Annotated in this window: 50 protein-coding genes (2 of these 50 running past the window's edge); 27 read left to right on the forward strand and 23 right to left on the reverse strand. The window is 65.5% G+C overall.

The features are described from left to right. The 6 genes from dapE to map form a co-directional block, all read right to left on the reverse strand. Positions 1 to 1049, reverse strand: partial view of a succinyl-diaminopimelate desuccinylase gene (gene dapE, locus ABGX75_RS04245; RefSeq protein ID WP_347410600.1) — the 5' portion only. It extends 112 nt beyond the left edge of the window; 1049 of the gene's 1161 nt are visible here — the first part of the coding sequence; it begins with the start codon at positions 1047 to 1049; its stop codon lies off the left edge, out of view. Then, a complete protein-coding gene (gene dapD, locus ABGX75_RS04250; RefSeq protein ID WP_035414498.1) occupies positions 1036 to 2061 on the reverse strand; it encodes a 2,3,4,5-tetrahydropyridine-2,6-dicarboxylate N-succinyltransferase in 1026 nt (341 codons plus the stop codon). The genes dapE and dapD overlap by 14 nt, the downstream gene beginning before the upstream one ends. Positions 2062 to 2119: 58 nt before the next feature. Beyond that, positions 2120 to 2458: an ArsC family reductase gene (locus ABGX75_RS04255; protein WP_035414499.1), complete on the reverse strand. Its 339-nt coding sequence runs from the start codon at positions 2456 to 2458 to the stop codon at positions 2120 to 2122. A 52-nt stretch (positions 2459 to 2510) separates the two neighbouring features. Continuing rightward, positions 2511 to 3710: a succinyldiaminopimelate transaminase gene (gene dapC / locus ABGX75_RS04260; RefSeq protein WP_347410601.1), complete on the reverse strand. Its 1200-nt coding sequence runs from the start codon at positions 3708 to 3710 to the stop codon at positions 2511 to 2513. 120 nt (positions 3711 to 3830) lie between these two features. After that, the gene (locus tag ABGX75_RS04265) at positions 3831 to 6506 is read right to left on the reverse strand and encodes a [protein-PII] uridylyltransferase (protein WP_347410602.1); all 2676 of its coding nucleotides are present in this window, start codon (positions 6504 to 6506) and stop codon (positions 3831 to 3833) included. A gap of 46 nt (positions 6507 to 6552) precedes the next feature. Further along, on the reverse strand, positions 6553 to 7344 hold the full coding sequence (gene map, locus ABGX75_RS04270; RefSeq protein WP_011505870.1) for a type I methionyl aminopeptidase: 792 nt from the start codon (positions 7342 to 7344) through the stop codon (positions 6553 to 6555). Between the two features lie 360 nt (positions 7345 to 7704). Between map and rpsB the strand changes: the two genes are divergently transcribed. From rpsB to tilS, 18 genes are all read left to right on the forward strand, one after another. Further along, positions 7705 to 8445, forward strand: coding sequence for a 30S ribosomal protein S2 (rpsB, locus tag ABGX75_RS04275; protein WP_035414502.1), 741 nt, complete (start codon positions 7705 to 7707; stop codon positions 8443 to 8445). A gap of 262 nt (positions 8446 to 8707) precedes the next feature. Beyond that, positions 8708 to 9577, forward strand: a complete 870-nt coding sequence (gene tsf / locus ABGX75_RS04280; protein WP_011505872.1) for a translation elongation factor Ts — start codon at positions 8708 to 8710, stop codon at positions 9575 to 9577. Between the two features lie 127 nt (positions 9578 to 9704). Continuing rightward, entirely contained in the window at positions 9705 to 10466 is a 762-nt protein-coding gene (gene pyrH, locus ABGX75_RS04285) for a UMP kinase (protein WP_011505873.1), read from the forward strand. Between the two features lie 4 nt (positions 10467 to 10470). Then, positions 10471 to 11028, forward strand: coding sequence for a ribosome recycling factor (gene frr, locus ABGX75_RS04290; protein WP_011505874.1), 558 nt, complete (start codon positions 10471 to 10473; stop codon positions 11026 to 11028). 51 nt (positions 11029 to 11079) lie between these two features. Then, a complete protein-coding gene (gene uppS / locus ABGX75_RS04295; protein ID WP_035414503.1) occupies positions 11080 to 11838 on the forward strand; it encodes a polyprenyl diphosphate synthase in 759 nt (252 codons plus the stop codon). After that, complete coding sequence (locus tag ABGX75_RS04300; RefSeq protein WP_347410603.1) at positions 11828 to 12631, forward strand: phosphatidate cytidylyltransferase; 804 nt, start codon at positions 11828 to 11830, stop codon at positions 12629 to 12631. The genes uppS and ABGX75_RS04300 overlap by 11 nt, the downstream gene beginning before the upstream one ends. An 8-nt stretch (positions 12632 to 12639) precedes the next feature. Beyond that, positions 12640 to 13845 carry a 1-deoxy-D-xylulose-5-phosphate reductoisomerase gene (gene ispC, locus ABGX75_RS04305; RefSeq protein WP_035414504.1) on the forward strand — a complete coding sequence of 402 codons (1206 nt, stop codon included), beginning with the start codon at positions 12640 to 12642 and terminating at the stop codon, positions 13843 to 13845. 40 nt (positions 13846 to 13885) lie between these two features. Beyond that, the gene (gene rseP, locus ABGX75_RS04310; RefSeq protein ID WP_011505878.1) at positions 13886 to 15241 is read left to right on the forward strand and encodes a sigma E protease regulator RseP; all 1356 of its coding nucleotides are present in this window, start codon (positions 13886 to 13888) and stop codon (positions 15239 to 15241) included. A gap of 193 nt (positions 15242 to 15434) precedes the next feature. Next, positions 15435 to 17771, forward strand: a complete 2337-nt coding sequence (gene bamA, locus ABGX75_RS04315; RefSeq protein ID WP_181950020.1) for an outer membrane protein assembly factor BamA — start codon at positions 15435 to 15437, stop codon at positions 17769 to 17771. Positions 17772 to 17854: 83 nt separating this feature from the next. Continuing rightward, positions 17855 to 18358: an OmpH family outer membrane protein gene (locus ABGX75_RS04320; RefSeq protein ID WP_011505880.1), complete on the forward strand. Its 504-nt coding sequence runs from the start codon at positions 17855 to 17857 to the stop codon at positions 18356 to 18358. Positions 18359 to 18405: 47 nt separating this feature from the next. Beyond that, a complete protein-coding gene (lpxD, locus tag ABGX75_RS04325; protein WP_011505881.1) occupies positions 18406 to 19449 on the forward strand; it encodes a UDP-3-O-(3-hydroxymyristoyl)glucosamine N-acyltransferase in 1044 nt (347 codons plus the stop codon). A 124-nt stretch (positions 19450 to 19573) separates the two neighbouring features. Further along, positions 19574 to 20017 carry a 3-hydroxyacyl-ACP dehydratase FabZ gene (fabZ, locus tag ABGX75_RS04330; protein WP_011505882.1) on the forward strand — a complete coding sequence of 148 codons (444 nt, stop codon included), beginning with the start codon at positions 19574 to 19576 and terminating at the stop codon, positions 20015 to 20017. Further along, entirely contained in the window at positions 20014 to 20781 is a 768-nt protein-coding gene (gene lpxA, locus ABGX75_RS04335; RefSeq protein WP_011505883.1) for an acyl-ACP--UDP-N-acetylglucosamine O-acyltransferase, read from the forward strand. Before fabZ ends, lpxA begins: the two co-directional genes overlap by 4 nt. Before the next feature lie 12 nt (positions 20782 to 20793). Further along, on the forward strand, positions 20794 to 21954 hold the full coding sequence (lpxB, locus tag ABGX75_RS04340; RefSeq protein WP_347410604.1) for a lipid-A-disaccharide synthase: 1161 nt from the start codon (positions 20794 to 20796) through the stop codon (positions 21952 to 21954). Then, entirely contained in the window at positions 21951 to 22553 is a 603-nt protein-coding gene (rnhB, locus tag ABGX75_RS04345; protein ID WP_011505885.1) for a ribonuclease HII, read from the forward strand. The genes lpxB and rnhB overlap by 4 nt, the downstream gene beginning before the upstream one ends. A gap of 85 nt (positions 22554 to 22638) precedes the next feature. Continuing rightward, the gene (dnaE, locus tag ABGX75_RS04350; RefSeq protein WP_011505886.1) at positions 22639 to 26145 is read left to right on the forward strand and encodes a DNA polymerase III subunit alpha; all 3507 of its coding nucleotides are present in this window, start codon (positions 22639 to 22641) and stop codon (positions 26143 to 26145) included. A gap of 173 nt (positions 26146 to 26318) precedes the next feature. After that, on the forward strand, positions 26319 to 27272 hold the full coding sequence (locus tag ABGX75_RS04355; protein WP_011505887.1) for an acetyl-CoA carboxylase carboxyltransferase subunit alpha: 954 nt from the start codon (positions 26319 to 26321) through the stop codon (positions 27270 to 27272). Next, entirely contained in the window at positions 27256 to 28548 is a 1293-nt protein-coding gene (gene tilS / locus ABGX75_RS04360; RefSeq protein WP_224113853.1) for a tRNA lysidine(34) synthetase TilS, read from the forward strand. The genes ABGX75_RS04355 and tilS overlap by 17 nt, the downstream gene beginning before the upstream one ends. Here the strand turns inward: tilS and ppx are convergent. After that, positions 28538 to 30037 (reverse strand): exopolyphosphatase, encoded by a 1500-nt coding sequence (ppx, locus tag ABGX75_RS04365; protein ID WP_011505889.1) that lies wholly within the window; start codon positions 30035 to 30037, stop codon positions 28538 to 28540. The genes tilS and ppx overlap by 11 nt on opposite strands. A gap of 109 nt (positions 30038 to 30146) precedes the next feature. On the opposite strand from ppx, the gene ABGX75_RS04370 reads away from it, so the two are divergent. The 7 genes from ABGX75_RS04370 to ABGX75_RS04400 all read left to right on the forward strand — a co-directional run bounded on the left by ABGX75_RS04370 (position 30147) and on the right by ABGX75_RS04400 (position 39316). Next, on the forward strand, positions 30147 to 30476 hold the full coding sequence (locus ABGX75_RS04370) for a thioredoxin domain-containing protein (protein WP_011505890.1): 330 nt from the start codon (positions 30147 to 30149) through the stop codon (positions 30474 to 30476). 398 nt (positions 30477 to 30874) lie between these two features. Then, positions 30875 to 32134: a transcription termination factor Rho gene (gene rho / locus ABGX75_RS04375; RefSeq protein ID WP_011505892.1), complete on the forward strand. Its 1260-nt coding sequence runs from the start codon at positions 30875 to 30877 to the stop codon at positions 32132 to 32134. Positions 32135 to 32435: 301 nt separating this feature from the next. Then, on the forward strand, positions 32436 to 33962 hold the full coding sequence (gene ubiD / locus ABGX75_RS04380) for a 4-hydroxy-3-polyprenylbenzoate decarboxylase (protein ID WP_035414511.1): 1527 nt from the start codon (positions 32436 to 32438) through the stop codon (positions 33960 to 33962). Then, positions 33952 to 34764, forward strand: coding sequence for an NAD(P)H-flavin reductase (locus tag ABGX75_RS04385; RefSeq protein ID WP_035414512.1), 813 nt, complete (start codon positions 33952 to 33954; stop codon positions 34762 to 34764). The genes ubiD and ABGX75_RS04385 overlap by 11 nt, the downstream gene beginning before the upstream one ends. Then, the gene (folM, locus tag ABGX75_RS04390) at positions 34761 to 35474 is read left to right on the forward strand and encodes a dihydromonapterin reductase (RefSeq protein WP_011505895.1); all 714 of its coding nucleotides are present in this window, start codon (positions 34761 to 34763) and stop codon (positions 35472 to 35474) included. Before ABGX75_RS04385 ends, folM begins: the two co-directional genes overlap by 4 nt. Positions 35475 to 35989: 515 nt before the next feature. Beyond that, on the forward strand, positions 35990 to 37060 hold the full coding sequence (locus tag ABGX75_RS04395; protein WP_110061522.1) for a 3-deoxy-7-phosphoheptulonate synthase: 1071 nt from the start codon (positions 35990 to 35992) through the stop codon (positions 37058 to 37060). A gap of 105 nt (positions 37061 to 37165) precedes the next feature. After that, a complete protein-coding gene (locus tag ABGX75_RS04400) occupies positions 37166 to 39316 on the forward strand; it encodes a PhoX family phosphatase (protein WP_347410605.1) in 2151 nt (716 codons plus the stop codon). Positions 39317 to 39416: 100 nt separating this feature from the next. Here ABGX75_RS04400 and ppk1 read toward each other — a convergent pair whose 3' ends face one another. From ppk1 to ABGX75_RS04470, 14 genes are all read right to left on the reverse strand, one after another. Beyond that, positions 39417 to 41618, reverse strand: a complete 2202-nt coding sequence (gene ppk1, locus ABGX75_RS04405; protein WP_128689884.1) for a polyphosphate kinase 1 — start codon at positions 41616 to 41618, stop codon at positions 39417 to 39419. Between the two features lie 138 nt (positions 41619 to 41756). After that, on the reverse strand, positions 41757 to 42524 hold the full coding sequence (gene tatC / locus ABGX75_RS04410) for a twin-arginine translocase subunit TatC (RefSeq protein ID WP_128689885.1): 768 nt from the start codon (positions 42522 to 42524) through the stop codon (positions 41757 to 41759). Then, entirely contained in the window at positions 42521 to 42940 is a 420-nt protein-coding gene (gene tatB / locus ABGX75_RS04415) for a Sec-independent protein translocase protein TatB (protein ID WP_110061520.1), read from the reverse strand. Before tatB ends, tatC begins: the two co-directional genes overlap by 4 nt. 6 nt (positions 42941 to 42946) lie before the next feature. Next, entirely contained in the window at positions 42947 to 43219 is a 273-nt protein-coding gene (gene tatA / locus ABGX75_RS04420; RefSeq protein WP_011505901.1) for a Sec-independent protein translocase subunit TatA, read from the reverse strand. 37 nt (positions 43220 to 43256) lie between these two features. After that, positions 43257 to 43595, reverse strand: coding sequence for a phosphoribosyl-ATP diphosphatase (locus ABGX75_RS04425; protein ID WP_011505902.1), 339 nt, complete (start codon positions 43593 to 43595; stop codon positions 43257 to 43259). A 71-nt stretch (positions 43596 to 43666) separates the two neighbouring features. Further along, positions 43667 to 45289 (reverse strand): ubiquinone biosynthesis regulatory protein kinase UbiB, encoded by a 1623-nt coding sequence (ubiB, locus tag ABGX75_RS04430; protein ID WP_347410606.1) that lies wholly within the window; start codon positions 45287 to 45289, stop codon positions 43667 to 43669. After that, positions 45286 to 45936 carry an SCP2 sterol-binding domain-containing protein gene (locus ABGX75_RS04435; RefSeq protein WP_179153326.1) on the reverse strand — a complete coding sequence of 217 codons (651 nt, stop codon included), beginning with the start codon at positions 45934 to 45936 and terminating at the stop codon, positions 45286 to 45288. The genes ubiB and ABGX75_RS04435 overlap by 4 nt, the downstream gene beginning before the upstream one ends. A 7-nt stretch (positions 45937 to 45943) precedes the next feature. Beyond that, positions 45944 to 46690 (reverse strand): bifunctional demethylmenaquinone methyltransferase/2-methoxy-6-polyprenyl-1,4-benzoquinol methylase UbiE, encoded by a 747-nt coding sequence (gene ubiE, locus ABGX75_RS04440; protein ID WP_011505905.1) that lies wholly within the window; start codon positions 46688 to 46690, stop codon positions 45944 to 45946. Between the two features lie 100 nt (positions 46691 to 46790). After that, positions 46791 to 47174: a DUF971 domain-containing protein gene (locus ABGX75_RS04445; protein WP_011505906.1), complete on the reverse strand. Its 384-nt coding sequence runs from the start codon at positions 47172 to 47174 to the stop codon at positions 46791 to 46793. 213 nt (positions 47175 to 47387) lie between these two features. Next, entirely contained in the window at positions 47388 to 48713 is a 1326-nt protein-coding gene (hslU, locus tag ABGX75_RS04450) for an ATP-dependent protease ATPase subunit HslU (RefSeq protein WP_011505907.1), read from the reverse strand. Positions 48714 to 48750: 37 nt separating this feature from the next. Beyond that, on the reverse strand, positions 48751 to 49269 hold the full coding sequence (hslV, locus tag ABGX75_RS04455) for an ATP-dependent protease subunit HslV (RefSeq protein WP_011505908.1): 519 nt from the start codon (positions 49267 to 49269) through the stop codon (positions 48751 to 48753). A gap of 150 nt (positions 49270 to 49419) precedes the next feature. Then, a complete protein-coding gene (locus ABGX75_RS04460; protein ID WP_347410607.1) occupies positions 49420 to 50109 on the reverse strand; it encodes an SPOR domain-containing protein in 690 nt (229 codons plus the stop codon). Next, on the reverse strand, positions 50110 to 51795 hold the full coding sequence (argS, locus tag ABGX75_RS04465) for an arginine--tRNA ligase (protein ID WP_011505910.1): 1686 nt from the start codon (positions 51793 to 51795) through the stop codon (positions 50110 to 50112). It abuts the gene before it with no gap. 155 nt (positions 51796 to 51950) lie between these two features. Beyond that, on the reverse strand, positions 51951 to 54173 hold the full coding sequence (locus ABGX75_RS04470) for a primosomal protein N' (protein ID WP_110061515.1): 2223 nt from the start codon (positions 54171 to 54173) through the stop codon (positions 51951 to 51953). A gap of 224 nt (positions 54174 to 54397) precedes the next feature. Between ABGX75_RS04470 and rpmE the strand changes: the two genes are divergently transcribed. Together rpmE and ABGX75_RS04480 are read left to right on the forward strand one after the other, a co-directional pair. Continuing rightward, positions 54398 to 54613, forward strand: a complete 216-nt coding sequence (gene rpmE / locus ABGX75_RS04475) for a 50S ribosomal protein L31 (protein ID WP_011505912.1) — start codon at positions 54398 to 54400, stop codon at positions 54611 to 54613. A 275-nt stretch (positions 54614 to 54888) separates the two neighbouring features. After that, positions 54889 to 56163: a malic enzyme-like NAD(P)-binding protein gene (locus ABGX75_RS04480; protein ID WP_035414521.1), complete on the forward strand. Its 1275-nt coding sequence runs from the start codon at positions 54889 to 54891 to the stop codon at positions 56161 to 56163. Between the two features lie 99 nt (positions 56164 to 56262). Here the strand turns inward: ABGX75_RS04480 and ABGX75_RS04485 are convergent, their stop codons facing one another. Together ABGX75_RS04485 and ABGX75_RS04490 are read right to left on the reverse strand one after the other, a co-directional pair. Beyond that, a complete protein-coding gene (locus tag ABGX75_RS04485; protein ID WP_110061514.1) occupies positions 56263 to 57015 on the reverse strand; it encodes a DUF481 domain-containing protein in 753 nt (250 codons plus the stop codon). Between the two features lie 94 nt (positions 57016 to 57109). Further along, positions 57110 to 57671 carry the 3' portion of a penicillin-binding protein 1A gene (locus ABGX75_RS04490; protein WP_224113865.1) on the reverse strand. 1958 nt of this gene lie beyond the right edge of the window, so 562 of the gene's 2520 nt are visible here — the last part of the coding sequence; its start codon lies off the right edge, out of view; it ends in the stop codon at positions 57110 to 57112.

Here is a 57671-nt window from a genome sequence, read left to right on the forward strand (position 1 = left end):
TCGATCACCTGGGCGCCCAGCGTGGCGATGAAACGCCCGTCCGAGGTGCCGCCGCCGGTCGACAGCTGGGGCCGGTAGCCCAGCACGTCCTCTACGCTGGCGACGGTGGCGTCAATCAGCGCGCCCTCGGCGGTGAGGAACGGTTCGCCATTGAGCGTCCAGTCGATCGTGTAGTCGAGCGCGAAGCGGTCCAGTATCTCGGTAGTGCGCGCCTTCAGGGCCTCGGCGGTGACCTCCGTCGAGAAACGGAAGTTGAATACCGCCTCCAGCTGCCCGGGAATGACGTTGCTGGCCCCGGTGCCGGCCTGGAGGTTGGAGATCTGGAAACTGGTCGCGGGAAAGAAGGCGTTGCCGGCGTCCCACTGGGCCTCGGCCAGGGCCGCCAGGGCCGGGGCTGCCTCGTGGACGGGATTGCGTGCCAGGTGGGGATAGGCGACATGGCCCTGTACGCCCTTGACGCGCAGGATACCGCCGAGCGAGCCCCGGCGGCCGTTCTTGAGGGTATCGCCCAGGCGCTCGCTGGACGAGGGCTCGCCGACGATGCAGTAATCGGGCGCGACCCCTTTTTCACGCAGGTGCTCGACCACCGCGCGGGTGCCGTGAACGGCGGGCCCTTCCTCGTCGGCGGTGATCAGAAAGCCCAGGCGGCCGTGGTGGTCCGGATGCGCCTCGATGAAGGTCTCCACGGCGGTGACCATCGCCGCCAGGCTGCCTTTCATGTCCGCCGCGCCGCGCCCGCACAACATGCCATCGGCATCGATGCGCGGCGTGAAGGGCGGATACTGCCAGTCGCTTTCAGGGCCGGTGGGCACCACGTCGGTGTGGCCGGCGAAGACCAGCAGGGGGCCCGTCTCCCCCCGCGTGGCCCAGAAGTTGTCCACTTCGCCGATGCGCAGGCGCTCGACCTGGAAGCCCAGGCGTTCCAGGCGCTCGATCATCAGTGCCTGGCAACCGGCGTCGTTCGGCGTCACCGAGTGGCGCCGAAGCAAGTCGAAGGCCAGCGCCAGCGTCGCCGATGCCGGTGTGGTGCCAGCCTCAGTTGTGGGCATGCAGCGCCTCGTTGAGCGCGACGGCGCTCTTGTTGGTCAGGCATTCGATGCGCCCGTTCTGCGAATTGCGGCGCAGCAGCAGGTCACTCTGGCCGGCCAGGTCGCGGCCGCTGACGGTCTGCACCAGCTCGCCCTTGTCGTCGAGGACGGCGATCTTGGCGCCGGCGGTGACGTAGAGGCCGGCTTCGACGGTGCAGCGATCACCCAGCGGAATGCCGATGCCGGCGTTGGCGCCGATCAGGCAGCCTTCGCCGACCTTGATGACGATGTTGCCGCCGCCGGAGAGGGTGCCCATGGTCGAGCAGCCGCCGCCCAGGTCGGACCCCTTGCCGATCGTCACGCCCGCGGAAATGCGCCCTTCGACCATGCCCGGTCCTTCGGTCCCGGCGTTGAAGTTGCAGAAGCCCTCGTGCATGACCGTGGTGCCTTCGCCGAGGTAAGCCCCCAGGCGGACACGTGCGGTATCGCCGATGCGCACGCCCTTGGGTACCACGTAATCGGCCATCTTGGGGAACTTGTCGACGCAGTCGACCGTGAGCGGGCGGCCTTCGAGGCGTGCCTTGAGACGCCGGGCGGCGAGTTCGTCGATGTCGATGGGACCTTCATTGGTCCAGGCGATGTTCTTGAGCAGGCCGAACATGCCATCGAGCTTGACGCCATGCGGCTTGACCAGGCGATGCGAGAGCAGGTGCAGCTTGAGGTAGACCTCGGGCACGCTGGCCGGGGCGCTGTCCTCGTCGAGGAAGACCGCGACGAGCGGGCGCTGGGCGGCGGCGAAGGCCTCGGCCAGTTCGGCCTGCTCGGTAGCGCCTGCCTGGTGCAGTGCCGAGGACAGGGCCTGGCAGTGTTCGGGCAGGAAGCTGACCGCGGCGTTGCCCGCCGGCGCCGCGAGTGCCTCGCGTGCCGCCGCGACAAGGGCGTCGTCGGGATTCAGCAGGGGCGTCGGGTAGTAGACGTCCAGCCACTCGCCTTGGGTGTTCTGGTGGCCGATTCCGAGAGCGAAGCTCAGCATGGGGAAATCCTCGAGATGTCAGAGTGTCGTCAGTAATGCATGGGCGGGTCGACGGTGCCTAGAGCGCGCGGTACGCCTCGGCCTGAAAGCCCACCAGCAAGCGGTCGGGGGTTTCCAGCACGGGACGCTTGAGCAATGTCGGATGCGCCAGCAGCAGGGCTCGGGCGCTTGCGGCGTCGAGATCGCGCTTGTCGGCCTCGTCCAGCCCCCGCCAGGTCGTGCTGCGAGTGTTGAGCAGCGTTTTCCAGTCGCTGCGTGCGAGGAAGGCATCGAGACGCTCGGCGTCGAGACCGTCCTCGCGCAGATCGTGATAGCGATAGGCGGTGCCCTGCGCGTCGAGCGCACGACGCGCCTTGCGGCAGCTGTCGCAGGTCTTGATGCCGTAGAGCGTGATCATGACGGTTCCCCGTTGATGATGTTCGTGTGGTGCCATGCGCGGGCATGACGACTCAAGCGCGGCGCTCGATGAAACGCCGGATGCGGTATGCCGCCTCGACGGTGGCCTCGATCTCGGCGACCAGCGCCAGGCGTACGCGTCCCGCCCCGGGATCGCCGTTTTCACCGGCCCGGGACATGTAGCGGCCGGGCAGCACGGTGACGTGTTCCTCGGCGAACAGGTCGCGGGCGAAGGCCTCGTCGTCGCCCCCCGGAACCGCCGGCCACAGGTAGAAGCTGGCGCGTGGCGTGGGGAAGTCCATCACCGGTGCCAGAATCTCGCCGACGGCGGCGAACTTGTCACGATAGGCGTCGCGGTTGGCGCGCACATGCTGCTCGTCGCCCCAGGCGACGATCGAGGCCTGCTGGGTCGTCAGCGGCATGGCGCAACCGTGGTAGGTGCGGTAGCGCTTGAACGGGGCGATCAGCTCGGCGTCGCCGGCCACGAAGCCCGAACGCAATCCCGGCAGGTTGGAACGCTTGGACAGCGAGTGAAAGACCAGGCAGCGGCGGTAGTCGTCGCGTCCCATGGCCGCGCAGGCCTCGAGCAACCCCGCAGGCGGCTGGTGCTCGTCGAGGTAGAGTTCCGAGTAGCATTCGTCCGAGGCGATGATGAAATCGTGCTCGTCGGCCAGGGCGATCAGCTTTCGATACTCGGCCAGTGGGGTGACGGCGCCCGTGGGGTTGCCGGGCGAGCATACAAAGACGAGCTGCACGTCGCGCCAGGTGTCGGCGGGCACGGCGTCGAGGTCGGGCAGGCAACCGTTGGCGGGCGGGCAGTCGAGGTAGACGGGCTCGCCGCCGGCCAGCAGGGTCGCGCCCTCGTAGATCTGGTAGAACGGGTTGGGCATGGCCACCTTGGCCGGACGCGTGCGGTCCAGCGCGGCCTGGACGAAGGCGAAGATCGCTTCGCGGGTGCCGTTGACCGGCAGCACGTGGCGTTCGGGGTCGAGCGAGCCGGGAGGCAAGGCGTAGCGTCGGCTCGCCCACCGGGCGATGGCGTCGCGCAATTCGGGCAGACCCGCGGTGGCCGGGTAGCGAGCGACCTCGCCCTCGAAGCGGCGCATCGCGTCGAGTACCGCGGCGGGCGGTGCATGACGCGGCTCGCCGATGGACAGCGCGATGGGGGACGACGCGGATGGCGTCACTCCCGCCTTGAGGGCGGCGAGCTTCTCGAAGGGATACGGCTTGAGGGCGTCGAGATCGGGGTTCATCGGCAATCCAGCAGCGAGTCCGGCATGCCGGACGTGGCGTTGTCAGGGCGACGCAGGCGACGCCGTCGGGAGCGCCCGATTATAGGCAAGCGGGGCTGGGGCCTCAAATGGACGCATGCTTCAGACGTCGAGCGTTTCGCAGAGTCGTTCGCGCAAGCGGGCCTGGCGCTCGGGATCGGTGAGCGGTTCGCCCGTCTTGTCGGTGATGAAGAAGACGTCCTCGACGCGCTCGCCGAGGGTGGCGATCTTGGCCGCCGACAGGGCGATGTCCTGTTCCATGAAAATGCGCCCGACGCGGGCCAGCAAGCCGGGGCGGTCGGGGGCGGTAAGCTCGACGATGGTGCGGGCGTTGGCGGTGTCCTGCTCGATCACTACCCGGGTCGGGACCTTGAAATGCTTGAGCTGTCGCGAGGTATGCCGGGTGACGATGCGCGGGTAGTCGGCCGGATCGTCGAGCTCCTCCACCAGGTGATGGCGGATTTCCTCGAGGCGTTGTGGATCGCGAATCGGTTCGCCGTCGTCGTCGAGCACGATGAAGGTGTTGAGCGTCCAGTCGTTGCTGGACGTGGCGATGCGGGCATCGTGGATCGACAGCCCCAGCTGCTCCATGGCGGCGGCGGTGGCGGCGAACAGGTCGTTGACCGAGCGGGTGTGGATGAACACCTTGGTGCCGCCGTCGGCCATGTCCTCGGTGGGCGCGTTGGCGAGGATCAACGGCAGTTCCGATGGCTGGTGAGCGAGAATGCCCTGGGTCTGCCAGACGATTTCGCTGGGCGCGTACTGCAGGAAGTAGTCGTCGCCGAACGATGCCCACAGGGCATCCGCGCTGGCGGTGTCGATGCCTACCGTGGACAGCAGGCCGCGTGCCTCCTCGCGCGACTCGCGGGCCCATTCCTCGCGGTCGATGGCATGGTCCAGCCCACGTCGCAGGGCGCGCTTGGTCTCGGTGTGCAACTGACGCAGCAGGGCGGCACGCCAGCCGTTCCACAACGAGGGATTGGTGGCGGTGATATCCGCCACGGTCAGCACGTAGAGGTAATCGAGGTGCACCTCGTCGCGCATCGCCAGCGCGAATTCATGGATGACGTCGGGGTCGGAAATGTCGCGCTTCTGGGCGGTCTTGGACATCAGCAGGTGGTGCTCGACCAGCCAGGCCACCAGACGGGTGTCGCGCGGCGACAGACCGTGACGTTCGCAGAAGGCGGTGGCGTCGATGGCGCCGAGTTCCGAGTGATCGCCGCCGCGCCCCTTGCCGATGTCGTGGTACAGCCCGGCGATCCACAGCAGTTCGAGCTTGGGGAGCTGATGAACCAGGGTCGCCGCGACGGGAAAGTCCTCATGGCCTTCGGGTTCGCGGAAACGTTGCACGAACTTCAACAAGCGCAAAGTGTGGGCGTCGACGGTATAGAGGTGGAACAGGTCGTGCTGCATCAGCCCCACCGCCTGGCCGAACTCGGGCAGGTACTTGCCCAGAATGCCGTAACGGTTCATTCGCCGCAGTTGGCGCGGAATGTTCCCGCCGCTGCGCAGCAGTTCCATGAACAGGCTCTGGTGACGCAGGTCGTCGCGGAAGCTTTCGTCGATCAGGTGGCGGTGATCGCGTATCAGGCGAATGGTCTCGGCACGCACGCCCTCGATCTCGGGGTGCTGGGCCATCAGCAGGAAGAGCTCGAGCAGGGCGCCGGGGCGCTGGCGAAAGACGCTGGCGTGACGCACCTGGATGTAGCCGCCGCGAATTTCGAAGCGGGCGTTGAGCGGAGTGATGTCCGGCGTCTCGTGAGCACGCAGGATGACTTCGTCGAAATGCTGCAGCAGCATGTCGTTGAGCCCGGCCAGCGCGGTGACATGCCGATAGTAGCGCTTCATGAACTGCTCGATGGCGAGGCGCTCGGGCGTGTCCCGATAGCCGAACAGCTCGGCGATGGCACGCTGATGATCGAACAGCAGGCGGTCCTCGGCGCGGCCGTTGAGCATGTGCAGCGCATAACGCACCTGCCACAGGAAGGCCTGGCCCTGACTGAGGATGCGCAGCTCGGCATCGTTCATGAAACCCTGGGCGACGACGTCCTCGTAGCGCAGCTCGCCGAAATGGCGCTTGGCGACCCAGCCGATCATCTGGATGTCGCGCAACCCGCCGGGGGAGCTCTTGATGTTGGGCTCGAGATGGTATTCCGAGTTGTTGTAGCGATAGTGACGCGCGATCTGCTCTTGCCACTTGGCTTCGAAGAACGCATCGCTCGGCCACATCGCCTCGCTCGCCAGGCGGGCGCGCATGGTTTCGCGCAGATGCTCGGGGCCGGCCAGGGTGCGGGACTCCAGCAGGTTGGTGATCACCGTGAGGTCCGCGCGCGCCTCGCGCTCGCAGTCGGCCAGCGAGCGCACGCTGTGCCCGATTTCCAGGCCGATGTCCCATAAAAAGGTGATGAAGCCGGTCAGCCCCTCGCGGTAGGCGGTGTCGTCATCGCGCTCGAGCAGCAGCAGTAGGTCGATATCGGAGTAGGGGTGCAGTTCGCCGCGCCCGTAGCCGCCGACGGCGAGCAGGGCGATGCCGTCGTCCGGCCAGTCGTAGCGCTCCCAGGCGATGCGCAGCAACTGGTCCAGGCACCAGGCGCGCCCATGGACCAGGTCGCGAATGTCGCTGCCGGCGCGAAAGCGTGCGTCCAGACGCTCCTGCAGGTCACGCAGGGCGTCCTTGAACACGCGTATCGGGGTGCGGCTGGCGGCTAGCGCTTCGCGGAAGGCGGACGCATCGAACAGCGTCTCGTCGGGCACGAAGCGATAGTGATGAAGCAGCATTCGCGTGGCTCTCCTGGTGGCCGGGGCGGCGTTGGCATGCCGGCGTTCATGCCGCGAGGAAGCTGAAATCCTCGTCCTGGCGGGCGGTGAGCACCTCGACGCCGTTGGCGGTGACCAGCAAGGTGTGTTCCCACTGGGCGGACAGGCTCTTGTCCTTGGTGACCGCCGTCCAGCCGTCGCGGAGTACCTTGGTGCGATAGTCGCCCGCATTGAGCATCGGCTCGATGGTGAAGCACATGCCCTCGGCGAGTACCGCGTCGGCCTCCGGCGCGTAGCCGTCATAATGCAGGAACTGCGGGTCCTCGTGGAAGCCGGCGCCGATGCCGTGGCCGCAGAAGTCGCGCACCACCGAGTAACCGTGCCGCTCGGCGTGCTGCTGGATCGTGCGCGCCAGTTCGGAGAGGCGAACGCCGGGGCGCACCTCGGCGATGCTCTTGTAGAGACACTCCTGGGTGACCCGCGAGAGGCGTCCGCCCTGGATGCTTTCCCCGATCACGAACATCACGCTGGAGTCGCCATGGTAGCCGTCGGCGGTCTTGACCGTAATGTCGAGATTCATGATGTCGCCTTTCTTGAGCTTCTTGCCCATGTCCGGAATGCCGTGGCAGACGACATGGTTGATCGACGTGCAAGTGGCGTTGGGAAACCCGTGGTAGTTGAGCGGCGCCGGCGTGGAGCCCAGCTCGTTGACGATGTACTCGTGGCATAGCCGGTCGATCTCGCCGGTGGTGACGCCGGCCGCCACGTGAGGCGCGATCATTTCCAGCACGGAAGCGGCCTGGCGACCGGCTTCGCGCATTTTTTCGATTTCGTCGGCGGTCTTGATGGGAATGTTCATGCGATCTCGAATTCGGAGGGTTCGGGTCTGGCGTCGAAGCGGCTCCTGGCCTATAGTCTCGGCGCCCGGCAGGGGGCACGCGGCGAGTCGTCACGCGGGCGTCTCGCCGGGGCGTGGCGACCAAGAGCGACTTCATCTCGGAATCGATCTATGGTATAAAGCCGCGCGCCTTACTGCAATCGCCGCCTGACGCGTTCGGTCCGTCCGAGGCATCGGCGGTGCGGCAAGCGGGCGAGAAATGATAACGCCTTGAAAACACACATGCACCGTCACATGGTCCCGGGTGCCGGGGCGACATTCGTGTCGTCGTGGTCGGATCCATGGGGTGTATGGAGGCCTAACCCGATTCAGGAGTCATCCATGGCACAAGTCAATATGCGTGACCTGCTCAAGGCAGGCGCCCACTTCGGTCACCAGACCCGTTACTGGAACCCGAAGATGAGCAAGTACATCTTCGGCGCACGTAACAAGATCCACATCATCAACCTCGAACATACTCTGCCGGCGCTGAACGACGCGCTCGCGGTGATCGAGAAGATGGTGGCGTCCAACAACAAGATCCTGTTCGTCGGCACCAAGCGCGCCGCCAGCAAGATCATCAAGGAAGAAGCCCGCCGTGCCGGTCAGCCGTTCGTCAACCATCGCTGGTTGGGCGGCATGCTGACGAATTTCAAGACCATTCGCGTTTCCATCAAGCGTCTGCGCGAACTTGAAGCCATGCACGAAGACGGCACTTTCGAGAAGCTGACCAAGAAAGAAGTCCTGATGGCCACGCGCGAGCAGGACAAGCTCGAACGCTCCGTGGGCGGCATCAAGGACATGGGCGGCCTCCCCGACGCGCTGTTCGTGGTCGATGTCGATCACGAGCGCATCGCGATCAACGAAGCCAACAAGCTGGGTATCCCGGTCATCGGCGTCGTCGACACCAACTCCAATCCGGACGGTGTCGATTACGTGATTCCGGGCAACGATGACTCCATCCGCGCTATCCAGATCTACGCCCAGGCCGTCGCCGACGTCTGCGTGCGTGCCAAGGACAACAGCGCCAGCGAGTTCGTCGAAGTGACCGAGACGAATGAGAACGAAGCCGCCGCCGAGTGATGGCGTCGGGTCCGTGCCGACGCTCGCTGCGAGCGACCAGTTTGCTAGGGCGACCCACGGGTGACCCGGCACGGACACAAAGGGGGCTGCGAGCCCCCTTTTCACCGTCCGGCGATACGACGGTGAACCGAGAAGGAATTCTTCTTTCAAAGGAAGCGCTGGTCGAGCGCCGCGCGTGCATGTCACGCCATGCCACGATCAAGCCGTGCCGGCTCGGGACAGTGTTTCCAACAGACGTCGAACCACATTCAGAGGTATTACCATGGCAGCTATCAGCGCATCTCTGGTCAAGGAACTGCGTGAGCGCACCGGCCTCGGCATGATGGAGTGCAAGAAAGCGCTCACCGAAGCCGACGGCGATATCGAAACCGCGATCGAAAACCTGCGCAAGAACTCCGGCTTGAAAGCGGCCAAGAAGGCCGAGCGCACGGCGGCCGAAGGTGGCGTGGTCACACGCGTTGCCGAAGACGGCACCTACGGCGTGATGCTCGAAGTCAACTCCGAGACCGACTTCGTGGCACGCGACGACAACTTCACCGCCTTTGCCGAGAAGGTCGTCGGCAAGGTGTTCGAGGCCAAGAGCGATGACGTCGCCAGCCTGATGGAAGGCGAACTGGAAGAAGCTCGCGAGCAGCTGGTCCAGAAGATCGGCGAGAACATCAGCGTGCGTCGTGCGGTCGTCGTCGAGGCGCCGGCTGGCGGTGTCGTGGGCGCTTATGTCCACGGTGGCCGCATCGGTGTGCTGACCGTGCTCAAGGGCGGCAACGCCGAGGTGGCCAAGGATGTCGCCATGCACGTGGCGGCCATCAACCCGAGCGTCGCGCATCCGGAAGACATGCCGCAGGCGGAACTGGACAGCGAAAAGGCCATCATCCTGGCGCAGCCGGACATGGCCGGCAAGCCGGCGGAGATCGCCGAGAAGATGGTCCAGGGTCGTCTGAAGAAGTACCTGGCCGAAAACAGCCTGACCGAGCAGCCCTTCGTCAAGGACCCCAACCAGAGCGTGGCCGAGTACGTGAAGGCTGCGGGTGGCGAAGTGGTCGGCTTCACTCGCTTCGAAGTGGGTGAGGGCATCGAGAAGGAAGAGGTCGACTTCGCCCAGGAAGTCATGGAACAGGCACGCCGCAGCTAAGCTGTCCTGTGTCTGTGACGACGATGGCGTGCGCAACTGCGCACGCCATCGCGTATCCGGCCGTCACGCGGCCACGCCGTTCCCACCCCCTGCCGATACAGTCCGCTGAGACGAAGGAGAGTCCCGAATGTCTGCCCCTACCGATCGTAGCGCCACGCCTGCCGAGCGTAACGAGAAGTCCAAGTACAAGCGCATTCTACTGAAACTGTCCGGCGAAGCCCTGATAGGCGAGCACGAGTTCGGGATCGATCCCAAGGTGCTCGACCGCATGGCGCTGGAAATCGGCCAGCTGGTCGGGATCGGCGTGCAGGTCGGCATCGTGATCGGCGGGGGTAACCTGTTTCGTGGCGCGGCGCTGCATGCCGCGGGCATGGAGCGTGTGACCGGCGACCACATGGGGATGCTGGCGACGGTGATGAACGGCCTGGCGATGCGCGACGCGCTGGAGCGCTCCAACATCCGTTCGCGCGTGATGTCGGCGATTCCCATGAGCGGCGTCGTCGAGCATTACGACCGGCGCACCGCGATCCGGTACCTGACGTCGGGCGATGTGGTGATTTTCTCCGCCGGCACCGGCAACCCCTTCTTCACGACCGATTCGGCGGCGTGCCTGCGAGGCATCGAGATCGACGCCAATGTCGTGCTCAAGGCCACCAAGGTGGACGGCGTCTACGACAAGGATCCCGTCAAGCATGCCGATGCCGCCAAGTACGAGCGCCTGACCTATGATGACGTGCTCGATCAGAAGCTCGGGGTGATGGATTTGACCGCCATCTGCCTGGTGCGGGACCATGACATGCCGGTGCGCGTGTTCGATATGACCAAGCCGGGAGCCTTGCTCAACCTGGTAGTGGGTGGCAAGGAAGGAACGCTGGTAGACAGAGGCTGAAACCGTGATCAACGACATCAAGAAAGACGCCGACGCGCGCATGAAGAAAAGCGTCGAGGCGTTGAACGCCAATTTTCACAAGATTCGTACCGGGCGCGCGCATCCGAGCCTGCTGGATGCGGTCACCGTTGAGTATTACGGCAGCGAGATGCCGCTCAACCAGGTGGCCAGCGTCAACGTGGAAGATGCCCGCACACTGGCGGTCGTGCCCTGGGAAAAGAGCATGGTGCCCAAGGTCGAAAAGGCCATCATGACCTCCGACCTGGGCCTCAATCCCGCCGCGGCAGGCAACGTGATTCGCGTGCCCCTGCCGCCGCTGACCGAGGAAACGCGGCGCAACTACATCAAGCAGGCGCGTGGCGAGGCGGAAAACGCGCGCGTGGCGGTACGCAACGTGCGCCGCGATGCCAATGGCGATCTCAAGTCGCTTCTCAAGGAGAAGGAGATCACCGAGGATGAAGAGCGTCACGCCATCGACGAGATCCAGAAGCTGACCGACAAGTACGTCACCGAGATCGACAAGCTTCTGGAAACCAAGGAACACGACCTGCTGCAGGTCTAAGAGGGTGGCCGACGGGCAGGGCGCCCGTCGGTCTCCACGCAACGGGATCCCATGACCTCACAGCCGTTTTCCCCATCCCGCGCGGGCGAGTTGCCGCGCCACGTGGCGGTCATCATGGACGGTAACAATCGCTGGGCGCGTGCGCATGGGCTGTCCGGCATTCGCGGCCATCGTGCCGGCGTCGAGGCGGTCCGCGCCGTGATCGGCCGGGCCGCCGAACGCGGCATCGGCACGCTGACCCTGTTCGCCTTTTCCAGCGAGAACTGGAAACGGCCGGCGAGCGAGGTCAGAGCGTTGATGGAGCTGTTCCTGTGGGCGCTCAAGCGTGAAGTGAAAAAGCTCCACGCGCACGATATCCGCCTGACAGTGATCGGTGACCGCGCGGAGTTTTCCGATGCCATACAGCAGTATATCGCCCGTGCCGAAGCGTTGACCCGCGACAACCGCGGTCTTCACCTGGTCATCGCCGCCAACTATGGCGGGCGGTGGGACATCGCCCACGCTGCACGCCGGCTGGCGGAACGCGTGGCGTGTGGCGAGTTGTCGCCCGAGGCGGTCGACGAAGAATCTCTGGGGGCGGAGGTCAGCCTGGCCGACGAAGCGCCGGTCGACCTCTGCATCCGTACCAGCGGCGAGCAACGCATTTCCAATTTTCTGCTGTGGCAGCTTGCCTACGCGGAGTTCTATTTCACGCCCGAGCTGTGGCCCGACTTCGGCGCCGAGGCATTCGACGCCGCGCTGGACGCCTATGGCGCGCGTCAGCGTCGTTTCGGCATGACTCAGGAACAAATCGAGGCCCATGGTGCTTAGGCAACGTATTCTCACGGCGCTGGTCATGGCGCCGTTGGCGCTGCTCGGCCTGTTCGGGCTTTCCGGCGCCCTCTTCGCCCTGTTCACGGGGGCCGTCCTGCTGGTGGGCGCCTGGGAGTGGGCCAATCTGGCCGGCTTCATGCGCCAGGCCCCGCGTCTGGCCTTCGTCGGCTTCTGCGCCGCCGCCATGGTCCTGCTCTGGGGCACCGGCCTCGTCCACCAGTCGTGGCCCTTGTGGCTGGGCATGCTGGGCTGGCTGGCCAACCTGTACTGGGTGGTGCGCTATCCGCACCACAATACCCAGTGGCAGGGGCGCACGACGCGCCTGGCCATGGGGCTCTGGGTGCTCTTGCCATGCTGGGTCGGGTTCGTGCAGCTGCGCAGCGACGGCGCGGAGTGGCTGTTGTTCGTCCTGCTTCTGGTGTGGGTCGCCGATATCGGAGCCTACTTCGCGGGGCGCGCCTTCGGTCGCCGCAAGCTGGCCGTGCGCGTGAGTCCCGGCAAGTCCTGGGAGGGCGTATACGGCGGCATGCTGGCCGTCGTGCTGCTCGCCTGGGGGTTCGCTCAATGGCAGGGCCTCGCCGCCGCCGACACGCTTCGGCTGATGGCGCTGGCGCTGCCGGTGGTCCTGATCTCGGTATTGGGCGACTTGTTCGAAAGCATGCTCAAGCGTCAGCGAGGTCTGAAGGATTCCAGCCACCTGCTGCCCGGGCATGGCGGCGTGCTGGATCGTATCGACAGTCTGACCGCCGCGATTCCTCTCTTTGTCTTGTTGCGCCCATGGTTGGGCTGAGGTGACGAATGGATTATGCCGACTCCGCTGGGAGACAATGTGTGACCGTGCTCGGGGCCACCGGCTCCATCGGTCGCAGCACCCTCGATGTCATTGGCCGTCACCCCGAACGCTATCGGTTGCATGCCCTGACCGCCCACCGCTCCCGTGAGACGCTTCGCGATCAGTGTCTTGCGCACCGCCCCGACATCGCGGTCCTCGGCACGGAAGATGATGCCGCCTGGCTGCGTGCCGCACTCAGCGACGCCGGCCTCGACACCGAGGTGCGCGCCGGCGAGGCGGCGCTCGCCGAGGTCGCGGGAAGTCGCGACAGCGACGTGGTCATGGCCGCGATCATGGGGGCCGCCGGCTTGATGCCGACGCTTGCGGCGGTACGCGCCGGCAAGCGCGTCCTGCTGGCCAACAAGGAAGCCCTGGTGATGTCCGGCGCGTTGTTCATGGACGCCGTCGACCGGCATGGCGCGGTACTTTTGCCCATCGATTCTGAACATAATGCCATCTACCAGTGTCTACCCACGGAGCATCGTGGCGGACTGACGCGCCATGGCGTGACCCAGCTGTTGCTGACGGCGTCGGGCGGGCCGTTCCGAGGTTGGTCGCAAGCCCAGCTGGACGAGGTGACGCCCGAACAGGCTTGTGCGCATCCCAACTGGTCGATGGGCCGCAAGATCTCGGTGGACAGCGCGACCTTGATGAACAAGGGCCTCGAGTTGATCGAGGCCTGCTGGCTGTTCGACGCGCGTCCCGAACAGATCCAGGTGGTGGTGCATCCGCAGAGCGTGATTCACTCGATGGCGGCGTACAGCGATGGGTCGGTGATCGCCCAGATGGGCAATCCCGACATGCGCACCCCGATCGCCCACGGACTGGCGTGGCCCGAGCGCATCGACGCCGGCGTCGCGCCGCTGGACCTGTTCGCCGTGGCGAGGCTCGATTTCGAGGCCCCCGACGAGTCGCGTTTCCCGTGCCTGCGTCTCGCCCGCGAGGCGATGGCGGCGGGCGGTACGGCGCCGGCCACCTTGAACGCCGCCAACGAAGTGGCCGTGGCGGCGTTTCTCGAGGGGCGGTTGAAGTTTGCGCAGATCCCCGCGCTGGTGGCGGCGGTATGCGAGGCATGCGAGGTGCAGTCGGCTCACACGCTGGAGGCGGTGCTGGCGGCTGACGCCACCGCGCGGCGTGTCGCCGAGCGCGAATTGAGCCGGTTCACGTCATGATGTCAGGGCGGTGGCCCGCGCGAGGAAGGAGGACGATCCCATGGGCGTGATTGAGAACCTGCTGGCGGTCATCGTGGTTCTGGGATTGTTGATCACCTTCCACGAGTTCGGCCATTTCTGGGTCGCGCGGCGTTGCGGCGTCAAGGTGCTGCGTTTCTCGGTGGGGTTCGGCAAGCCGTTATGGTCGCGGTTCGATCGCCACGGCACGGAATTCGCCGTGGCCGCGATTCCGCTCGGCGGCTATGTCAAGATGCTCGATGAGCGCGAGGGGCCGGTGGCGCCGGAAGAGCAGGCGCATGCCTTCAACCGCAAGAGCGTATGGGCCAGGATCGCCATCGTCTCGGCCGGCCCGCTGGCAAACTTTCTGCTCGCCTTCGTCGCTTACTGGGCCCTGTTCATCTACGGCACGGCCACGGTGGCGCCGGTGATCGGCGATGTCACGCCGGATTCGCCGGCCGCTCAGGGCGGTTTGCAGCGCGGCCAGGAAATCGTGGCCGTGCAGGGCGAGCCGACCCCGTCGTGGGGCGAGGTCAACCTCAAGCTGGTGGCGGCCATCGGCGCCGATGGCACCCTCGACGTGACCACGCGGACGTCAGAGGGCGCCACGCCGACGCAGCATCGGGTGCCGGTCAACGACTGGCTGGTACGCCAGAATCCGCCTCAGCCGCTGGCATCGCTGGGCGTGACGCCCTGGCGTCCCGAGCTGCCGGCGGTCCTCGGTGAGGTGCTGGATGACGGTCGCGCGCATCAGGCGGGGCTGCAACGCGGGGATCGTATCGTCAGCGTCGATGGTGTGGCCGTCGACGACTGGATGGCGTTCGTCGAGCGTGTGCGCGCCAATCCGGAGACGCCCTTGACCCTGCAGGTGACGCGCGATGGCGAGCGCCGCGAGATCACGCTGACGCCCGCCGTGCGCGAACAGGAAGATGGCTCGACCATCGGTTATATCGGGGCCGGCGTGCAGCCGTCCGAATGGCCCGAGCGCTACCGTCGCGAGATTCGCTACGGCCCACTGGACGCCGTCGGCGAGGCGGTCGCCAAGACAGGGGAGATGAGCCTGCTCACGCTGGACTCGATCCGCAAGATGCTGGTGGGGCTGATTTCCCCCTCCAACCTCTCGGGGCCCGTGACCATCGCCCGCATTGCGGGGGATTCCGCACGCGATGGCGTGGAGAGCTTCATCAGCTTCCTGGCATATCTGTCGATCAGCCTGGGGGTGCTCAATCTGTTGCCGATCCCCGTGCTCGATGGCGGGCATCTGGTCTACTACATCATCGAGGCTGTGCGCGGGCGCCCGGTGCCCGAGGCCGTGCAGGCCTTCGGTTTGCGTGTGGGCATCGCGCTGGTGGGCTCGTTGATGCTGATGGCGTTGTACTTCGACCTGATGCGTCTGTAGCCCTCATTGCGGGGCGGCCCTCGGCCGGGCTTTAATGTGGGCCGACGATGGCCTGGGTAAGCGGTCGTTGACCGCAAGGATGAGCGACCCGGGGGAACGTGGCGAGGGGAGTACGGCCTTGCCAGTCGCCCAGGGAAATGTATAAGGTGCCTGTTCCATGAGCGGGCGGACTCGAGAGAAGCGAATCGACTGCATGAAGATCAAGACCATCGGATTGGCGGCGCTGCTGCTGACCGCGGCTCCCGCGGCGCTGGCGGCCCCCTTCGAGATTTCAGACATTCGCGTGGAAGGGCTGCAGCGCGTTTCGCCGGCATCGGTGTTCAACGCCTTTCCGGTCAGTGCCCACGAGACGGTCGATGACCGTGAACTGGCGGAGGCGTCGCAGCAGCTTTTCGACACCGGCCTGTTCGACGACATCGAGCTGTTGCGCGACGGTGACGTGTTGATCGTCAATGTGGTCGAGCGCCCCACGATCGCCTCCATCGAACTCGACGGCAACTCCCAGGTGTCCGACGACGATCTGCGCAAGGGCATGACCGAGGCCGGGCTCGCCGAGGGGCAGGTGCTGCAGCGTTCGACGCTGGACGAGGTGCAGCGTGAGCTGGAACGGCTCTACCAATCCCAGGGACGTTACAGCGCCAGCATCGACACCAACGTCGAAGAACTCGACAACAATCGGGTCGAAGTCGATATCGACATCAACGAAGGGGCCGTCGCCAAGATCCAGAAGATCAACTTCGTCGGCAACCAGGATTTCGACGACGAGACCCTGCGTGATCTGTTCGCGCTGGAAGACAAGCCCGGCTGGTTCCTGGGCTGGTTCTCCGACGACGAGTACTCGCGCGACAAGCTCTCCGGCGACCTCGAGACGCTGCGCTCCTTCTACCTGGACCGGGGCTACGTCAATTTCGATATCCGCTCGTCGCAGGTGTCGATCAGTCCCGACAAGTCCAAGATCTTCATCACCATCAACGTCGACGAGGGCCAGCGCTACAAGCTCGACGAGATTCGCTTCGCCGGTGACTTGAAGATCGGCGAGGACAAGGCCCGCGAGCTGGTGACGGCCACGCCCGGCGAATATTATTCGCAAAGCGCCATGACCGAATCCGCCGAGGCCCTGCGCCAGCGCCTCGGCGCCGAAGGTTTCGCCTTCGCCGAGGTCGACAGCGTGCCCGAGACCGATGCCCAGGACGGCACCGTGGACGTGACCTTCCGTGTCGAGCCGGGGCGGCGTGCCTATGTGCGACGCATCAACTTCGTCGGCAATACCACCACCCAGGACGAGGTGCTGCGCCGCGAGATGACCCAGATGGAAGGGGCGCCGGCGTCCACCGACCAGATCAGCCAGTCCCGCGAGCGTCTTGAGCGTCTCGGGTTCTTCCGCACGGTCGATGTGGAAACCCGGCCTGTCGCCGATCATCCCGACCAGCTCGATGTCACCTACAACGTCGAGGAGCAGCCCTCCGGTTCGGTGTCGGCCAGTCTGGGGTATTCGCAAAGCGCCGGTGTCATCTACGGGGCCGCCTTGTCCCAGAACAACTTCCTGGGAACCGGCAATCGCGTCAACGTGAATGCCCAGAAAGGGGATTACTTCACGAACCTCAACTTCGGATTCACCGATCCCTACTGGACGCTGGACGGCATCTCGCGGGGCTATAACGTCTACTACCGCGAAACGGACTACGAGGACTTCGACGATATCTCGACGTACTCCTCTGACGCGCTGGGCGGCAGCATCAACTTCGGGTATCCGATCAACGAGCTCTCGCGCCTCAACTTCGGCGTCGGGGTCGAGGATCTGTCGCTCGAGACCTACCGTGATACTCCCCTAGAGATTATTCAGTACACGGAAGACGAGGGCGAGGACTTCCTGAACTACAAGCTCACCGCCCGCTGGACGCGCAACAATCTCAACCGCGGCATCATGCCGACGGCAGGGAGCTATCAGCGCTTGTCGCTGGAGACCGCCGTGCCGGGCAGTGACACGCAGTACTACAAGACTCGCTACGAGGCACAGAAACTGTTCGAGTTCCGTCCCGAGTGGTCGCTGAAATTCAGTACCAACCTGGGCTATGCGGATACCGTCGGTGACGATGCCTATCCGTTTTACGAGAACTTCTACTCGGGCGGTCTGGGCTCGGTGCGCGGTTTCTCCAGCAACACGCTGGGCCCCAACACAACGCCTGGGGGGGATGGCGACGACGATACCCTGGGGGGCAACGTGCTCGTCGAGGGCTCGGCCGAGCTGATCTATCCGTTCCCGTGGGTCGAGGACCGCCGCTCGCTGCAGACCAGCGTGTTCTTCGACGCGGGCAACACGTACCTGACCGAATGCTACGACGTGCCGGCAGGCGAGAGTTCCAACTGCAGCAGTGGCGTCGATCTGGGCGAGTTGCGTTACAGCGTGGGGCTGGGGCTGTCCTGGCTGACGCCGGTGGGGCCGTTGACCTTCAGCGTCGCCAAGCCGATCAGCGACGAAGACGGCGATGACACGCAGGTCTTTCAGTTCTCGCTGGGGCAGACCTTCTAACCAGGCTGACACAGCGTCGTGCGACCGGTGCGATGATGTGGTCATCGCACCGAGTGACCATAACGAATCAAGGAGAGGGTGTGATGCGCAAATTGACGGGTGCCCTGTGTCTCGGGGTGATGAGCGTGCTGTCCATGCCGGCCATGGCGACCGAGGTCGGCGTGCTCGACTGGCGTCAGGCCTTGCTGGATTCGGATGCTGCGCAGCGCTCGATGAACGAGCTCAAGAATCAGATCAGTTCTCAGCAGCAGCGTGCGGAGTCCCTGAGTCAGGAACTGCAGCAGCTGCAGCAAAAGCTGCAGCAGGATGGCGCGGTGATGTCCGAGTCGGAACGCACCAGCGCGCAGCAGGAACTGCGTCAGAAGGGCTCCGAGTTCCAGCAGCTGCGTCAGCAGATCCAGCGTGCGCAGCAGGAAAAGGAACAGGCGTTCATGCAGTCCGCCAAGCCCAAGCTTGACCGCGCCATCGACCAGGTCGTCGCGCAGCATGATCTGGATGTCATCGTGGATCGCGACGCGGTGGTGTTCTCGGAAGACGGGCTCGACGTCACCGAGGAAGTCACTCGCATCTTTAACTCGCTCAACTGAGCCCACCGGGCGCCGCGAGCGCCCATGGCTAGCGATTCCAAGCGCACATGAAGACCCTTACTCCCTGCGCCTTCACGCTCGGTGAACTGGCCGAGCGTCTCAAGGCCCGCCTGGTCGGCGACAGCGACCGCCGTGTGACCGGCCTCGCCACGTTACTCGATGCAGGCCCGAACGACATTACGTTCCTGGCCAACAAGACGTATCTCAAGTACCTGCCCGACACCCGTGCCGCTGCCGTGCTGGTGCATCCCGCCCATGGCACGGACGCGCCCTGTGCGCGACTCGAGCTGGAGAACCCCTATCTGGGTTACGCCGAACTGTCGCGCTTGTTCGACCCCCTGGCGGGTCAGGCGCCCGAGGGCGTGCATCCCAGCGCGGTCGTTGCCGAGAGTGCGCGTATCGGCGAGCACGTATCGGTGGGGCCGCAGTGCGTGATCGAAGCGGGCGCGGTCATCGGCGATGGCTGCGTGATCGGCGCCGGCAGCATCGTCGGTGCCGACAGTGAAATCGGCGCCGACTCCCGGCTGCATGCCAATGTCACCGTCTACCATGGCGTCAGCGTCGGCCGACGTGCCATCTTGCACAGCGGCTGCGTGATCGGTGCCGACGGTTTCGGCTTCGCGCATGACGGGCAAGGCTGGCACAAGATCGCCCAGTTGGGCGGTGTCATCGTGGGCGACGATGTCGAGATCGGCAGCTGCTCGAGCATCGACCGGGGGGCATTGGGCGATACCGTGATCGGCAACGACGTCAAGATCGACAGTCAGGTGCAGATCGCGCACAACGTGCAAATCGGCGATCACAGTGCCCTCGCGGGGTGCGTGGGCATCGCGGGCTCGACGCGCGTGGGCAGTCATTGCATGCTGGGTGGCGGCGTCGGGCTGTCGGGACATCTGACGCTGTGCGACGGCGTGCAAGTCACCGGCATGAGTCTGGTCACCAATTCCATTCACGAGCCCGGCGTGTACTCCTCGGGGACCGGCGCCATGCCCAACGGGCTGTGGCGCAAGAACGCGGTGCGTTTCAAGCAGTTGGACGAGCTCGCCAAGCGTCTGTCACGTCTGGAGCGGGGCGCCTCGGACACACCGTGAGCCGATTGGCTGCCAGCGAAGGGCTGGGCCTGTATAATCCCCGCCTTATCCAGGCAGGCGGATCATTCCGCCCTCGTGTGCCTGCCAACGCGGCAGGCACTTCGTTATTTCAGAGGTTGTATCGATGGTAATGGACATCAACGAGATCCGTGAGTATCTACCGCACCGTTATCCTTTCTTGCTGGTGGATCGTGTCACGGAGATCACGCTTGGCGAAACGATCGTCGCCTACAAGAATGTCAGTATCAACGAGCCGTTTTTCAATGGGCACTTCCCGCACCATCCGATCATGCCCGGCGTGTTGATCATCGAGGCGATGGCCCAGGCGTGCGGTATCCTGGGGTTCAAGACCGTCAACAAGCTGCCCGCCGACGGGTACGTCTATTACCTGGTGGGAAGCGACAACGTGCGTTTCAAGCGTCCGGTGATGCCGGGCGACCAGCTGCGCCTGGAAGCCAATGTCATCAGGGGCAAGCGCGGTATCTGGAAATTCGCCTGCCGTGCTACGGTCGATGGCGAACTGGCCTGTGAAGCCGAGATCATCTGTGCCGAGAGGAAAGTCGCTTGATTCATCCCACCGCCCTCGTCGACCCCAGTGCGCGTGTGTCCGATGACGTCGACATCGGCCCGTTCTGCGTGATCGGCCCCGAGGTGGAAATCGGGGACGGCACGGTCATCGGTCCGCATGTGGTCATCAAGGGCCCCACGCGGCTGGGCAAGCGCAATCGCATCTTTCAGTTCGCCTCCGTGGGCGAGGACTGTCAGGACAAGAAGTACGCCGGAGAAGCCACCCGCCTGGAGATGGGCGACGACAACGTCGTGCGCGAAGGCGTGACGCTGCATCGCGGCACGGTGCAGGACAAGGCCGTGACCACCATCGGCTCGCGCAATCTCTTCATGGCGTACTCCCACGTCGGCCATGACTGCGTGATCGGCGACGACTGCATCCTGGCCAATCAGGCTACCCTGGCGGGGCATGTCACGCTCGGCAACTTCGCAATCCTCGGCGGACTGTCGGCGATTCACCAGTTCTGCCACATGGGAGAGCACGCCATGGCCGGCGGCGGCTCGATCATCACCAAGGACGTTCCGGCTTACGTCATCGTCAACGGCAACCCGGCGCAGACCCATGGGCTCAACCTGGTGGGGCTCAAGCGGCGCGGCTTCGAACGCGATGCGCTGCGCGCACTGGGCGACGCCTATCGCATCGTCTATCGTCAGGGCCTGACCATGGAACAGGCGATCGAACGTCTCGAAAACGATTTCGCCGTTCCCGAGGTGGAGACCTTCCTCGCGTCACTCAAGACGTCCCAGCGCGGGATCACGCGCTAAACGGAATCTGCCATGCGTATTTACCTGGTCGCGGGAGAGCTGTCGGGCGACATCCTGGGCGCCGGGCTGATGCAAGCGGTGAAACGCCGCCACCCCGATGCCGAATTTCGCGGCATCGGCGGGCCACGCATGCTGGCCGAGGGCATGCAGTCGCTTTATCCGCTGGAAACGCTGTCGGTCATGGGGCTGGTCGAGGTGCTCAAGCATCTGCCGGGCCTGATCAAGGTCCGCCGCCATCTGCGGCGTGACGCCCTGGCCTGGCAGCCGGACGTGATGATCGGCATCGATGCCCCGGACTTCAATCTGGGGCTTGAGCGCCAGCTGCGCGCCACCGGCATGCGTACCGTCCACTACGTCAGTCCTTCAGTGTGGGCCTGGCGCCAGGGGCGCGTGAAGACCATCGCCCGATCGGTCGATGCCATGCTGACCTTTCTGCCCTTCGAGGCGGCCTTCTATGCACGGCACCAGGTACCGGTGGCCTTCGTCGGGCATCCCCTGGCAGACGAGCTGCCGCTGGTCAACGACCGTCAGGCGGCGCGCACCGCATTGGGCTTGTCGTCCACTGCGCCGCTGCTGGCCGTGCTGCCGGGGTCGCGTGGCAACGAGATCCGCTTTCTGGGACCGACTTTCCTGGACAGTGCCGTCTGGCTGCGCGAGCGCGTGCCGGGCCTGCAGGTGGTGATTCCTGCGGCCTCTCCGGCACGCCGACAGGAACTCGAGGTCTTGCTCGCCACGCATCCGGCTCGCGAGTTCGTGCATCTGCGCGACGGCGAGTCGCGCCAGGCAATGACCGCGTCCGACGCCGTGCTGCTGGCTTCCGGCACCGCGGCGCTCGAAGCCATGCTATGTCATCGTCCCATGGTGGTGGCCTACAAGATGGCGGCTGCGACGCACTGGCTGGCCAAGCGCATGGTCAAGACCGAGTGGATTTCGCTGCCCAACCTGATCGCCCAGGAAACCCTGGTACCCGAGCTGGTGCAGGAAGACGCGTCCTGTGAGGCGATCGGCGAGGCCCTGCTGACGTGGCTGGGCGACGAGACGCATCGCCAGGCCACGGAAACGCGTTTCGCCGCGCTGCACGCCACCCTCCAGCGTGGGGCCAGCGAGCGCGCCGCCGAGGCCATCGACAGCCTGGTCGTTTACGGACGCTTGCCCGAGGAGCCCACAGCATGACGGATTTTCCGCCCCTGGTGATCGACTACCACGGCTCGCGCCTGGCGGGTGTCGACGAAGTCGGTCGCGGCCCCCTGGTGGGGGCCGTGGTCGCGGCCGCCGTGATCCTCGATCCGGCTCGTCCCATCGAGGGGCTGGCCGATTCCAAGACCCTCAGCGAGAAACGCCGCCTGGCCCTGGCGGACGCCATCCGCGAGCAGGCCGCGGCGTGCGCGGTGGCCGAGGCGTCCGCCGAGGAGATCGATGCGCTCAATATCTTTCATGCCACGCACCTGGCCATGCGCCGGGCCATCGATGCCTTGCCGGTGACGGCGGAATATCTGCTGGTGGACGGCAATCGGATGCCGGGGCATCATGTGCCGGGGCAGTGCGTGGTCAAGGGCGACCGCCGCCATGCGGCGATCGGGGCCGCCTCGATTCTCGCCAAGGTGACGCGCGACGCCCAGATGGTCGCGCTGCACGAACGCCACCCCGAGTATGGTTTCGCGCGCCACAAGGGCTATCCTACCCGAGAGCATCTCGCGGCCCTCGAACGCCTGGGGCCGTTGGAGGAACACCGCCGCTCCTTTGCGCCGGTCAAGCAATGGCAGCTGCTGTAGTCCCACGCCGCGCCATGCCGTTATCGAATTCATTCAGGAAGGCGTCGCTTCGGCGGTGCCCTCCGCGTCGTTTCAAGAGCTCGTCATGACAACGCCTTTCGTACACCTGCGCGTCCACACCGAATATTCCCTGGTCGATGGCCTGGTACGCTTGAAGCCGTTGATCGAAGCGACGGTCGAGGGCGGCATGCCGGCCGTGGCCGTGACCGACGATTCCAATCTGTTCGGCCTGGTCAAGACCTACAAGGCGGCGCAAGGAGCGGGGCTCAAGCCGGTCATCGGGGCCGACCTGTGGATGGAAAACCCCCATGACGAAGAGCACCCCTACCGGGTCACGCTGCTGGCGATGGACAACGACGGCTACCGTCACCTGACCGAACTGATCTCGCAAGGCTGGAGCGAAGGTCAGCAGCGCGGCCAGGGCATCCTCAAGAAGGAATGGATCTTTGCCCGCAGCGCGGGCCTGATCGCGCTTTCCGGGGCCCGCGACGGCGAGATCGGCCGTTACCTGCTATCCGAGCACGGTCAGGCCGCGCGCGAGCTGTGCGAGGGCTGGAAGGCCGCCTTTCCGGGGCGCTTCTATCTGGAAGTCCAGCGTACCGGCCGCGAGCACGACGAGGAGTGCCTGCATCTGTCGGTGGCCCTGGCGGCCGAGACCGAGACGCCGGTGGTGGCGACCAATGACGTGCGCTTCCTGACCCGTGAGGACTACTGGGCCCACGAGACGCGGGTGGCGATCGGCGAGGGCAAGGCGCTCGACGACCCCAGGCGCGAGCGCCGCTACAGCGAAGAGCAGTACCTGAAGAGTCCGCAGGAGATGGCGGAGCTGTTCTCGGACCTGCCCGAGGCACTGGAAAACAGCGTGATGATCGCCGCGCGCTGCAACGTCGACGTGCCGCTGGGAGAAATCTTCCTGCCCGAGTACCCGGTGCCGGACGGCATGAGCATGGACGGCTTCTTCCGCAAGATTTCCCATGACGGCCTGACCGAGCGGCTCGACAAGCTGTTCTCCGGCGAGAACCCGATCTACCCCGGCCGCGACCTCGCCGAGTACGAACCGGCCTACCGCGAGCGTCTCGACTTCGAGCTCAACATCATCCTCGAGATGGGCTTCCCCGGGTACTTCCTGATCGTCATGGACTTCATCCAGTGGGCCAAGGACAACGACATTCCGGTGGGCCCGGGGCGCGGGTCCGGGGCGGGGTCGCTGGTCGCCTATGCGCTCAAGATCACCGACCTCGACCCGCTGGAATACGACCTGCTGTTCGAGCGCTTCCTCAACCCCGAGCGCGTGTCGATGCCCGACTTCGACGTCGACTTCTGCATGGAAAAGCGCGACCGGGTCATCGAGTACGTGGCGAGTCGCTACGGCCGCGATGCCGTCTCGCAGATCGTGACCTTCGGCACCATGGCCGCCAAGGCCGTGGTCCGCGACGTGGCGCGCGCCCAGGGCAAGCCGTACTCGATGGGCGACAAGCTCTCCAAGCTGATCCCCTTCGAGGTCGGCATGACCCTGGCCAAGGCCATCGAGCAGGAGCCGGCGCTCAAGGAATACCTGGACAGCGACGAGGAGTCCCAGGAAATCTGGGACATGGCGCTCAAGCTCGAGGGCATCACGCGCGGGACCGGCAAGCACGCCGGCGGGGTGGTGATCGCGCCCACCAAGCTCACCGATTTCTCGCCGCTGCTGTGCGATGAGGACGGCAGCGGCCTGGTCGTCCAGTACGACAAGAACGACATCGAGGAAGCCGGGCTGGTCAAGTTCGACTTTCTGGGGCTGCGCACGCTGACCATCATCGACTGGGCACTGGAGATGGTCGATACGGTGCGCGCCCGCGAAGGCCAGGGGCCGCTGGACATCGCCTCGATCCCGCTGGATGACGTGCCCACCTTCGACATGCTCAAGAAGGCCGAGACCACGGCGGTCTTCCAGCTCGAATCGCGCGGCATGAAGGAGCTGATCAAGCGCCTGCAGCCCGACTCGCTGGAAGACATGATCGCCCTGGTGGCCCTGTTCCGGCCGGGGCCGCTGCAGTCCGGCATGGTCGACGACTTCATCAACCGCAAGCACGGGCGTGCCGAAGTCGCCTATCCTCACCCGGACTATCAGCATGAGCTGCTCAAGCCGGTGCTCGAGCCCACCTACGGCATCATCCTCTATCAGGAGCAGGTGATGCAGATCGCCCAGGTGCTGGCGGGCTACAGCCTGGGGCAGGCCGACATGCTGCGTCGCGCCATGGGCAAGAAGAAGCCCGAGGAGATGGCCAAGCAGCGCGCCGGCTTCATGGAAGGGTGCGCGGCCAACGGCATCGACAAGGACCTGGCCGGCAACCTCTTCGACCTGGTGGAGAAATTCGCCGGCTACGGGTTCAACAAGTCGCACTCGGCGGCCTACGGGCTGGTCTCGTACCAGACGGCGTGGCTCAAGGCGCACTATCCCGCGCCCTTCATGGCGGCGGTGCTGTCCACCGAGATGGACAACCTCGACAAGGTCGTGCCGCTGATCGAGGAATGTCGCAACCAGGGACTGACGGTCACGCCGCCCGACGTCAACATGGGCAGCTACAAGTTCACCGTCGACGAGCAGGGACGCGTGGTCTACGGCCTGGGCGCGATTCGCGGCGTGGGCGAGGGCCCCATCGGCGCGATCGTCGAGGCGCGCGAGGCGGACGGCGCCTTCAGCGACCTGTTCGACTTCTGCCGCCGCGTCGATGCCAAGCGCCTCAACAAGCGTACCCTGGAAGCGCTGATCCGCTCCGGTGCGCTGGACAATCTCGGCCCCACCCGCGCGGTGCTGATGGCCTCGCTGGAGGCGGCGCTCAAGGCCGCCGCGCAGAGCACCACCAATGCCAACCTGGGCATGATGGACATGTTCGGCGAAGCGTTCAGCGAGCCCGAAGCCGGCGACGCCTACGCCGACTATCGCGGGGTGCGCGAATGGACCGACAAGGAGCGCCTGGCCGGCGAAAAGGACACGCTGGGCCTGTATCTGACCGGCCACCCCATCGATGAGTACGAATCCGAACTCAAGCGCTTCGTGTCGACGCGCATCGTCGACTTGAAGCCCCAGCGGGGCGAGTCGCAGCGGGTCGCGGGGCTGGTCGTGGCCATGCGCACCATGAAGTCCAAGCGTGGCGACACCATGGCGTTCATCACCCTGGATGACCGTACCGGTCGAATCGAGGCATCGCTGTTCGGCGAGATGTTCGAGCAGGTTCGCGGCAAGCTCGGCACCGACGAGGTCCTGATCATCGAAGGCGAGGTGAGCACCGACGACTACTCGGGCGGACTGCGGCTGCGAGGCAAGGAAGTCACGCCGATGGTCGACGCGCGCACCCGTTATGGCGAGGCCGTGGAACTCACCGTGGACGGAACGCGTCTCAATGGACGCTTCGCGCGCAGTCTGCACGACAGCTTGACGCCATGGTGCGATCCTCAGGGCCTGCCGGTGCGCGTGCGTTATCGCAACCCCGAGGCCAGCGGTGTGCTGGAACTCGGCGCGCCCTGGCGCGTGGCGCCCAGCGACGACCTGCTCATCGCCCTGCGCGAGGTAGAGGGGCAGGAGGCGGTCACGTTGCACTATCGAGGCTGACCGCGCAGGCTCTAACCGCGCGGGACGATGCATGGTGTCTTGCGTGACGCGTTCAGGGTGCGATAATGCCTGTTTACGGCCGGTTGGCGCCATGCCCTGTCCGTCACAGCGTCGCCTCGCGCGGCATCGGACGTGCGGCCCCGGGCTGCCCAAGACCACAAAGTAGACGCTCTATGAACCCCAATTACCTGGACTTTGAACAGCCGATCGCCGAGCTGGAAGCCAAGATCGAAGAGCTGCGCCTGGTCGGTAACGACAGCGGAATCAGCTTAAGCGACGAGATCGGCAAGCTCGAAGACAAGAATCGCAAGCTCACCGAATCGATCTTTCGCGATCTCAGTGCCTGGCAGGTGTCGCAACTCTCGCGCCACCCGCAGCGCCCGTACATGCTCGATTACGTCGAGAGCCTGTTCAGCGATTTCGACGAGCTGCACGGCGATCGGAACTTCGCCGACGACGCCGCGATCGTGGGCGGCGTGGCGCGTCTCGACGACAAGCCGGTGATGCTCATCGGCCATCAGAAGGGACGCGACGTCAAGGAAAAGGTGCGCCGCAACTTCGGGATGCCGCGTCCGGAAGGCTATCGCAAGGCGTGCCGACTGATGGAGATGGCCGAGCGCTTCAAGATGCCGGTACTGACGTTCATCGACACCCCGGGTGCCTATCCCGGCATCGATGCCGAGGAGCGCGGCCAGAGCGAGGCGATCGCCTATAACCTGGCGGTCATGTCGCGCCTCAGGACCCCGATCGTCGCCACCGTCGTGGGCGAGGGCGGTTCCGGCGGGGCGCTGGCCATCGGCGTCTGCGACGAGCTGCAGATGCTGCAGTATTCCACCTATTCGGTGATCTCTCCCGAGGGCTGCGCCTCGATTCTGTGGAAGAGTGCCGAGAAGGCGTCCGAAGCCGCTCAGGCCATGGGCATTACCGCCGAACGCCTCAAGGAGCTGGGCTTCGTCGACACGCTGATCAAGGAGCCGCTGGGAGGTGCGCATCGCAACCCCCAGAAGATGGCCGGTCATATCAAGGACGCGCTGGGTGCCAGCCTCGAGCGACTGGAGTCCATGGAAATGGACGATCTGCTGTCGCGTCGTTACGAGCGCCTGATGAGTTATGGCGCGCCCCAATAACGCATCGTCCTCCCCCGATGCCCTTGTCGATGACGCCCTGGCGATGACCTCGCCGGGGCGTTGCGTTTGGGTGGCCCTTTCCGGCGGACTGGATTCGTCGCTGCTGCTGACACTCGCAGTCGCTGCCTGCCGCCGCCATCCGCGACCGCTCTATGCGGTGCACGTCAATCACGGCCTGCAGGACGCCGCTGCCGCCTTCGAGGCGCATGCGCGGTGGCTGTGCGGCCGCCTCGGGGTGCCGTTGTTCGTGGAGCGCGCCAGGGTCGAGCGCGGTGCACGGGGACTCGAAGCTCACGCCCGCGATGCTCGGCTGGCGGCCTTTGCCAGGCGCGTCGCGCCGGGCGAGACGCTATTGCTTGCCCAGCACGCCGACGACCAGGCGGAGACCCTGTTGCTGGCGGGACTGCGAGGCAGCGGCTTGCGCGGCATGGCCGCCATGCCCGAAAGGCGCGAATGGCAGGGGCGTGTCATGGTCCGGCCCTGGCTGTCCGTGACGCGGGCGGCGCTCGCGCGCGCGGCCGAGGCGCGCGGCTTGCGCTGGATCGACGATCCGAGCAACGCCGACGAACGCTTCGACCGCAACTATCTGCGGCGTAGCGTCATGCCGGCGCTGGCGTCACGCTGGCCGGAGGCGGCGACGTCGCTGTCACGCACCGCCGAGCAGCTGGGCGAGAGCGATGCGTTACTGGAAGAGTTGGCAGGGGAAACCTTGCAGGCCCTGGGCGGCGACGCCGCCTGCTTGCCGGTGGCGGATCTCCTGGCGCTGTCCCGCCCACGCCAGCGGCTTCTCGTGCGCCACGCCTGCCGGCAACTCTCTCTGTCCACACCGCCGCGGGCGCGTCTCGAGAGCCTGCTCGAACAGCTCGAGGCGCGCGGTGACGCACAGATCCATGTCGCCTGGCCGGGCGGGGAAGCCCGGCGCTGGCAAGGGCACCTCCATCTGCTGGCGCCGCGCGAGCCTGTCGATGTCGACTGGCAAGCCGTGTGGGATGGCGTCACTCCTCTGGAAACGCCGTCGGGCCCTCTGGACTGGCAGCTGGTAGCCGAGTCGCCGCGTGATGTCCGTCTCACGCTGGGCCGGCGTCGGGGCGGCGAGACGCTGCGCGTGGCGGGACGCGGCCGGCGCGACGTCAAGCGGCTCCTGCAGGAAGCCGGGATTCCCCCCTGGCAGCGCGAACGCGTATGGCTGGTCTGGGAGGGCGAGACCCTGGTCGGGGTACTGGGCATCGCCGCCGCCGAGGGCTGGCGGCTGCGGGCGATGCCGACTAGCGGCTGAGCTCGAGCCGAAACCCGGCGTTGCGCTGATAGAGCGCTTCCTGTTCCAGGTCGGCGCTCAGCAGGGGCTGATCGCTGGCCTGGTCGAGGTCCACGTAGAGGGTCTCGCCATCGGCACGCAGCGTCACATCGCGGGGCGGCTGCTCGGGGCGTGAGTGGTTGAGGGCCACCGCCAGGCGCAGCAGGCGTGCCAGCCGTGCGTAGGTGGTACGCGCGGCGGCCGGGAGGGCGTCGAGCTCCTTGCCGGGAAACTTGCGGCGATGCGCACGCACCAGGAAGGCCAGGGCCTGCTGCTCGGGGCGCGAGAACCCGGCCAGGTCGGAGTTCTCCAGCAGGTAGGCGCCATGCCGGTGGAACTGGCTGTGGGAAATCGCCAGGCCAATCTCATGCAGTTCGGCGCCCCACGCCAGAAACTGGCATTGTTCCTGACTCAGCGACCAGTGATCGGCGACCTGTGTGACCAGATGGTCGGCGGTGGCCCGCACGTTGTTGGCCTGGCGGGCGTCCACGTCGAAGCGTCGGCGCAGGGTGAGCAGGGCCGCCGCGCGGGAGTCCTCGGTGGTGTTGCGGCCGAGGAGGTCGTAGAGTACGCCTTCGCGCAGGGCGCCGTCGGAGTAGCGCATGCGTTCCAGGTCGAAGGCCTCGAAGATGGCACACAGGATTGCCACGCCGGCCGGGAATACCCGTGCCCGGTCGCTCTTGAGCCCCTCCATGGCGACCTTGTCGAGCTTCTTGCACTTCAGCAGCCGGCCGCGCAGGTTCTTCAGCCCCTGACGCGTGATCATGCCTTCCGGCGCATCGCCGCTTGCGGCCTGCACGGCGGCGATGGCCTTGATGGTACCGCTGGACCCCACCGGGTCCTGCCAGCCAAGCTCCTGGTAGGGACGGCGAATGTTGGCCAGCTCGGAAAGCGCGGCGAGCTCGGCCGCGCGAAAGGCCTTTTCGCTGATGTCGCCGTTGGCGAAGAAACGCTGCGTATAGGCCACGCAGCCCATGTGCAGACTTTCCAGCGCCAGCGGTTCGAAGCGCTCGCCGATGATGAGCTCGGTGGAGCCGCCGCCGATGTCGACGATGAGTCGTCGTCCATGCACCTCGGCCAGTGCATGCGCGGCCCCCAGGTAGATCAGGCGGGCTTCCTCGCGACCGGCAATGATCTCGATGGGGTGGCCGATCAAGGCCTCGGCGCGGTCGATCAGTGCCTGGCGGTTGCGCGCTGCGCGCAGGGCGTTGGTTCCCACGATGCGGACATCGCTGGCCGCGAGTCCGCTCAGATACGGCGCGAAGCGTTCCAGGCAGTCCAGGGCGCGCTGCATGGCGTCGTCATCGAGCCGCTCGTCTTCGTCGAGCCCCGCTGCCAGCTGCACTTTCTCGCCCAGTTTGGCGACGACCTGCAGCTGGCCGGCATAATGATTGGCGACCAGCAGGTGGAAGCTATTCGATCCCAGGTCGATGGCGGCGAGACGTCGGGGAGCCGGGTAGCGACTGCTCATGCGAGGGTCCTTTGCACAGTAATGGAGCAAGGTTGCGGGGCTGTCCGGTGCTTGTCAATTACCGCCATGTGGCGTTCGATGACAGAATACGACACAAGAGAGGGCCGACATGAGCGAGCGATTGATCGAGGTCACGGACGACACCTTCGAGGAGCGAGTCCTGGAGCCCCAGACGCCCGTCCTGGTGGCGTTCGTGGCCGCCTGGTGCGCGCCCTGTCGGGAGCTGCGGTCGCGTTTGTCCGCCCTGGCTGCCGCCCGCGACGCCCTGCAGGTGGCATTGTGCGACGTGGACCTCAACCCGGCCACGGCGGACAAGTACGGCGTACGGGGCATGCCGACCCTGGTCCTGTTCGTCGGCGCGAGCATGGAAAGTTCGCGGGTGGGGGCATTGTCCACGACACAACTCGAAGGCTGGCTCGATGCGCAACTGACGTCTTGAACCGTTGCATGCCGTGCGGTCGCGCCGGCAGGGAGCCGAAGGGGCTTGCGTTTGCCTGTCGGCTTGACTACCATCGGGTTGTTCGCCTGTTCCGAATGCTTCCTGACCGTCACGCGGCAACGCCGTCGCGGTCCTTCAAGTCGTCAGATCGCCCCAAGTATTCTTGTCTCGCCAAGCCTTCCATCAGGAGCTGGGCATGGCGTCAGGCGACGCGAACCGATCTCTCAATGCCATTTTTTCGCTTACCCCTCGCGCGGCGATGCCTTGATGCATGAATGCGACGAGTGGAAAGGATTTCCTGGGGCCCTCTGAACGCACCGCGCGGCGCACAACCGCCTCCTGTCTTTTGTCCGGCAATCCCATTGCCTCGCCGACACGAGCAATCTCTGACGAAACCGATGAATCTTACCGAACTCAAGCAAAAAACCGTTCCCGAACTGCTGGATATTGCCCGGGAAATGGGCATCGACAATCTGGCGCGTTCGCGTAAACAAGACATCATCTTTGCCATTCTCAAGAAGCACGCGAAAAGTGGCGAAGACATCTATGGCGATGGGGTGCTGGAAATCCTGCAGGACGGCTTCGGCTTTCTGCGCAGTGCCGATAGCTCCTATCTGGCCGGCCCCGACGATATCTATGTCTCGCCGTCGCAGATTCGCCGTTTCAACCTGCGCAAGGGCGACAGCATCGCCGGCAAGATCCGGCCGCCGAAGGAAGGGGAGCGCTATTTCGCGCTGCTCAAGGTCAACGAGATCAACTTCGATCGGCCGGAAAACGCCAAGCACAAGATCCTGTTCGAGAACCTGACGCCGCTGTTCCCTCAGGAACGCATGGTGATGGAGATCGGCAACGGTTCGACCGAGGATCTGACCTCGCGGGTGATCGACCTCACGTCGCCCATCGGCAAGGGCCAGCGTGGCCTGATCGTCTCGCCCCCCAAGGCGGGCAAGACGCTGATGCTGCAGAACATCGCCACGTCCATCACGCGCAACAACCCCGAGTGTCATCTGATCGTGCTGCTGATCGACGAGCGGCCCGAGGAGGTCACCGAGATGTCGCGCACCGTGCGTGGCGAAGTGGTGGCCTCGACCTTCGACGAGCCGCCCGCGCGTCACGTTCAGGTCGCCGAGATGGTCATCGAGAAAGCCAAGCGCCTGGTCGAGCACAAGCGCGACGTGGTGGTGCTGCTCGATTCCATCACGCGCCTGGCGCGCGCCTACAACACCGTGGTGCCGTCGTCCGGCAAGGTGCTGACCGGCGGTGTCGACGCGCATGCGCTCGAGAAGCCCAAGCGTTTCTTCGGGGCCGCGCGCAACATCGAGGAAGGCGGCAGCCTGACCATCATCGCCACGGCGCTGGTTGACACCGGTTCCAAGATGGACGAGGTCATCTTCGAGGAGTTCAAGGGGACCGGCAACATGGAAGCGCACCTCGACCGCAAGCTGGCCGAGAAGCGCGTCTATCCGGCGCTCAACATCCGCCGCTCCGGCACGCGTCGCGAGGACCTCATCGCCTCCGAGGAAGAAATGCAGCGCATGTGGATCCTGCGCAAGCTGCTCAATCCGATGGACGACGTGGCGGCGACGGAGTTTCTGATCGATCGTCTGAAGGATACCAAGACGAATATCGAATTCTTCGAGGCCATGAAAAGGCGTTGATTCTGGCCTGCTGCGCTCGGCAACACGGCGTTGAACTCCGGTTCGCCATGCTCATGTACTAAAGTACACCCCGCTGGCTCGCCGGAGTTCGCCTTGTTTTGCCTTCGCTCGCTGCGGCCAGCTCTCAACGCTTGATAATATGCTGAGGCGAGTGGCGCCCAGGGATGGAGTCATAGCGCCTTCGGAAGGCCTGCCCCGGCTGACGCGTGCAAGATATCGCCGGGCTGAAGGTCGATGGGCGGTCAATGAAAGGGGCGGCATGTTATGCTGCCCTTTTTCGCGTTCTGGCACGGAAAACCACATGAAGTATCGGGACTTGCGCGATTTCATCGCGGCGCTGGAAGCACGTGGCGAGCTCACGCGGGTGACGGCGGAGGTCGATCCCTACCTGGAGATCACCGAAATCTGCGACCGCACCCTGCGGGCCGGGGGGCCGGCGTTGCTGTTCGAGAACGTCAAGGGCCACGCCATGCCGTTGCTGGGCAACCTGTTCGGCACGCCGGAGCGGGTCGCGCTGGGCATGGGCCAGGACTCGACCGCCGCGCTGCGCGAGGTCGGCGAGCTGCTGGCGTTTCTCAAGGAGCCGGAGCCGCCCAAGGGCTTTCGCGATGCCTGGGAAAAGCTGCCGATCTTCAAGCAGGCGATGAGCATGGGGCCCAAGACGCTGCGCAAGGCGCCCTGTCAGGAAGTGATCCTGGAAGGCGACGACGTCGACCTCGACCGCCTGCCGATCCAGCATTGCTGGCCGGGCGACGTGGCGCCGCTGGTGACCTGGTCGCTGGTGGTGACCAAAGGGCCGAACAAGACGCGCCAGAACCTGGGGATATACCGCCAGCAGAAGCTGGGCAAGAACCGCCTGATCATGCGCTGGCTCTCGCACCGCGGCGGCGCGCTCGACTTCCAGGAATGGCAGAGTGCGCATCCCGGCGAGCCGTTTCCGGTCGCCGTCGCACTGGGCGCCGATCCGGCGACCATCCTGGGCGCGGTGACGCCGGTACCCGACAACCTCTCCGAGTACGCGTTCGCGGGGCTGCTGCGCGGGTCACGCACCGAGCTGGTCAAGTGCGGGCATGCCGATCTCGAGGTGCCGGCGTCCAGCGAGATCGTCCTCGAGGGCTACATCTACCCCGATGACACCGCTCCCGAAGGCCCCTACGGCGACCATACCGGCTATTACAACGAGGTCGAGACCTTCCCGGTGTTCACTGTCGAGCGGATCACCCATCGCCGCGATCCGATCTATCATTCGACCTATACCGGACGTCCGCCGGACGAGCCCGCCATTCTGGGGTTGGCGCTCAACGAAGTGTTCGTGCCGATCCTGCGCAAGCAATTCCCCGAAATCGTCGATTTCTACCTGCCCCCGGAAGGCTGCTCCTATCGCATGGCGGTGGTGACCATGAAAAAGCAGTATCCGGGGCACGCCAAGCGCGTGATGATGGGCGTATGGAGCTTCCTGCGCCAGTTCATGTACACCAAGTTCGTGATCGTCCTCGACGACGATGTCGACGCGCGCAACTGGGAGGACGTGATCTGGGCGATCACGACCCGCATGGACCCGGCACGCGATACGGTGATGGTCGAAAACACCCCCATCGATTATCTCGACTTCGCCTCGCCGACCGCGGGGCTGGGCTCGAAGATGGGGCTCGACGCGACGACCAAATGGGCGGGCGAGACCCAGCGCGAGTGGGGGACCCCCATCGTCATGGACGAGGCCGTCAAGCGGCGCGTCGATGAGCGCTGGGGGGAATACGGCATCGCCACGCCGCCACCGCCACCCCGCCATTCGCCCCCGAGCGACGAACGAGGACACGATGACGTCTAAGACACTGACCTGCCAAGTCACGTCGGTCGAGGATCTGACGCCCGACGTATTCCGCGTCCATTTGACGGGACGCCGCGAAGCCATTGCGCATGCGCCGGGGCAGTACCTGGAACTCAAGCTCGATGAGCAAACCTGGGTGCCGTTTTCCATCGCCAACGCGCATGCCGATGACGGGGTCATCGAGCTGCACGTGCAGCACTGGCCGGAGCGCAGCAATTCGGCCCGCCTGCGCGAATTGCTGGTGCACGCCGCGCGACTGACGGTGCGTCTGCCCAATGGTGGCTGCGTGCTCGATACCCGCAGTCGGCGTCCCTTGACGCTGATCGCCGCCGGGACGGGATTCGCCCAGATGAAGGCGATCGTCGAGGCGGCGCTGGCCAACGATCACCCGGGGCCGATTCGGCTGTGGTGGGCGGTCAAATCGCCCCGTGACCTGTACCTGGAAAGCCTGGCGCTCGAATGGGCCGCCACGCATCCCCACCTCGACGTGCATACCGTGGTCGAGGACAGCGAGCCCGCGCTGAGCGCGCCGGCCGGCGTGACGCGGCACATCGGCCGCATCGACGAGGTGCTTGCCGAGTACCACGGCGACATCTCCGGCGACGATGTCTACCTGTCCGGCTCGCCGGGCATGGTGTACGCCTGCATCGACACCCTGGCCCCGCTGGGGCTCGACCCCGAGCGAGTGTTTTCCGATGTCTTCGCCTATGCGCCGCGCGTACCGTTGATCCCCCTGCCGGAAGAGGTTAGCGAAGAAGCCCCGCTGTCACCCGGGGAACGCCGTGCGGAGGATGATGCATGAGCCAGTCGCCGATTCTCGTGACCGGGGGCGCCCAGCGCCTCGGGCGTCATTGCGTGGAGCGTCTGCTCGACGATGGCCAGCCGGTGATATTGAGCTACCGGCGCGAGCGCGAGGCACTGGACGCCTTGCGCCAGCGTGGTGCCGTGACCCTGCAGGCGGATTTCTCGAGCGAAGCGGGCATCCTCGACTTCATCGCTCGCCTGAAGGCACAGACGTCGTCGTTGCGCGCCATCGTCCACAACGCCAGCGACTGGGCGCCGGACAGTCTCGGCGATGACGCCGGCGCCAATTTCGAACGCCTGTTCCGCGTGCACATGCAGGCGCCGTACCTGATCAACCTGCATGCCCGTGAATTGCTCGACGCCTGCCAGGAGCCCCAGCGCGACATCATCCACATGACCGATTACGTCAGTCAGAAGGGATCGCGCAAGCATGCCGCCTACGCGGCGACCAAGGCGGGACTGGACAATCTGACCCTGTCCTTCGCGGCGATGTACGCGCCGAGCATCCAGGTCAATGCCATCGCGCCCGCCCTGATCATGCTCAACGAGGGCGACGACGAGGCCTATGCCGAGAAGGCCAAGGCCAAGTCGCTGATGGCCAAGGTGCCGGGGCCGGGCGTGATCTATCAGACGCTGCGTTATCTGCTCGACAACGATTTCGTGACCGGTGCGATCCTGCCCGTGGACGGCGGACGGCACTTGCGCTGAGGGGCATCGGCCGGCGTGCACTTGTCAAATGACGACAGCCGTGTAGGATGAGGCCATGTTCTGGAGTCAACCCATGCCAATAGCATCCTTCATCTCGAACGCGCGTCCCCAACCGGCCCCCGTGGCCGGGGATGCGGCGTGCGCGAGTATCGGCTTCGGCTTCGGCTATTGGTATTGGTTTAGCACCGGCGTGCCCGGCGCTCAGGTCTGATGGCCTGACACGCCGCGAGGCACGCCCAACCCCGGGTTGCCTCCTGCGTCTTAGAACCCCCGGTCGGCAACCCGATCGGGGGTTCTTGCGTTTAATCCACCCAACATTGATGAACGACACGGGAGCGAAACATGATCGAGTTCGGCGGCACATGGCAAGGCAAGGGCGCACTATATTATTGGCGATTTAGCGACGAACGGTCGGCCCCAGTTGCCACCTCCGACCGTGACACGCTGGGTGGCGTCCGCCGAACACGAAGTTCCGCTGTCCGCCCGTGACGGACAGCCCAGCCAAGAGACTCGACATGAACGCACCCTTGACGATGCCCCAACACCCCGACGCCACCGCGTCGCCCTCGCACCACCCATTGCCCACGCCGGGTGAGCTCAAGCAGCGCGTACCGCTGGACCCGGCCCTCGAAGCCCGCATCGCGCAGCAGCGCGACGCCGTCCAGGCGGTCCTCGACGGGCGGGATGATCGCCTTCTGGTGGTCGTCGGCCCTTGCTCGATCCATGACCCGCAGGCGGCGTTGGCGTATGCCGAGAAGCTCAGCGAACTTGCCGCGCGTCTCGACGATCGCCTGCTGATGGTAATGCGCGTCTACATCGAGAAGCCGCGTACCACCGTGGGCTGGAAAGGCCTGGCCTACGATCCCCATCTGGATGGCAGCGACGACATGGCACATGGCCTGGAAGTGTCGCGGCGCCTGATGCGCGACATCGCCGCCCTGGGCATGCCCGTGGCCACCGAGTTGCTGCATCCGATGACGGCACCTTACCTCGAGGATCTGCTCAGTTGGGTCGCCATCGGCGCACGTACCACCGAATCCCAGGTGCATCGCGAACTGGCCAGTGGCCTGCAGGCCGCGGTGGGATTCAAGAACGGCACCGATGGCAGCGTCGACGTGGCCATCGCCGCGATGCAGTCGGCCGCGCATCCGCATCGTCATTTCGCCATCGACGATGCCGGGCGTCCGGCGATGCGCGAGACCCGGGGCAATCCGCATACCCATGTCGTGCTGCGTGGCGGTCACGGCAAGCCGAACTACGATGCGGCTTCGGTGCGCGCCTGTCGGCTGGATCTGCAGGCGGCCGGTATCACGCCGCGTTTGATGGTCGATTGCAGCCATGCCAATTCGCGCAAGGATCACCGCCGCCAGACCGAGGTCATGCTGGATGTGCTCGAACAGCGCTTGGCCGGCAATCACGACGTGACCGGCGTCATGCTCGAAAGCTATTTGCACGAGGGCAAGCAGCCGCTCAAGCCGGGCGCGTTGCGCTATGGCGTCTCCGTCACCGATGCCTGCCTGGGCTGGGAAGCGACCGAGCACTTGCTCACGCTGGCCGCCGAGCGGCTGGGCGGTGTCGTGCGTTGACCGTGTCCCGGCTTCATGGCGTTGTCACATGGCGCGGCTAGGGTAGTGCCTCACAGGAGCTTCGTGATGCGACCCCGAGCGGTCGCCGGCCCGTGAGGAGAGACCATGAGCAAGGAAATCGAAACCCAGCGCAATTTCAATCCCGGCACCAACGAACCGTTCTCGTCGGTGCTGGCGCGACATGTCTCGCGACGCGACATCATGCGGGGAGGGCTGAGTCTGGCCGCTCTGGGCATGTTGGGCGGCATCGGCGGGCTCAACCTCGCCAATGCCCAGGAAAGCGGGAGCGGCAAGACGCCGCTGGCCCTGGCGTTCGAGTCGCTGCGCGGCTCGCGCACCGATGCCGTGGTGGTGCCCGAGGGCTATACCGCTCAGGTCCTGGTCCCCTGGGGAACGCCGCTGAACGGCGCGGCGACGGAGTGGAAGCACGACATGCGCATGACCGCCGAGGCGCAGGCCGAGCGCGTGGGCATGCATCACGATGGCATGCATGCCTTTGCGCTCGATGCGGACAATGCCTCGCGGGATTTCCTGCTCGCCCTCAACAACGAATACATCGATCAGGCGGCATTGTGGGCGCCGCAGGGCGGGCCGACGAATGCCGACAGTGGCCGGCGGCCGGCCGATGAGGTGCGCACCGAGATCAACGCGCACGGGATTACCTTGGTCAGGGTACGCAAGGACGCCGAGGGGCGCTGGACGCATGTGCCGGACGATGCCCGCAACCGGCGCTTCACCAGTGCCACGCCGATGGAGCTGGCGGGCCCCGTGGCCGGCAGCGATTACGTCAGGACGCGTTATTCCCTGGAAGGCACGCACACACGCGGCACCAACAACAACTGTGCCAACGGGTATACCCCATGGGGCACCTACCTGACCTGCGAGGAAAACTGGCCGGAGGTGTTCGTCAATACCGGCGAGCGTCACGCCGACGATGCGCGCCTGGGGCTGCCCACCGAGCGCGGGCGCTACGGCTGGGAGACCGCGGCCGGCGCCGAGGGCGAGCGCGACGACGAGTTCGCGCGATTCGATGTCACCCCGCGTGGCAACGGGCCGCAGGACGACTATCGCAACGAGACGCGCACCTTCGGCTATATCGTGGAGATCGATCCGTACGACGGCCAGTCCCGCGCCGTGAAGCGCACCGCGCTGGGACGCTTCCGCCACGAGGGCTGCTGGCCGGGCAAGCTGGTCGCCGGCGAGCCGGTCGTCTTCTATTCCGGGCATGACGCCCGCAACGAGTACATCTACAAGTTCGTGTCCGACGCCAAGTGGGACCCGGCGGATGCCAACCGCCCCGGCGAGGCATATGACCGTCTCGCGCTGGGTGCCAAGTACATGGACGAGGGAACGCTTTACGTGGCGCGTTTCGATGCCGATGGCGGCGGGGAATGGCTGGCGCTCGAGCCGGACACGCGCGTGGCGGACGGCGGCACGCTGGCCGAGGCCTTGTCGCTGGCGGAAGACGACCGCGCGGGCGTCATCGTGCACACCTGCGACGCCGCCGACCTGCTCGGCGCGACACCCATGGACCGCCCCGAGTGGGGGACCGTGGACCCGAGCTCCGGCGAGGTCTACATGACGTTGACCAACAACTCCCGGCGCACCGAGGCCGACTCGGCACCGACCTTCACCAATGAAGGCGACGCCATCGAGGCGGCAGGCGTGGGTTATGCCACGGCCCCTGCCAATGCCGCCAACCCGCGCGCCGACAACGAGGCGGGGCAGGTGATCCGCTGGCGGGAGCGGGGCGACGACGCCACGCGTTTCGACTGGGAGGTGTTCGTGTTCGGCGCCGCCGCAGACGATACCGACAACCTGTCGGGGTTGACCGAGCGCAACCAGTTCGCCAGCCCCGATGGCCTGTGGTACGACGATCGCGGCGACGGCCAGGGCATTCTGTGGATCGAGACCGACAATGGCTACGACGGTGTCGCCGAGCAGACCAACGACCAGGTACTGGCGGTGGTGCCGGCGGCTTTGTCACGCGAGAGCGGCCAGGCGTCGGTGGTGGGGGCCGCCAACCAGCAGCAACTCAAGCGGTTTGCGGTGGGCCCCAACGACTGCGAGGTGACCGGCATCTTCGCCACGCCGGACAAGACGGCGCTGTTCATCAACATCCAGCATCCCGGCAATTGGCCGGCGGATGCCGATGCGGTGATACAGGATGCCACGAAGGCCGCCGTCGGTAGCGTGCGCCCGCGGGCCGCCACGGTCGTGATCCAGAAAGCCGACGGTGGGCAGATCGGCGTGTAGCTGAAGGCTTGAGGCGACAAGACAACCCCTCCGAGGTCATGCCTCGGAGGGGTTGGCGTTTCCGGGGAGTGGATTCCGCAAGCTGTCGACGAGCGTCGACTCAGGACTTGGCCGCGTAGGCGTAGAGCAATGTCTCTTGGGCGCTGATGGGCTCGGCGTCACCGGCATCGAGCAGTTGATAGCGGCCGTCGCTGAGCAGCTCCCAGCTCTGGCAGTTGTCCACCAGGTAGGTGGCCAGGTCCTTGCGCACCCGTTGGGCGATCTTCTTGTCGAGGAGCGGAAAGCAGGTCTCCACGCGGCGGAACATGTTGCGCTCCATGAAGTCGGCACTGGAGCACCAGGTCTCGGGCTTGCCGCCGTTGTGGAAGTGAAACACCCGCGTGTGTTCCAGAAAGCGGCCGATGATCGAGCGCACCCGGATGTTCTCGGAGACGCCCTCGACCCCGGGGCGCAGGCAGCACATGCCGCGAATGATCAGATCGCACTGCACGCCGGCGCGCGAGGCGCGGTAGAGCGCGCGAATCAACTGCGGCTCGGTCAGCGAGTTGCACTTGATGATCAGCTGCGCCTTGTGACCTTTTTCGGCCTGACGCGCTTCGCGATCGATCATGGCCACCAGGCGGTCATGCAGCACGAAGGGCGCATGCAGCAGGGTGTCGATCTGGCGCGGCTTGCCCATCCCCGAGAGTTGCTGGAAGACCATGTGCACGTCTTCACAGAGCGTTTCGTTGGCGGTGAGCAGGCTGTAGTCGGTATACAGCTTGGCGGTCTTGGAGTGGTAGTTGCCGGTGCCCAGGTGCGCGTAATAGCGCAAGGCGCCGCGTTCGCGGCGTACCACATGGAGCATCTTGGCATGCGTCTTGTAGGCCATGACCCCGTAGATGACGATGGCGCCGGCTTCTTGCAGGCGCGAGGCCAGTGCCAGGTTGTCGGCCTCGTCGAAACGGGCGCGCAACTCGATGACCACGGTGACTTCCTTGCCGTTGCGCGCCGCATTGACCAGGGCGCCGACGATGGGCGAGTCCGCGCCGGTCCGGTAGAGGGTCTGCTTGATCGCCAGCACGTCGGGGTCGTCGGCCGCCTCTTGAAGCCAGTCCTCGATCAGCGAGAAGGACTGGAAAGGATGATGCAGCAAGATGTCGCTCTGTGCGATCTGGGTGAACAGGCTGACGTCGCTCTTCACCTGACGCGGCAACCCCGGCGTGAAGGTGCGATACAGCAGGTCGGGGCGGTCGACGTCGCTCAGTACCGACATCAAGCGTGTCAGATTGACGGGGCCGGAAACGCGGTACAGGTCCGCCTCGTCGAGTTCGAACTGGGTCAGCAGGAAACGCGAGAGTTGATCGGGGCAGTTGTCGGCGACTTCCAGACGCACGCCGCTGCCGTAGCGCCGCGCCAGCAGCTCGCCGCGCAGTGCCGAGGCCAGGTCCGAGACGTCCTCGGGGTCGACGGCCAGATCGGCGTTGCGCGTCAGGCGGAACTGGTAGCAGCCACGCACTTCCATGCCGGGGAAGACCTCCTGGGCATGGGCGTGGATCATCGAGGAGAGAAACACGTACTCGGTGTAGCCGGACTCGCACAGCTCGCTCGGCAGGCGCATCAAGCGTGGCAGCGAGCGCGGCGCGGGCAGGATGGCCATGCCCCCCTCGCGACCGAAGGCGTCGGTGCCCTCGAGCTCGACGATGAAGTTCAGGCTCTTGTTGACCAGGCGCGGGAAGGGGTGCGAGGGGTCGAGGCCGATGGGACTGATCACCGGCATGATCTCTTCGGCGAAATACTCGCGCACCCAGGCGGCCTGCGCCTCGGTCCACTGCGTGCGGCGTCGGAAGCGCAGCCCCTGCTCCTCGAGGGCCGGGATCAGCGTCTCGTTGAGGATATGATATTGACGCTCGACCTGCTCATGCGTGATGCGCGAGATTTCGGCCAGTACCTGGCGCGGCGGCAGGCCGTCGGCACCGCTTTCCTCGCGCGACAGGGCAATCTGATGCTTGAGCCCGGCCACCCGAATTTCGAAGAACTCATCCAGGTTGGAGGAAAAGATCAGCAGAAACATCAACCGATTGAGCAGTGGATGCGAAGGATCCAGGGCCTGCTCGAGCACGCGGATATTGAACTGCAGATGCGACAGCTCGCGGTTGAAATACAGCGACGGATCGTCGAGATCGGCTTCGGGAGACGGCGTGGGCTTGGCGTGAATCCCCGTGCGCGTCCGATTGACGCGCAGCGGCGGTGCCTCGCTGGTGTCCTGAGAGGCGGCGTTTTCCGTGCCGATCGGCACATCGGAAGAGCGCGTGTCATCCATCTGGGGTCCCCGTCATCGCTACTGATATACCGCTGATGGGCGAGCATGTCACGTGCGTGTGACAGGCGCATGACAAGTGTTGCTCAATGTATTCAGTCTAGGCGGTCGGCAGCGGCGCGTCCCGCACGACCCGCCGCGTCAGGTGTCTTCCTCGGGATCGTGACGACGGCGTCTGACCAGGCGGCCGAAAAGAATGCCGACCTCGAAGAGCAGCCACATGGGAATCGCCAGGAGGCTTTGCGAGACGACGTCGGGGGGCGTCATCATCATGCCGATGACGAAGCAGCCGACGATGACATAGGGACGCTTCTTGCTCAGGCTCTCGACGCTGGTGGCACCGGTCCAGATCATCAGGAAGGTGGCGATGGGAATCTCGAATGCCGCTCCGAAGGCGAAGAACAGCTTGAGCACGAAGTTGAGGTATTGATTGATATCGGTCATGACCGCGACGTTTTCCGGCCCGGTGTGCACGAAGAAGTCGAACAGCAGCGGAAAGACCACGAAATAGGCGAAGGCCACACCGGCGTAGAACAGCAGGATGCTGGAGGCGAGCAGCGGAAAGGCCAGGGCCTTTTCGTGCCGGTACAGGCCCGGGGCGACGAACGCCCAGGCCTGGTACAGCACGAACGGTACGGCAATGAACAGTGCCGCGAACAGCGTCAGCTTGAAGGGCGCCAGGAACGGCGATGCCACTTCGGTGGCGATCATCTGCGAGCCCGCCGGCAGCAGCGCCATCAGCGGGTCGGCCACGAAGCTGTAGATATCGTTGGAAAACGCGTACAGCGCCGCGAAGATGGCCAGGATGAGTACCACCGCCTTGACCAGCCGCGAACGTAGCTCGATCAGGTGTTCGATCAGGGGCGCCTGGGGCTGCTGCTCCGGTTCGCGCGGCGGTGTCTCGCTCATGGTGCGTTGGAATCCTTGGCGGAGGGGGCCGCCGGGGGCTCGGGCGTTTCCCGCGAGGCGGCGGTCGATGGCGGAGTCTCGTCAGTGTCGTCGGCGGAACGAGTCGCCGTGGGCGTCGTCCGCGAGGGGGGCGGTTGGCCACCACGAGAGGACGGCGTATCGCCGTGCCGTTCGACTTCGTCACGGACCTTGCCGAGACCGGCGTCAAGCTTGCGTTGCTGCTCGTTGAGCTTCTGGCGCAGCTCTTCGGCTTCGAGCTGCGCGGAAATCTCCCGCTGCATGCCGGAGACCGTGCGTTTGATCTTGCCGACCCACAGGCCCACCGTGCGCGCCGCCGTGGGCAGTCGTTCGGGCCCCAGTACCAACAGGGCCACGACGCCGATGAGCATCAGCTCGAGAAAGCCCATATCGAACATGGTGGCTTACTTCCGCTCGGATTTTTCGTCGGCTCCGGACGACTGCGTCGCCTTCGACGAGGTGTCCAGGGGCTCCTCGTTGGTATCGTGGGCGACGCGGTGCTGAGCGGTTTCCTCGCCGTCCTGCTTCTTCTGCTCTTCCTCGCCGACCGCGCTCTTGAAGCCCTTGACGGCGCCTCCCAGATCGCTGCCGAGATTGCGCAGCTTCTTGGTTCCGAAGATCAGGATGACGATGCCGAGAACGATCAGCAGTTGCCAGATACTGATTCCACCTAACATGGGAGCTCTCCTTCATGCTCGGGAACGGCCGAGCCGATTAGCGTGATTGTCGTGCCGCCTTCTCGTCCAGGCCGGAGACGCCGAAGCGACGGGCCAGCTCGTCCAGCACGGCTTGGTGATCGATGTCCAGATGCGACAGCATCACCAGGCTATGAAACCACAGGTCGGCCGTTTCGGCGACCACTGCCTGACGTGTCGCGTCGTCGCCATGTTCGGCATCCTTGGCGGCCAGCAGGGTCTCGGTGGCTTCCTCGCCGACTTTTTCCAGGATCTTGTTGAGTCCCTTGGCGTGAAGCTTGGCGACATAGGAGCTCTCGGGGTCGGCATGGCGGCGTGCGGCCAGGACGTCCGCAAGCTGGGCAAGCGTATCACTCATGATGTGACGGTCTCGTTATCGTATGGCGATGGATGGATGATAAGCAAGATGGCGCGTGATGCGGTGGTGCGTCAACGCCAGGCGATCAGTAGCAGACCGAGCGCGGCGGCGGCGAGCACCGGCCAGGGCTGGGATTGCGACCACTCCCACAGCGGTTGCCAGGCCAGGGCCAGGGCCAGCAGCAAGGCGCCGAAGCGCAAGCGCCGCGCCCGTGCGCCGGTCCCGCGCAGCCGGCGCCGCAAGGCATTGAGGGCCTCGGTCTGCTGGCGATGCTGGCGGTGGCTGTCTTCGCTGCGCGCGAGCGCCTGATGTGCCAGCACCGGCAGCTCGGGCAATTGCCGCGAAAGTTCCGGGGCATGCTTGGTCAGCGCGTCCCAGAAGCCGCGGGGCCCTGCGCGCTCCTTCATCCAGCGTTCCAGATAGGGCTTGGCGGTGCTCCACAGGTCCAGGTCCGGATAGAGCTGGCGACCCAGCCCCTCGATGTTGAGCAGGGTTTTCTGCAGCAGCACCAGTTGCGGCTGAACCTCCATGTTGAAGCGTCGCGCGGTCTGGAAGAGTCCCAGCAGGACCTGGCCGAAGGAAATGTCCTTGAGCGGCTTTTCGAGGATCGGCTCGCAGACGGCGCGAATGGCGGCGGCGAATTCATTGGCGCGGGTATCTTCTCCGACCCAGCCCGATTCGATGTGCAGCACGGCCACTTCGTAGTAGTCCTGGCGAAAGAAGGCGAGCAGGTTGCGGGCCAGATAGTCCTGGTCCTCGCGGGTCAGGCTGCCGACGATCCCGCAGTCGATGGCGATGTACTGCGGATCGTGAGGGTTCTCGGCCGACACGAAGATGTTGCCGGGATGCATGTCGGCGTGGAAGAAATTGTCGCGAAACACCTGGGTGAAGAAGATCTCCACGCCGCGCTCGGCGAGGCGACGCAGGTCGATGCCGGCCGCTGTCAAGGCCTCGAGATCGGCGACCGGAATGCCATGGATGCGCTCCTGCACCATCACGCGCTTGCGCGTCAGCGGCCAATGGATCGACGGCGCGTAGAGCAGCGGCGAGTCGCGGAAGTTGCGCTTGAGCTGCGAGGTATTGGCAGCCTCCTTGTGCAGATCGAGCTCGTCGAAGAGGGTCGATTCGTAGTCGGCGACCACTTCGACGGGGCGCAGGCGTCGCGCCTCGGGAACGCGCTTGAGCAGGTGCGCGAAGGTATACAGCAGACCGATGTCCTTGCGCATCACGCCGTCGATGTTGGGACGGATGATCTTGACCACGACATCCTCGCCGCTGTGCAGGCGCGCGCCATGCACCTGGGCGATGGAGGCGGAGGCCAAGGGATCGCGAGTGAACTCGGCGAAGGCGACGTCGATGTCCACACCGAGCTCTTCCTCGACCAGGGCGCAGGCCTGATCGCCGGGAAAGGGCGGTACCTGATCCTGCAGACGCTTGAGCTCGTCGGCGATGTCGGGTGGCAGCAGGTCGCGACGCGTGGAGAGCATCTGGCCGAACTTGACGAAGATCGGGCCGAGCGCCTCGAGGGCCAGACGCAGACGCTTGCCCCGGGTATGCGGGCCGGTGGGAAGCAGGCGTAGCGGCGAGAGCTTCATCGAGAACCGCAGCACGCCGGGCAGACGCTCCACGGGAATCAGGGTGTCGAGGCGGAAGCGCGCGACCACCCAGGCGATACGAAACAGCCGCAAGCTCACGACGCGTGCTCCTCCTGTCGGCGGCGTTCGATCTCGCGCACGAGTCGCGCCAGGCGCGCTTCGACGCGGTCGGTGGCAAGCTCCAGCTGCGTCAGGTGCTCGCGCGCGATATCCCATTGGGTGCGGCTGGGCAGAAGGCGAGCTTCCTCGATGAGGTACTCGTGAACGTCACGGCGCAGCTCGTCGCGGGTGCGTAGACCGAAGCGATTCAGTCGTCGCAGCCCCTGTGACAAGCTGTGCGCCGGCATGTCGCCCAGCCAGCGAGCCAGCTCGCCCTCCCAGTCGATCTCCAGGTCGCTCAGCAAGTCGCTGGCGCGCTCGAGCACGTGCGTGCGACCGCGCACCGAGAGGCGTCCGGCGAACAGCAGCGATTCGACGCGCTCGCCACCGAGCAACGCGCCCAGGGTTTCGACATCCAGCTCGACGACCACGTCGCTGTCGGCCTCTTCGGGCTCGTGCTGGGCAAGCAAGGTGACGCCATGGGTGTCGAAGTGTACCAGCACGGCCAGCGACGGCCGTTCCAGGCGCAGCGACAGACGCTGGCCGGCCAGTTGCGCCAGGCGCGCGGGGGAGGCGGGGTCGTGCGCGAGAAGGCCGTTGATCAGGGTTTCCGCACTGGCCAGCAAGGCGCTGAACATCACCGGCATGACAGCCTCATAGTTTGATGCCGCGGTGGAGGGCCACGATGCCCCCGGTCATGTTGGTGTACTCGACACGTTCCAGCCCGGCGTTTTCCATCATCGCCTTGAGCGTTTCCTGGTCGGGGTGCATGCGAATCGACTCGGCCAGATAGCGGTAGCTGTCGCCGTCGCTGGCAACCCATTCGCCCATTCGCGGCAGGACCCGGAAGGAGTACTCGTCGTAAAGGCGCGACAGGGCGGCGCTCGAGGGCTTGGAAAACTCCAGCACCAGCAGTCGTCCGCCGGGTTTCAGCACGCGCGCCATGGAGCGCAGGGCGGCATCCTTGTCGGTGACGTTGCGCAGGCCGAAAGCGATGGTGATGCAGTCGAAGCTGTTGTCGGCGAAGGGCAGCGCCTCGGCGTTGGCCTGCACGTATTCGACGTTGTCGCCGACGCCGTTGTCGAGCAGCTTGTCGCGCCCCACGCGCAGCATCGAGCCATTGATGTCGGCGAGCACCACACGACCCCGGGAGCCGACCAGACGCGAGAACTTCAGCGCCAGGTCACCGGTGCCGCCGGCGATGTCGAGGACATGGTGGCCGGGGCGAACGCCGGCGCGTTCCAGCGTCAGACGCTTCCAGACGCGATGCACGCCGAACGACATGAGGTCGTTCATGACATCGTAGCGGGCGGCGACGGAGTGAAAGACCTGCGCCACTCGGTCGGCCTTCTCGTCGACCGGGACTTCCTGATACCCGAAGTGGGTCGTGCGCTTGTCCATGACCTTTCCTTGGGCAGGCGTGCAGTGCCCGCGCGGTGCGTGGAAGTGGGTCTCGCATTGTAACGTCGGCCCCGGCGTTTGTCGCCACGGCCGACGTGTCTCATAACTGTTTGATGGTAATGGAGGAGGGTTCCCGCGTGGCGCCGGCTTCTTCGAGGCGCCGCAGGTAGTCGGCCCACCAGCCCGACTGGTGCCGAGCCATTTCGTACAGGTAATCCCAGCTGTACAGGCCGCTGTCATGCCCGTCGTCGAAATGCAGCTTGAGCGCGTAACGTCCGGCCTGGGTGATGTTCTTGAGGCCGACGTCCTTCTTGCCGACCTGCAGCACGGCAGTATCCGGCCCGTGCCCCCGCACCTCGGCGGAAGGCGAGTAAACGCGCAACAGCTCGGCCGGCAGACGGTAGGAAGTCCCGTCGGCGTAGCCCAGTTCGAGTTCGCGGGCCCGCTGGTGATAGTGAATGCGTGTCGGGATGGGAGCGGACATGAGCACCTCCGGTGAGCTTGAAGCTGGAAGAGCGCCGCTGCGCGGCTGGATGCATGAAGAAAACGCTTAACTCAAGCGTGGAGAGCCACATGATGATTGTCGAGCTTCGAGCTTCGAGCTTCGAGCTTCGAGCTTCGAGCTTCGAGCTTCGAGCTTCGAGCTTCGAGCTTCGAGCTTCGAGCGGCTCGTGGCCCGAAGCCCGATACGCATGCTCTAGAGAATGTAGCGGGACAGATCTTCGTCGGTGGCCAGTTCGCCGAGCTGCTCGTCGACATAGGCGGCATCGATGGTCAGCGGGCTCGCCATGTCGCCCCCCTGGAAGGAGGGTTCCTCGAGCAGGCGCTCCATGACCGTGTGCAGGCGACGGGCGCCGATGTTCTCGGTGCCGTCGTTGACCTGCCAGGCGATCTCGGCGATGCGCGCGATGCCCTCGTCGGTGAAGTTCACTTCCAGGCCATCGGTGGCCAGCAGCGCCTGATACTGCTTGGTCAGCGCGGCGGACGGCTCGGTGAGGATGCGCTTGAAGTCATCCGGCGTCAGCGCCTGCAGTTCGACCCGGATCGGGAGACGTCCCTGCAGCTCCGGAATCAGGTCCGACGGCTTGGAGAGGTGGAACGCCCCCGAGGCGATGAACAGGATATGGTCGGTCTTGACCATGCCGTGCTTGGTGGACACCGTCGAGCCTTCGATCAGGGGCAGCAGATCGCGCTGCACGCCTTCGCGGGAGACGTCGCCGCCACTGCCGGAATCACCGCGCTTGGCGACCTTGTCGATCTCGTCGAGGAAGACGATGCCGTTCTGCTCGACCGCCTCGATGGCGCGGTGCTTGATCTGCTCTTCGTTGACCAGCTTGGCGGCTTCCTCGTCGTGCAGCAGGCGCCGGGCTTCCTCGACGGTGACGCGACGCGTCTCCGACTTCTGCTTGCCCATGTTGGAGAACATGCTCTGCAGCTGGCTGGTCATTTCCTCCATGCCCGGGGGCGCGGAAATGTCGAAACCGCCGCCTTGCGGCGTGATCTCGATGTCGATTTCCTTGTCGTCGAGCTGCCCTTCGCGGAGCTTCTTGCGGAAGGTCTGGCGCGTCGAGGACTCGTCACGGGCATGATCGTATTCGCTGCCGCGCGGACGCGGCAGGAGCGCATCCAGAATGCGCTCTTCGGTAGCGTCCTCGGCCTTGTGAGCGACTTCCTCCTTGGCCTGTTCGCGCACCATCTTCATGGCCATCTCGACCAGGTCGCGGATGATCGATTCGACGTCGCGGCCGACATAGCCGACCTCGGTGAACTTGGTCGCCTCGACCTTGATGAAGGGAGCGCCGGCCAGCTTGGCGAGGCGCCGGGCGATCTCGGTCTTGCCCACCCCGGTCGGACCGATCATCAGGATGTTCTTGGGGACGACCTCGCCGCGCAGCGAGTCGTCGAGTTGCATGCGGCGCCAGCGGTTGCGCAGGGCGATGGCAACGGAGCGCTTGGCTTCCTGCTGGCCGATGATGTACTGGTCCAGTGCGTGGACGATCTCGCGGGGAGTCATCTGTGTCATGACGTGGCCCTATGCTGCCCGGGAGCGTGAGCGTGCCTCACAGCTCCTCGAGGGTAATGTGATGATTGGTGAAGACGCAGATATCGCCGGCGATCTCGAGCGACTTCTCGGTGATGGTGCGTGCGTCGAGGTCGGTGTTCTCGAGCAGCGCGCGCGCCGAGGCCTGGGCGTAGTGGCCGCCGGAGCCGATGGCGATGATGCCACGCTCGGGCTCGACGACGTCGCCGTTGCCGGTGAGGATCAGCGAGGCGTTCTTGTCGGCCACGGCAAGCATCGCTTCCAGGCGGCGCAGGGCGCGGTCGGTGCGCCATTCCTTGGAAAGCTCGACGGCGGCCTTGACCAGGTGCCCCTGGTACTTGTCCAACTGGGCCTCGAAGCGTTCGAACAGGGTGAAGGCATCGGCCGTGCCGCCGGCGAACCCGGCCAGCACCTTGCCGTGGTGAATGCGGCGCACCTTGCTGGCGTTGCCCTTCATCACCGTGTTGCCGAGCGAGACCTGACCATCGCCGGCCAGTGCGACATTCTCGCCGCGGCGTACGGATACGATCGTGGTCATGGGATGAAAACTCCTTGTGGGGTGTCGGGCACCCGATGACGTGGTTGCCGAGGCGCCCGTGGCCCTTGGCGATGAACGCTGGCGGTGAACGCCATGATGCCCACCGTAATGTGGGCGGCGCGCGGGGAAATCAAGTCGCGCGCACGCCGCTCAGTTCTGCAGCTTGATCAGCAGCGGTTCGATGCCTTGCGTCACCATCAGGTCCTGGGCGCGCGACAGTTCGCGCGTGTCCTGATAGGGGCCGACCTGCACGCGGTGCCAGGTCTCGTCGTTGGAGGTCTGTACCTTGGTGATGTTGGCGAGCAGGCCGAAGTCCTGCAGGCGGCTGGCCAGACGCTTGGCATCGGCGACATTGCGGAACGAGGCGGCCTGCAGCATGTACTTGAGGCCGTCGGCGGAAGGATCGGCGGCCACCTCGTCGGCACGCTCGTCATCCGCCTCGTCCGTGCTCGCACTACCGCCGGCCGCCGCCGTGGAGTCATCCACCTTGGGCGCGATGACCTCCGATTCCGGCAGCAGGGTGTAGAACTCGAACGTCGGCATGCGTGATTCGGTGGCTTCCGGCGCTGACGAGCCGGAAGCACCACCGGCATCGTCGTTGCCGGTGTCGCGGCTTTTCGAGGCGCTGTTGGTGGGCTTGGGCACCACCGTGGCGACCGGTGCCGGTGCGGACTGCTGGAAGTATTGCGCAAGCGCGAAGCCGGCGATCAAGCCGACCACGCCCCACAACCAGCCCGGCAACCCCGCGCGCGCCGGCTTGGCCTGCCGCTTGCGGGTGGTGGCGCCACGCGACGCCGGGCGACGGTTGGCTTGTCCTTTTTGAGCGGGACGGCGAGCCATTTACATCTCCTCGGGTGCGCTGACGCCCATCAGGTCGAGGCCGTTGCGGATCACCTGACGCGTGGCCAGGCCCAGAGCCAGACGCGCATTGCGCAGCTCGTCATCCTCGACCATGACCTTCACCGCGTTGTAGCAAGTGTGGAAGTCGGCAGCCAGGTCCATCAGGTACTGGGCCACTTGCTGGGGCTCGCGCATCCGCGCGGCCCGTTCGACGACCTCGGGGTAGCGCGCCAGGCGATTCATCAGCTCCTTTTCCTGGGGCGCGTCGAGGCGGCCAAGGTGCTGCATGGCCAGGTCGCGGTCGAACGCCTTGCCAGCGTCCTGCGCGCGACGCATGACGCTGCACACGCGCGCATGCGCATACTGGATGTAGTAGACCGGGTTGTCGTTGGACTGCGAACGGGCCAGGTCGATGTCGAAGGTCAGCTGCGAGTCGGAGCGCCGCGCGGCGAGGAAGAAGCGCGTGGCGTCACGGCCCACTTCGTCGATGAGGTCGCGCAGCGTCACGTAGCTGCCGGCGCGCTTGGAGAGCTTGACCTCGACGCCGGAGCGCGTGACCAGCACCATCTGGTGCAGCACATAGTCCGGCCAGCCCTGCGGGATGCCGGCTTCCAGCGCCTGCAGGCCGGCGCGCACGCGGGTGACCGTGGAGTGGTGGTCGGCACCCTGCTCGTTGATCACGGTGGTGAAGCCGCGCTGCCACTTGTCGAGGTGGTAGGCCACGTCCGGCAGGAAGTAGGTGTAGCCGCCGTCCTTCTTGCGCATCACCCGGTCCTTGTCGTCACCGAAATCGGTAGTGCGCAGCCAGGTGGCGCCGTCCTCTTCATAGGTGTGACCGCCCTCGACGAGGGCCTTCACCGTGGCATCGACCTTGCCGTCGTCGTAGAGCGAGGACTCCAGGAAGTAGACGTCGAAGGCGACGCCGAAGGCCTTGAGGTCGAGGTCCTGCTCGCGGCGCAGGTAGGCGACGGCGAAGTCGCGGATGGCGTCGAGGTCGTCGGGCGCGGCGCTGGCGGTGACGTCGCGGTCGTCGGCGACCACCGTCTCGCCGGCCAGGTAGGCCTGGGCGACATCGTTGATGTAGGCACCGCGATAGCCGTCCTCGGGCCACGCGGCGTCGTCCGGCGTGAGGCCCTGAACGCGAGCCTGCACCGACAGCGCGAGATTCTGGATCTGCGCGCCGGCGTCGTTGTAGTAGAACTCGCGGGTGACTTCGAAGCCGGTGGCTTCCAGCAGGCGGCACAGGCAATCGCCGATGGCGGCGCCACGGCCGTGGCCGACGTGCAGTGGCCCGGTGGGGTTGGCGGAGACGAACTCCACCTGCACTTTCTCGCCGGCACCGCTCAGGCTGCGGCCGAAGGTGTCGCCGGCATCGAGGATCGCGGGCACGACCTGGGCGGCGGCGTCGGTGGCGGCGAAGAAGTTGATGAAGCCGGGGCCGGCGATGTCGACCTGTCGAATGGCGTCGCTCGGCGGCAGCGCCGCGACCAGGGCCTCGGCGAGGTCGCGTGGCTTGCGGCCGGCCGGCTTGGCGAGAGTCAGTGCCAGGTTGCTGGCATAGTCGCCATGGGCCTTGTCCTTGGTCGGTTCGACCTTGACGGTCAGCGGGGCGTCCGCGGGCAGAATGCCTTGCTGCTTGAGCTGCGTGCCGGCGGCCTCGAGCAGTTCGATGATGGTCTCTTTCATGAAATTCCGATGTCCTGTGTCTGGCGCGCGACAGGCCGGCGAGCGCCAGGCTGCGCTAAGAGCGTTGGGCCGGCCATTATCGGCGATTGGCCGCCGCCTTTAAACCCAGGCGCGCCATACTCGCCGGTGGAGGGAGAGGCGCCGTCCGGAGTGGCTCAACTCAAGGTTTGCGGGTCTATGTCCAGCGAGGCGCGCACACGCCGGCCATCGGGATGGTTCTCCAGCCACTGCACGAGCCAGGCGCAGGCGCGGTGAAGGCTGCTGCGTCGCGTGTCGGAGAGCATCACCTGCATGTGATAGCGATTCTGGCGGCGTTCCATGGGGGCGGGTACCGGGCCCAGGCAGGTGACGGTCGATCCCTGGGCGGCCAGCCATTCACGCAGCGCTTCGGCGGCGTTGCCGGCGACCTCGGCGACGTGCGTCTCGCGTGCCGCCTCGAAGCGTGCCAGGGCGAGGTGGCGGAAGGGGGGCAGGCCGGCCAGGCGACGCTCTTCCAGCAGTTGCCCGGCAAGCGCTTCGTAGCCACTGTCGGCGAGCAGGCGCAGGTTGGGGTCGTCGGGGTGCAGGGTCTGGATGAGCACACGTCCGGGGTGTTCGGCGCGCCCGGCGCGCCCGGCGACCTGTACCAGCAGCTGGGCACTCTGCTCGAGGGCGCGGAAATCGCTGGCGTAAAGGCCGGCATCGGCGTTGACCACCACGACCAGGGTGACGTGAGGCAGATGGTGGCCCTTGGCAAGCATTTGCGTGCCAACCAGCAGACAGGGCTCGCCGCGGCGGATTTCGCGCAGAATCTCCTCGAAGGCTTGCTTGCGACGCGTGCTGTCGCGGTCGATGCGATGCACCGGCGTGTCGGGGAACAGCGCGGCGAGCGTCTCCTCGGTACGTTCGGTGCCGCTGCCCAGCGGCCGCAGATCGCCGCTTTCGCAGGTCGGGCAGGCGTCCGGCAAGGCTCGATGGAAGTCGCAATGGTGACAGACCAGTTCCTGAGGCTGGCGGTGCAGCGTCATGCGGGCGTCGCAATGCGGGCACTCGGCCAGCCACCCGCAGGCATGGCAGGCCAGGGTGGGAGCGAATCCGCGGCGATTGATGAATACCAGCACCTGCCCGCCCGCGTTCAATGCCTGCCGAATCCCTTCGATGGCGGGCGGAATCAGGCCGCCCTGGCGCGGACGGCCGCGCAGGTCGACCATCTCCAGCCGTGCAGGGGCGTGACGGTTGGCGCGCTGCGTCAGGCGCAGATGCCGGTAGCGGCCACCGCGTGCCTGGGCGAGGGTCTCCAGCGAGGGGGTGGCGCTGCCCAGCACGATGGGAATGCCATCGCGGTGGGCGCGAGCGATGGCCAGATCGCGGGCGTGATAGCGCAGCCCTTCCTGCTGCTTGAAGGAGCCGTCGTGTTCTTCGTCGATGACGATCACGCCGGGCATGGCCAAGGGCGTGAAAACCGCCGAGCGCGTGCCGATGACGATCGGGGCCCGGCCCGTGCGCGCGGCGTCCCAGGCATCCAGGCGTTCGAGGTCGGTCAGTCCCGAGTGCAGGGCGACGACGGGTACCTGAAAGCGTTGCCGGAAGCGCGACAGGGTCTGGGGCGTCAGGCCGATCTCCGGCACCAGCACCAGCGCCTGACGGCCCCGCGCGAGAACCGCCTCGATGAGCTGCAGGTAGACTTCGGTCTTGCCGCTGCCGGTGACACCATGCAACAGACAGGGGTGGTAGCGGTCGAGCCCTTCATGGAGCTCGGCCAGCACGCCGGCTTGTTCGCGGGTCAAAGGCAGCGAGGGCTCGGCCAGCCGTGTGCTCGATGTCTCGGCGGGGGCGGCGACGGGTTCCTCCCGGCGGTCGACGAGCCGCTTGGCGAGCAGGCCTTCGAGCTGGGCGCGCGTGTACCCCTGGGCCGTGATGGCGGGCGTCATCAGCCCCCGGGGATGCTGGCGCAGCATGGCCAGCAATTCGGCCTGGCGAGGCGCGCGTCCCGGGGCGGCATCGTCGCCTTGCCGGGCGATCCAGCGTTCCTGCTGGCGTGCCTGCAGAGGCCGGCCCTGGCGCAGGGCCACGGGCAATGCCTGGGCGATGGTGTCGCCCAGCGGGTGCTGATAGTAACGCGCCGTGAACTGGCAGAGCCACCACCAGTCGGCGGGCAACGGTGCCTCGTCGAGGCAGGCGTGCACCTGCTTGAGCTGCTGCGCCGGGAGGTCGCTGTGCTCGGTGCACTCGACCACCACGCCGACGAGCTGTCGCCGTCCGAAGGGCACCTTGACGCGCAAGCCCGGGCGCCAGCCGCAGGCGGGCGCCTCGCGACAGGGGCGGTAGTCGAAGAGCCGGCGCAGCGGCGTGGGCAAGGCGACCCTGAGAAAGCGTGGCGCAGGAACGGTGCTCGTCAAGAATCCTCCGGACAGGGCAATAGGCGGCGTGCCTCATCGATGGGGCGCCATGGGGCATCTTTCCATCGGTATCGCGGCGCTGCTATAATGTGCGGCCCTCGGCAGCGGGCCACGGCATATCGCACCGGGGTCGCATGCCGAATCAATCGGTTGCATCATATCCAACCCGTGTGCGGTGCCTGGCATCGACCAGGTGGCGGCGCACCATAGCGTGAGGCATCAAAATGAAACAAGCTATTCATCCCGAATACAAGAAGGTCACGGCGACCTGCTCTTGCGGCGCGACCTTCGAGTTTGGCTCCACGGCGCGTGAAGACTTCTACGTGGATGTCTGCTCGCAGTGCCACCCGTTCTATACCGGCAAGCAGAAGCAGGCGACCACCGGTGGTCGTGTCGAGCGCTTCAACAAGCGTTTCGGTGCGGCGATCAAGCGCAACTAAGCGCTGCGTCACGCCATGCGGGCATCGCCGGATGCCTGCCGAAAGACCCGCCTCTCACGGCGGGTTTTTTTATTTTTGAAAGCCCGTGTCCAGGCTTCGATAAGCTTTGTTTTATGCCTGGAATGCCATGCATAAGATTCAACAAATGGCTGGTAAATGCTTCAAACGATCGCTTAAAAGTCTTTAATGTCGCGAACTTGGCATAAGTTGTTCGGTGGAACGTTTTTCTATATTCTGGCGGTCACGCCTCCATGCAGATGACTGGACAAAAGCTCATGAGTGACGAAAAAAGACAAGCGGCGCTGGATTATCATGCCAAGCCGATTCCCGGCAAGTTATCCGTCGAGTTGACCAAGCCGACCGAGACATCGAAGCACCTGGCGCTGGCGTATAGCCCCGGCGTGGCCGAACCCTGCCGCGAGATCGCCAAGGACGTCGAGAACGCGTACCTGTATACCGGCAAGGGCAATCTGGTCGCCGTGGTGTCCGATGGCAGCGCGATCCTGGGGCTGGGCAATCTGGGGCCGCTGGCCAGCAAGCCGGTCATGGAAGGCAAGGGCGTCCTGTTCAAGCGCTTTGCCGGCATCAATTCCGTGGACATCGAAGTCGATGCCGAAAGCCCGCAGGCCTTCATCGACACCGTGGCGCGCATCGCCGATACCTGGGGCGGCATCAACCTCGAGGACATCAAGGCGCCGGAGTGCTTCGAGATCGAGCAGGCGTTGATCGAGCAGTGCAACATTCCGGTGTTTCACGACGATCAGCACGGCACGGCCATCGTCACGGCCGCGGGGCTGCTCAATGCGCTGGATATCGCCGGCAAGCGCCTGGAAGACGCCAGGATCGTGTGCCTGGGGGCAGGGGCGGCGGCCATCGCCTGCATGAAGCTGCTGGTCTCGTGCGGTGCGCGTGCCGAGAATATCTTCATGCTCGACCGCAAGGGCGTCGTGCACAGCGAGCGCGATGACCTCAATCAGTACAAGGCGATGTTCGCCACCGAGACGTCGCGCCGCACGCTGGATGACGCCATCGAAGGGGCCGATGTCTTCGTGGGGCTCTCCGGGCCCAACCTGCTCAAGCCCGAGCAGCTCCAGCGCATGGCCGCGAACCCGGTGGTCTTCGCCTGCTCCAATCCGGACCCGGAAATCCACCCGGACGTCGCCAACGAAACGCGTGATGACGTGATCATGGCCACCGGTCGTTCCGACTATCCCAATCAGGTCAACAACGTGCTGGGCTTCCCGTTCATCTTCCGCGGGGCCCTGGATGTGCGCGCCACGCGCATCAACGAGGAGATGAAAGTGGCGGCCGTGCATGCCTTGAAGGATCTGGCTCGCGAGCCGGTGACCCGCGAGGTGCTGGATGGCTATGGCATCGAGTCGCTCGAGTTCGGGCGGGGCTATATCATTCCCACACCGCTGGACTCGCGGTTGCTCGATCGTGTCTCCTCGGCGGTGGCGCAAGCGGCGGTGGACACCGGCGTGGCCCGCAAGCCCTATCCGGCGCACTACCCGCTGACCAGCATCAAGGACGTCTACGGCACGCCGTAAACCGCCTTGCCAGGCGCCCGCGCTCGCAAGATGCAAGGCGCCAGGAACGCACGGGCCGCTCCAAGGAGCGGCCCGTGCGTCGTTGTGGCAGTGGCGAGGTCACCAGCTGTAAAGCAGTGACATCGACGTCGTGCGATCGGTGTTGGACTCGGCGTCGTCCGGCGGATCGGTGTTGTTCTTGAGTTCAAAGGACATCTTGAGTGCCAGATGCGAGTTGAGCTGGGCGGTGAGCGACGTGATCGAGCGTGTCGTGGTGTTGCGCGTGGCGGCCTCGGTGGAGATTGCCTGCTCGAAGTAGGCGCCCTCCGACAGGTCCCAGCGATAATCCAGCGCGGCATAGGCCAGGCCGAGGTCTTCCTCCTTGCCGTCCACGTAGGCGTCGTGACGGTAGCCCGGGCCGAATTCCGTCGACAGGGTGTGGTCCGGGCCGTCGAGCCATTGGCGACCGTAACCGCCGATCGTGGTGAACTGATAGTCGTAACCGCTGAAGCGATCCTTTTCCCAGCGTCCAAAGCCGAACAGGTAATGAGGGCCTTGCAGGTCGTAGCGTTCACGCCCGGCCACGAGGTACTGCTCGGTGCTGGTTTCGTCGTTTTCCTGCACGCTGCGCGTCTCGCCGCGCAGCGTATGCGTGTGGCGTCCCGTCAGCCAGGTGAGGCGGCCCTTGGCGAGCAGCGTGCGGCTATTGCTGTTGCCGGAGAGATGCGTGTAGCCGAGCTCGGCTTCGCCGCTCATCTTGGGCGCGTCTTCCTGCGGGGCGGGAGGCGCATAGAACAGATCGGCATGCACGGGCAGTGCGGCGATGCCCAGCAACGCGCACAAGAGCCATCGCAAGTGGTGCGATACGAGCATGGTGGACTCCCTTTCAACAGGCGGTTCTCGGTCGGTGATGGGGGAGCTGGCGTGCTCATGGGGTGGCCGTGACGGCCACCCCGGGTTGCGGTCTTCAGAAGATGGCATCGTAGGTGCCGGTGCCCTGTGAACCGCTGCGATCCTCAAGCTCGGGCTGGATCGAGCGCGGCTTGTAGTCGGGCAGATTGTCCTTGCGGAAGATTTCCTGCATGCCGCCCGGTTGATCGTTGTGCAGGCGCAAGCCGGTTTCCGGGTCGATGCGCACGGCGACGACGTCGTCGGGGCGCGAGGGCATGCTTTCGGGCTGCCCGTCCAGTGCCTGGCGCATGAACGCCTTCCAGATCGGCAGGGCGGCCTGCGAGCCGTACTCGCCGGTCGTGGTGTTGTCGTCCTTGCCGACCCATACCGTGGCGACCAGGTCGTCGTTGAAGCCCGAGAACCAGGCGTCGCGCTGGTCGTTGGTCGTGCCGGTCTTGCCGACGATGTCGGGCCGGTTGAGCTCCAGCGCACCCCGGCCGGTACCCTTCTCGATGACGTCGCGCATCATGTCGCGAATGATGTACATCGTCTCGGGGTCGGCCACGCGCTTGGCGATGCGTCGAGTCTCGCCGTCGATCACGGTGGTCTGCTGGTCGGGGGCGCACTCCCGGCACGCG

The sequence above is a fragment of the Chromohalobacter sp. genome (assembly GCF_039830575.1).
GTDB classification, from domain to species: Bacteria; Pseudomonadota; Gammaproteobacteria; order Pseudomonadales; family Halomonadaceae; genus Chromohalobacter; species Chromohalobacter israelensis.

Coding starts and splice junctions, on each gene's coding strand:
- ABGX75_RS04300 (WP_347410603.1), top strand. CDS start 11,828: ATGGTGCTTAGGCAACGTATTCTCACGGCGCTGGTCATGGCGCCGTTG.
- lpxD (WP_011505881.1), top strand. CDS start 18,406: ATGAAGACCCTTACTCCCTGCGCCTTCACGCTCGGTGAACTGGCCGAG.
- ABGX75_RS04255 (WP_035414499.1), bottom strand. CDS start 2,458: ATGATCACGCTCTACGGCATCAAGACCTGCGACAGCTGCCGCAAGGCG.
- bamA (WP_181950020.1), top strand. CDS start 15,435: ATGAAGATCAAGACCATCGGATTGGCGGCGCTGCTGCTGACCGCGGCT.
- tsf (WP_011505872.1), top strand. CDS start 8,708: ATGGCAGCTATCAGCGCATCTCTGGTCAAGGAACTGCGTGAGCGCACC.
- uppS (WP_035414503.1), top strand. CDS start 11,080: ATGACCTCACAGCCGTTTTCCCCATCCCGCGCGGGCGAGTTGCCGCGC.
- ABGX75_RS04480 (WP_035414521.1), top strand. CDS start 54,889: ATGAGTGACGAAAAAAGACAAGCGGCGCTGGATTATCATGCCAAGCCG.
- ispC (WP_035414504.1), top strand. CDS start 12,640: ATGGATTATGCCGACTCCGCTGGGAGACAATGTGTGACCGTGCTCGGG.
- pyrH (WP_011505873.1), top strand. CDS start 9,705: ATGTCTGCCCCTACCGATCGTAGCGCCACGCCTGCCGAGCGTAACGAG.
- tatC (WP_128689885.1), bottom strand. CDS start 42,524: ATGAGCGAGACACCGCCGCGCGAACCGGAGCAGCAGCCCCAGGCGCCC.
- ABGX75_RS04435 (WP_179153326.1), bottom strand. CDS start 45,936: ATGCCGGTGATGTTCAGCGCCTTGCTGGCCAGTGCGGAAACCCTGATC.
- ABGX75_RS04355 (WP_011505887.1), top strand. CDS start 26,319: ATGAACCCCAATTACCTGGACTTTGAACAGCCGATCGCCGAGCTGGAA.
- rpmE (WP_011505912.1), top strand. CDS start 54,398: ATGAAACAAGCTATTCATCCCGAATACAAGAAGGTCACGGCGACCTGC.
- ABGX75_RS04320 (WP_011505880.1), top strand. CDS start 17,855: ATGCGCAAATTGACGGGTGCCCTGTGTCTCGGGGTGATGAGCGTGCTG.
- rnhB (WP_011505885.1), top strand. CDS start 21,951: ATGACGGATTTTCCGCCCCTGGTGATCGACTACCACGGCTCGCGCCTG.
- ABGX75_RS04425 (WP_011505902.1), bottom strand. CDS start 43,595: ATGAGTGATACGCTTGCCCAGCTTGCGGACGTCCTGGCCGCACGCCGC.
- rpsB (WP_035414502.1), top strand. CDS start 7,705: ATGGCACAAGTCAATATGCGTGACCTGCTCAAGGCAGGCGCCCACTTC.
- hslU (WP_011505907.1), bottom strand. CDS start 48,713: ATGACACAGATGACTCCCCGCGAGATCGTCCACGCACTGGACCAGTAC.
- dnaE (WP_011505886.1), top strand. CDS start 22,639: ATGACAACGCCTTTCGTACACCTGCGCGTCCACACCGAATATTCCCTG.
- ABGX75_RS04445 (WP_011505906.1), bottom strand. CDS start 47,174: ATGTCCGCTCCCATCCCGACACGCATTCACTATCACCAGCGGGCCCGC.
- fabZ (WP_011505882.1), top strand. CDS start 19,574: ATGGTAATGGACATCAACGAGATCCGTGAGTATCTACCGCACCGTTAT.
- ppx (WP_011505889.1), bottom strand. CDS start 30,037: ATGAGCAGTCGCTACCCGGCTCCCCGACGTCTCGCCGCCATCGACCTG.
- ABGX75_RS04370 (WP_011505890.1), top strand. CDS start 30,147: ATGAGCGAGCGATTGATCGAGGTCACGGACGACACCTTCGAGGAGCGA.
- ppk1 (WP_128689884.1), bottom strand. CDS start 41,618: ATGGATGACACGCGCTCTTCCGATGTGCCGATCGGCACGGAAAACGCC.
- map (WP_011505870.1), bottom strand. CDS start 7,344: ATGAACATTCCCATCAAGACCGCCGACGAAATCGAAAAAATGCGCGAA.
- lpxB (WP_347410604.1), top strand. CDS start 20,794: ATGCGTATTTACCTGGTCGCGGGAGAGCTGTCGGGCGACATCCTGGGC.
- tilS (WP_224113853.1), top strand. CDS start 27,256: ATGGCGCGCCCCAATAACGCATCGTCCTCCCCCGATGCCCTTGTCGAT.
- tatB (WP_110061520.1), bottom strand. CDS start 42,940: ATGTTCGATATGGGCTTTCTCGAGCTGATGCTCATCGGCGTCGTGGCC.
- ABGX75_RS04395 (WP_110061522.1), top strand. CDS start 35,990: ATGAACGCACCCTTGACGATGCCCCAACACCCCGACGCCACCGCGTCG.
- ubiE (WP_011505905.1), bottom strand. CDS start 46,690: ATGGACAAGCGCACGACCCACTTCGGGTATCAGGAAGTCCCGGTCGAC.
- dapD (WP_035414498.1), bottom strand. CDS start 2,061: ATGCTGAGCTTCGCTCTCGGAATCGGCCACCAGAACACCCAAGGCGAG.
- rseP (WP_011505878.1), top strand. CDS start 13,886: ATGGGCGTGATTGAGAACCTGCTGGCGGTCATCGTGGTTCTGGGATTG.
- ABGX75_RS04400 (WP_347410605.1), top strand. CDS start 37,166: ATGAGCAAGGAAATCGAAACCCAGCGCAATTTCAATCCCGGCACCAAC.
- tatA (WP_011505901.1), bottom strand. CDS start 43,219: ATGTTAGGTGGAATCAGTATCTGGCAACTGCTGATCGTTCTCGGCATC.
- ABGX75_RS04385 (WP_035414512.1), top strand. CDS start 33,952: ATGACGTCTAAGACACTGACCTGCCAAGTCACGTCGGTCGAGGATCTG.
- rho (WP_011505892.1), top strand. CDS start 30,875: ATGAATCTTACCGAACTCAAGCAAAAAACCGTTCCCGAACTGCTGGAT.
- ABGX75_RS04265 (WP_347410602.1), bottom strand. CDS start 6,506: ATGCTGCTTCATCACTATCGCTTCGTGCCCGACGAGACGCTGTTCGAT.
- folM (WP_011505895.1), top strand. CDS start 34,761: ATGAGCCAGTCGCCGATTCTCGTGACCGGGGGCGCCCAGCGCCTCGGG.
- argS (WP_011505910.1), bottom strand. CDS start 51,795: ATGAAAGAGACCATCATCGAACTGCTCGAGGCCGCCGGCACGCAGCTC.
- ABGX75_RS04460 (WP_347410607.1), bottom strand. CDS start 50,109: ATGGCTCGCCGTCCCGCTCAAAAAGGACAAGCCAACCGTCGCCCGGCG.
- ABGX75_RS04485 (WP_110061514.1), bottom strand. CDS start 57,015: ATGCTCGTATCGCACCACTTGCGATGGCTCTTGTGCGCGTTGCTGGGC.
- ubiD (WP_035414511.1), top strand. CDS start 32,436: ATGAAGTATCGGGACTTGCGCGATTTCATCGCGGCGCTGGAAGCACGT.
- hslV (WP_011505908.1), bottom strand. CDS start 49,269: ATGACCACGATCGTATCCGTACGCCGCGGCGAGAATGTCGCACTGGCC.
- dapC (WP_347410601.1), bottom strand. CDS start 3,710: ATGAACCCCGATCTCGACGCCCTCAAGCCGTATCCCTTCGAGAAGCTC.